This is a genomic window from Xaviernesmea oryzae, from assembly GCF_900109605.1.
In the GTDB taxonomy this organism is placed as follows: domain Bacteria; phylum Pseudomonadota; class Alphaproteobacteria; order Rhizobiales; family Rhizobiaceae; genus Xaviernesmea; species Xaviernesmea oryzae.
In genome coordinates, this window is record NZ_FOAM01000024.1 from 1 (window position 1) to 55,572 (window position 55,572).

Here is a 55,572-nt window from a genome sequence, read left to right on the forward strand (position 1 = left end):
GACCCGGACAGGCAGGTTTTGGACCTATGTTCGCGACGGTCGTCCCCATGGTGACACGACACCACCGGCCGTCTGCTACTTCTTCAGTCCGGATCGCAAGGGACTGCATCCCAGGCAGCACCTGGCCACCTTCTCCGGCGTGCTGCATGCCGACGGCTATGCGGGCTTTCGTGATCTCTATGAACCGAACGAGCCAGGCGGCCCACCGGCCATTCTCGAAGCCGCCTGCTGGGCGCATGCAAGACGCAAGTTCTTCGATCTGACGACGTCGGGCAAAGCGCCTATCGCCGAGGAGGCGCTGCGGCGGATCGGCGAACTCTACGATATCGAGAAGGCCGTTCGAGGGGAGCCGCCAGACGTGCGCAAAGCTGCGCGGCAACAGAGCAGCACTCCCAGGGTCGAAGCCCTGCGGTCATGGTTGGACGACAATCTCAAGCGCCTGCCGCAAAAGTCCGGAACGGCTGAAGCGATCCGATATGCACTGTCTCGTTGGAAATCGCTTTGCCGTTTCCTCGATGACGGCAGTATCGAAATCGACAACAATGCCGCCGAACGGGCTATCCGGCCGATTGCGCTCGGCCGCAAGAACTGGCTGTTTGCCGGGTCGGACAAAGGCGGCGAACGCGCGGCTGCGATCCTGTCGTTGATCGAGACCGCAAGGATGAACGGTCTCGATCCTGAAGCCTATCTCCGCGATGTCTTGACCCGCATCGCCGATCATCCGATCAACAGGATCGATGAACTCCTGCCATGGCACTGGAACCGGAATGCCCGATATTCCCCGACGGCTGACGTTGCTTGAGAAGAAGCTCGACGAACTGGCGGAAGATTGCGACCCGATGGTGGTCAGCCAGATCGAGGGTTATCTCGCGGGCATCATCGTCTGCCCGGACCTGATCATGCCCAGCGAGTGGCTGCCGCTGATCTGGGATACCGAGAGCGAAAGCGACGGCCCCGTCTTCGAGAATGCCAGGCAGGTCGAGAAACTGATGGCCCTGGTCATGGAACATCACAATGTCACCATCGCCGATATCGATGCTGGCCGCTATGCACCAGTCTTCGATGTCGATACCCGCAATGACGAGGTCATGTGGGAATTGTGGATCGACGGCTTCGAGACAGCCATGAGCCTGCGCCCGAAAAGCTGGAGCGTCTATCTCGGCATGGGCGGCGACGCGACCGCGGCCATCGCCGGCCTGCTCAGCCTTGCAGACATCGCAAACCGAAAAAGCAGGCTCAAGAAGGCAGACATCGACAGGCTCCAGAGCGAAGCACCCGATCTCATCCCCGGCTGGATCGAAATCCTTAGCGCTGCTCGCCACGTCCAGTCTGCCGGCCCGATACAATCGGCGTCTGCGCCAACTCAGACCATTAAAGTCGGACGCAATGACCAATGCCCTTGCGGCTCCGGCAAGAAATACAAGAAATGTTGCGGGCTGAACTGATCAAAGCAGGCTCACCGGACGCTTACGGTGGTTCCTGGCGGAGTGGCTGCCTGATAGTGAAGAGTATGATATCGGACCATTCAAAACCAAAGCTGCTGCGATGGGTGAAGCTGAGCGACTTGCTTCCATGCGTTGATGACAAAATTCGTGAGTAAGAAATTTGATCGCTCGTAATCGTGCTCCCAAAGGTCTGGCAGATCATGCGTGTCTACCAACTTAAATTGCTTTGGCCACGAGCAAAGGCTGCAATTGATCTCCTGACCGAACTCGCAATGCGTTGTTTGATCTACGGTAGATATGATCTTGGATTATAAAACGGACCAGCCATGCGTCATTTGATCAGCGTAGTTCATGTAAAAAATTACTTATTTATAATATAAATTAATATATATGAAAGGCGAAATGCGTTTCAATACGACAAATATGTCACGAAATTCAGGATGGAAGTCATGCCGGATCTCGAAGCGGCATTCTATCGAATAATTGATCTTTTTGACAACTGCGCTCTCCCAAACCCGTCTCTGTCTAAGATCCTTCAGGAAGTTTGCACCCTTTATGGCTTGAAGACAGCCGCATATTTTGGCGTCAACGTCTCCTCGCATGTTCGGGAGGAAATCTGCATTGTGGCGACTTATTCCCCCGAATGGATCGAGCATTACAGGCATCGAAAATACTTGGATATCGATCCTATCATCCGCGATGGATTTACATCCATGCTTCCGATCGTATGGACCGCCCACGATGCACGGACGGCAAAGCTTAAGCGCTTCTTCGGGGAAGCTTTGGAATTCGGTGTGGGCACCCGTGGCATGACTGTTCCGGTTCGGGGACGGGCTGGCGACCGCGGGCTCTTCACGATCAGTAGCGAGCAAACGGCCCATGACTGGGCTGCCTCTCGCCGTGGGCTTGAACGTGACATGCAAATGCTGGCCTTCCATCTTCATCAACGCCTCCTCCAGAATGCGGGCGCCGATCGACCTTTTCCCGCGCTTGCCCCTCGGCAAGTGGAATGCCTGAAATGGCGTGCCTCCGGAAAAACCAACTGGGAGATCTCGGTCATTCTGGATATTTCCGAGAAGACGGTTGAGGGCCATCTCGAAATGGCGCGGGTGAAGCTCGGCGCGTCGACCACCTGTCATGCTGTCGCCAAAGCGATCAACAATAGCCTGTTTCTCATCTCTCACTGATCCCGGATTTCTCCCCGGTTTTCGAGGGCGATGGGAGTGCATATCCATCGGTTGTCACACCTGCCGAGGACCCAAGATGCTTCACATCGTTGAAACGCCGATTCGATCCGCTTGTACTGATCTCCTTGACCGGATGCATGAATTACGAGCGCGGGTCTTTCATGACAGATTGCAGTGGAACGTGTCCGTTCAGGACGGCAAGGAGATCGATGCCTTCGATGCTGCCGATCCCCTTTATCTTCTGTCGGTCAATGAAGAGACAGGCCGCCTTGAGGGCAGCGTCCGCCTTCTGCCAACCACCGGCCCCAATATGCTGCGAGACGTCTTTTCCGTACTTCTGCCGACAGGCACGACGGTCGAAAGCCCAATCATCTGGGAAAGTTCTCGGTTCTGCATCGAGCCAGACATGGCGCACATGGGGGAGGGGCGGATCCACAAAGTGACGACGGAACTCCTGTCCGGTCTGGTCGAGGTCGGGCTGCTTGCTGGGCTGAGCCACATCGTCTCTGTCTACGACGCGCGAATGTCCCGAATTTTTAAAGCGTCCGACTGCAAAGCTGAGGTCATCGGGATGCCGACGAAGATCGGCCGCGTCCTGACCTATGCAGGGCTGTTTGAAATCAGTGAGGCCGTTCGCGACCGGATCGCTTCGAAGGGTGGTATCACAACGCCCGTTTTGTCACCAACAGGCGTCAAAGGCCTGCTTGCCGCCTGACGTCGTCAAGCTTGACGCCAAACAGGAAGAAGCACGGCGATCGAGCGAAGAGCCTCGCGGGGTTGCGCTCGGGTTCGATCGCCGTCTGGGGTTTATTGGATGATAGACGACATCACAGCGATAACGCAGGAGATACCCTATTACGGACTGACGACACTGGCAGGGTTGGCCTTCGCGCTTGATCAGTTCGCGCAAAAGAGTGGCTTCCATAGTTTTGCGGAATGGGCTGCCTCGCACTTCTTGGCTGGATCGTCCCTGTCCGGCTATGTGAAAGCAGTTGACGAGCTTGAGCCGTTGGAAACGCCGGCGCCCGGACCGATGCCTGCGACGTTCGGCTACGAGGTTTGTCTCCTCGTGACGAAGCAAAGGGATGCTTTCTAAGTTGCGGGTCAAGGAGCACGTAAACGCCTATTTGCAGGTCGCCATTTTCAACGCGCCGCCATGTCCGCCCGAATTATCGAGGCGCCCGTCTGCGCCAGATGCGCGGCGTTGATTGCATCGACCGCATCAGGCCTGATCTCGAAGACCTTGGCTGATCGGCCAACGCCCACCCCGGCTGTTTGGACTTTCCTCAGGATCCCGCGATCCTCTAAAAGGCTGGAAAGCATGACGAGGCTGGAGGCTTGATTGCCCGTGATTTGCGCCAGGCTCGTTGCGGTTGGCTTGCGTCCAGCGGCTATTTCTGTCGCTACCGTCACCACCATCGCTGCCTGACGCATTCGGGCAGCGCCGGTGTCCTCTGGAAACCGCGAGGAGACGATCGCAGAGCAGATCTCGAAGACATCGCTGTCAAGAAGGACAGTCGTGGCACTCCGTCGCGCCATATCAAAGCCCGTCTCGGACTTTGGCGGCATCTCCAAATCAGCTTTGCCGCGATCGAACATCGAGAGGCTTGCCATGACGAATTTGCCTAGCAGGATCGGCACGCGCTCGCCAATCTGTTCTGCGAGAATCTTGATCCGCTCATGCCCTTCCCGTGGGAGGATTGCACGCGAGTCGACCAGCTGCTCGCTCAGGCTCTCTTGCCACCATTTCTTTTTCGGTTCGGACGAACCTGAGCCCTTCGACATTGTGAGCCACCCATGCTGACGTCGGTGGCATTCTTGTAGTCGGGAAGAGATGCGCACGCTACGGCCAAAAGGCCTCATCTCGGAGGCTCAAGCAGGCCGAACGAGTGCGCTGGAGCGACCTCGCGCGAGCTATTGTGCGGCATCGAGGTTTGGCTGGGGGACGTCTGGGAACGCCCAGAGGCCGGCCCGAGCCTGTTGCGCAAGCATCTCCTGCGCGAGGTATGGAGCGTAGACAGGCCGGCCGTGGCCATTCATGGCCGCAAAGCCGAAACCTTGGGTGATGATGATCGAGCCGAGATCAAGTGTTTCGGATCCGACATGGGCTGCGCACACGACAATGATGGTCAGAGGCGTCGAAGACGGCCGAGAAATCTGTGCCACAGGCGAACAACGCGGTTTCGTGTCACGCAAGATTGCCGCCAGCACGGCTGCCGAAACCGCACCACAATCCTGTTGCTTGCCTGCCCGGTCTGTATAGGCAGTGCCGCGCAGACAGGACTGGACGCCGTAAAGGCGAAAAACTTGCTCGCCGATACGCCAGCTATCTCCAGTTAGAATCGTCAGCCCTGACTGCGGGATATCGAAGTTCGCTGCAGCTGCGTGCGCAATCGAGAAGCTTTGTCCGCCCTCTGTCAGCAGAGTGGTTGACAGCAGCAACAGGCGGGCGACCGATCGGTGCATCGCCTCAGCCTCCTCTTGGAGCGGCTGGAAGGCAATCGACACCATCGCTTGAATTGGTGATGCAGGCGACGTTATAGCCAGCCCCTGATATGAGATAGGCGCAAACGCTGGTGCCGGCCCCGTCGCGTGTTCCATGGGCATTGCAATCGAGGCCGGCTCTCATCAAGTTGTAAAGCTTGCCGCCTTCGCCGCAACCGAACTGGCAGGCCTTCAGGATGGATGACTGCGAGATGATGGCGCAGGTTCCGTTGTAGCAGACCTGCTGTCCGATCAAGCTGGTCATGCCAAGGCGATTGGCTTGTCTCCAGGCGTTGTGCTCATATGCTTGCCACGCCACCACCTGTGCGTTCGGGCTTGCGAGAAAAGCTTCCTTGCTTCCAGGCCAATAGGCTTGGAGCGTGCCGCTGTCGCAGAACTGAAACGCGCCGTAGCAGCGCGTGCCGTGCACAGCGGGGGAGACGCTGCTGAAGCTGCCTTCGCTTGCCGTGACATTCGAAGCATATTCGGCGCAGTCCGCCGGCATGCCGGCCGCGATCAGGCTGACCGCGGACTCCCCCGCAAAAGCCACTGTCGCCACCAGACCAAAGGCCAAACCGATATTTGCAGCACAATCGCGCTGGTTCAGACGCAAGAGCGAAAAGACCTCGTCGATCATTTCAACGGCCCCACATCGTACGAGCCCTCAATCGGTTGCCCGTTCTGATCGACTTCCTCAGTCGAAAGCTTCCTGTAGTTCAGCGACAGAACGGCGGTTCCTCCAAGAGGGAGCTGCGGATTGGCCATGATGAGGGGTTGCGTCCCGGCCTTCCGAAGTACCAGCAATGCGGTGCACATTCCCTGCATGTTGCAGTCACCATTCGTCTGGGACAACAGCCAGTCTCCAGACGGAGTCGTCAGCCGCGCCGTGTAGATCGCAGGCGCTCGCCCGGTCTGGCGGATGAAGGCAAGATCGTCGTCAGTCCAGACACCATCGGGATCGTGTCGTGCGTCCGGTGAGGTCAACGAGAGTTTGAGTTGGTAGCCCTCAGCTGCTGATGTTTGTCCCCAGAAAGCGGTGCTTATCGCAACGGCACTCATCAGGACGCGGCAAGCACTCATTGGCTTCGCTCCCAGAAGCAGCCGATCGCGTGTTTGGCGTCCCTGCATCTGGAGCCAATATAAGCGGCGAGATCCACCAAGAGCAGCCCGGCACCACCTAGCATCTGTCCGATGAGAAACAGAAGTCGGCAAACTCCCCATAGCCATGCTCCGTTTGCCAGGATCCAGATCGCGCCGATCATCAGGGTGTGAAAAGGTGCGGCGAGCGGATGTCGCATAAGGGTCGCAGCCTCGATCCACAGCAAATGCATTGCGCCTGCAGCAATCTCAAAAGCCGCGAAGCAGGTCAGGAGCTTTGTGTCAGAGCCTAGGTCGAGCGACTGCGTGTTCCGCATGGTCTCGTAGACGATCATAGGTGGATGCCGCACAGAGTGCTCCTTCTCATAAATGCGTATATAAGTCTTTCTGATCTGGCTCACTCGTTTAAGTCGAACCAGAAGCGTCTGCGCCGTCCTGAGGCCTGAGGAATGTCGAAGTAATAGGGCTGTAGCCGCCGAGGACGCGGCCGCGACACGCGCTCGAAGCAGCCGTTGCCATCACGATCCGAGGCGAAAGGGCCCAAGCAATGATTGATCGTCTTGATGCAGCGATCCTGCTCGGCGAGCGAACCATTGTCGCTCTCTGAGCGGTCGGTGCCGGGCGCAAACCCGGCAGGACACGCTGCGTAGGGCTCAAAGCCAGGCGTGCCGGTTCCGGCTGTATGACATATCGGCCATGAGAAGTGCGGACGCGCCATGGCCGTGATCAATCGCATCATCGGGGGGACGCAGTAGGAAATTCCATGCCAGGAAGGCGCGGAAGCGGCGGCGCAGAGCAGCACCTGGCAGCCCCAGTCAGCGTCTTCCGCACCAGCCTTGCCAGGCATGGCGGAAGCGACCGCGAGCGCTAACGCGCCGAACGCCATGCGACTTGGTCTGAACATCCAAACACGCTCCAGAACAGTTTATTAGATATTGCGCAGGGACTTATAATTCGTATATATGATTTTTACAAGGAGGGAGCCAGATGTGCATGAGGTCATTCTTTCGAGAAAAATGGACCGTCTTTTGCGTGTTGTCGGCGGCAAGCACGATGCTGCTTGCTGCGCCTGCTATCGCTGCGGCGCCTGCGACCTGTGTCGATGGATCCGCCTCTGCCGACATCGTCCAGGACCTCATTCGCAAGGAGGCCCAACGCCAAGGAATTGATGTGCGCCTGGCGCTGGCTGTTGCCGAGCAGGAATCTGGTTACGGCCGGACCGTCAACTCACCGGCTGGCGCGCGCGGACCGATGCAACTGATGCCAGCGACGGCGCTCCGCTATGGCGTTTCCGACATTTGCGACGCTGCCGAGAATGTCCGTGGCGGCGTCAGCTATCTGAAGGACCTTGCCGGCCTGTTCGGCGGCAATGTCTTCCTGATCGTGGCGGCCTACAACGCCGGCGAGGAGCGCGTCTTTCGCGCTGGTGGCGTTCCTCCGATCCCTGAAACGGTGAACTACGTCGCACTGGTTGCGAATGCCTATTACGGCTTTGGCAAAACGCTGAAGCGCACCCGTGGCGAAACCGTTGGCTCAATGACCGAGCCCCTGTCTGCGCAGCGTGGCCAGGCTGTCGATCTTCTCATGACGAGTTCACCTGCGCCCAAGCCGCTTCCTTCCAAGGCTTTCTCGCCGCCTCGCGCCCAGACTGGCTGGATCGGCGGCTCGGTTTTGTATGTCCAGTAAAAGGAGTTATCGATGAACATCTCGTCCAAGGTCCGAGAGAAGATCGCTCGCCACGGCCAAAGCGGCGCAATCTATGGTCTGGTGATAGCGGTCGCCGTTGTCGGCCACACCGACCTTGCCTTCGCCGCCGGCGATGTTTTCCAGCCGATCCAGTCAGTGTTCACCACGCTTCTGAACTTCATGACCGGCACCTTCGCGACCACAGCTGCGACAATCGCCTGCTGCGCCGTCGGCTATCTTGCGCTGACCTCCCGCATTCCGTGGTCCTGGTGCTTTGCGATCATCGTCGGCATCGCCTTTATCTTCGGCGGCCCGGAACTTGTCACCTCAATCAGAAATGGATTGGGCCGATGATTGCGATCGCGAAGGACGAGCCACAGGTCGCGCCGCTTGTGATCGCGCTCACACGCCCGCGGATGATGTGGGGCGTGCCGCTCGGTCTGTTCGTGGGAGAGTTGATGATCGTCGTCTTGACCTTTCTCAACACCAAACAGCTGGCGACCTTCTTTCTCTTTCTGCCCCTCCACGGAGCCGCCTATGTCATGACGGTTCGCGACCCCCATCTGGCGCATGTCGTCCGCACGCGCTTCGCCAAATGCCCATTGGTCAGAAACCGCCATTTCTGGGGTGGCAATTCCTATGGAGCATGAGGGACGATCATGCGACATGCGCTGCGTAAAGACCTGATGTTCGGCGCTGCGATCGCGCGGGAAAAGCGCATCGCCGGCCATGTGCCTTATCTGCGTCATGTCGACGAGGCGACCTTGCGCACCAAGGACGGCATGATCGTGGCGATCGTCAAATGCGATGGTTTCTGCCACCAGACTGCCGACCAAGCCTTCATCGACAACGAGGCGTCCAATCGCAACACGCTTATGCGCGCACTCTCCGACAGTCGGTTCGCGGTCTATTCGCACATCGTACGTCGGCGCGTTCCGCCAGCGATCGGCGGAGCGTTCACGCTTGACTTCCCGAAGGCGCTCGACGAGCGCTATCGGCAGGCGCTCGCCAGCGCACGCCTGTATTCCAACGAGCTGTACCTCACCGTCATCCGTCGTGGCTTTCAGGGAAAGGTTGGGCTTGCCGACACGCTGCTCTCGCGGTTTCGGCAGATGGGCGGCGCATCCGAGCACGCGCTCGATCTCGAGGCCCGGCAGGACCTGCGCGATCACGTCGGCAACCTCGTCAAGGGGATGGAGCAATATGGCGCCCGCCTTCTGACGGCTCAGCTGCGCCATGGAAGCGCCTATTCAGAGCCGCTCGAGTTTCTGGCGCAGCTCCTGAATGGCGGCGTGCCGGTCGCCATGCTGCTGCCCCGCATGCCGCTCGATGAGTACCTTCCCACGCGACGGATTACCTTCGGTCGCCGCATGCTAGAAATGCGCGGCAACTCGGACTGGGAAACGCGGTTTGGCGCCATGCTGTCCGTGCGCGAATACCCATCCTATACGGCCGTCGGCATGATCGACGGCGTTTTGAAGGTGCCGGGCGAGTTCATTCTGACGCAGAGCTTCGCGCTCCAGGATCGTGCACCTGTTCTGGCGGAAATGGATCGGATCGAGCGGCAGATCGGTGCTTCTGATGAGCGCGGCACAAGCCTCGAAGGCGCCATCGCGATCGCCAAGGATGAACTCGTTAATGGCCGCGCCGTCATGGGATATCATCACCTGTCAGTCATGGCGTTGGGCGATAGCATTCGCGACACAGAAGCGTGCTCGCAGGCGATCACCAAGGAATTACAGAATGCCGGCCTTGTCGTGGTCCGCGAGGACCTGAACAGCGAGCCAGTCTTCTGGGCGCAGCTTCCCGGGAATTTCGGCTACATCGCACGACAGGCCCTGATCTCCTCGCGCAATTTCTGCGGCATGGCCTCCTACCACAACTTCGCGCTCGGGCGCCCGACCGGCAATCGATGGGGGCCGGCAATCGCGCTTCTCCAGACCACCTCGATGACGCCCTATTATTTCAATTTCCACAAAGGCGACGTCGGCAATTTTATCGTCACCGGCCCGACCGGCTCCGGTAAGACGGTGGCCCTTCTGTTTTTGTTGTCTCAGGCCATGCGCACGTCACCCCGGCCGCGATGCGCTCTGTTCGACAAGGACAGGGGAGGGGAGATCTTCATCCGCGCCTGCGGCGGCCACTACGAAGTGCTGAAGCCCGGCGTGGCAACCGGCTTCAATCCCCTGCAGCTCGCGGATACGCCGGAAGCACGGACCTTCCTCAACGATCTACTCGCCTTTCTCGTGCGTCCGCGGAGCGCTGGGGAGCGGTTGTCGGCGGAGCAGAAGAAAATCATTGCCCACGCGGTGGATCAGATCTTTATCGCGCCGATCCGCGAGCGCCGCTTCCGCGATGTCGTGCACCTGCTGCGCGGGGCGGAGATCGCGGGCCGCGACGATCTGGCCTCCCGCTTCGACATGTGGTGCGACAACCACGGCTGGCTCTTCGACAATCCTGACGATCTCTGGGATGCGGAGCGCGGCATTTTTGGCTTTGACCTTACGGCCATTCTCGATGATCCCGAAATCCGCACCGCCGCGCTCGGATACATCTTCTTTCGGATCGGTGGGATGCTCGACGGCGTAAGGCCGATGATGCTGTTCATCGACGAAGGCTGGAAGGTGCTCGGCGACGACAAGGCCGCCACCTTTCTCAATGATCAGCTCAAGACGATCCGCAAGAAGAACGGCATTGTCGGTCTCGGGACGCAATCGCCGCGCGACGTCACCTCGGCAAAGATCTCTCACACGCTGCTCGAACAGAGCCCGACGACCCTCTTCTTCCCCAACCCGAAGGCGGATCGCGAGAGCTATCGCGGCGCCTTCGGTCTCTCGGAAACCGAATTCGACTGGGTCGTATCGACGTCGTCGACCAGCCGCCAATTCCTGGTGAAGCACGACCACGACAGCGTCATTGCCAAGCTGGATCTCTCCGAACTTCCGGAGTTCATCAAGGTCCTGTCGGGCCGGACGGAGACGGTCGCCGAATGCGAGCGCCTGCGCGAGAAATATGGTGACGCGCCGGAGGCCTGGCTCCCTTATTTCTGCGGCTGGAAGGAGGAAGCATGATGCGTCCTGCAATTTCCTTCCTTCTAGGCGTCAGCCTTTCCTTCATCCCTTCCAACAGCTTTGCCCAGGTTCCGGTGAACGACGCACAGCGGACGGAGAAGGAGACCAGCACCGCGGTCTGCATGAAGCGCGCGCGGACGTTCAAACAATCGGCCCTCTCGCCGACGCGTAACATCCACGCCAGCATGACGGTTGGCAACGACACCGGCGGCATCCGAGCCGTATCGGGCGCGGACCTGTTGGGCGTGCCTCTGTCAGGCTCGTCAGTCGGCGGCCATGATTTCGCAGTCCTGCTGCAGATCGCCAATACGGTGCAGGCGATCAAGACGAAGAACGTCGGCCAGGCCGTGAACGCACTGGCCGCCATTGCCGCCACAATAGCGCAGAACGCCTCATCGCTCTCACAGCAATCCAACACCATCGGCACTGCAGCTTCGATCAAAGGCGCCTTCGAACAGAATGCGATCACGCGGCTATCCAACGCACAGCTCTGGAATCAGGCCACCGAGGCAACCAGCATGACCACCCTGCTTCGAAACCAGCGCCTCCTCGATCTTGCGACGACCGCGAGCGCGACTGCCAAGGCTGCGACCTACGACCTCTCGCGCATGACCTTGACAGGCCCGAGCCGCCAGGAAGGAGAATGACATGTTAGAACCATCGTGCACGCCACCGAAGTTTATGGCCGCGCTCTTGTGCGCCTCTGGAGTTTTTTGGTCCTGCTCGGCAAATGCTCAGGTGCCGGTTATCGATGCGGCGACCCTGTCCCAGGCTCGGCAGACAGCGGAACACACTGCTCAGATCATGAGCAGCAACAGCGATATCCTGCGCACCGTCAACAGGACGCTCGCCGCCGTGACCGGCAACCGCTCCACCGCCGAGATCGCCGGCGCTGCGCTTGGCGATGGCTTCAGTATGGGAAGGGCCCCGGACTTCTCCTCGCTTCTTGCCGGACACATGGCTTGGGGCCAGCTTGGAGCCTACGGACAGAATGCTGCCACCATTCTGAACGGCTTAAACCTTGTTCGCTCGCTCTCCGGGCAGACACAGGCGGGTCGGTTAACGCGGGGTGACAAGTCCTACCAAGCCATGGTCAACACCACGGCGGCGCTCACCGCAGCCATCTCTGGAATGCAGGCGAGCACGCAGCAGCGCTCGACGTCCTTCCAGGCCGTGGAAGGCCAGATCGGGACGGCGCCTGACATCAAAGGCTCGATCGACCAGAACTCGCAGGTTCAGACGCAGACCGCACAGACCGTCAACGAACTCGTCGGTGCCGTCAACGCAGGCAATGCGGCGCTCAATGCCGAGCAGATGCAGCAACTCGCGGCCCAAGCCGCCATCGCTGAGTTCATGACCTACGACCCGTCCCGTGTGACATTGACGGGGCGGCGGTGAGCATCATGCTTGGATCTCTGCGCATCTTGTCTCTCGCCAGCCTCCTCCTGATGGGGTCCGGTTGCGCCGGTCACAAGGAACTTAAGGCCCCCTGCGCGTCCGAGAAGGCGACTGCTTTGCTGTCGTCCGTCGCCTTCGCTGATGAGACGAGCTGTGGTCCGATGGTGCGGCAAACCGGCGTCAGCGTCTTCTAGAGGGGCTCGTCATGAACGACATCTTCGGCGTGCTGTTCGGCCGTGTCGATGCCATGGGCACTTCGGCTGTCCAGAACATGTACCAGGCGCTCGCGACCTATCTCGGGCCGTTGTTTCTCGCGGCACTTGCCGTCTATGTCGTCTGGTGGGGCTATGAAATGCTGTTTGGACGTGCCCCGATGACCGCCGGGGCCTTCGTCTGGAAGTTCGGTCGAGCCTTCATCGTTTATTCCTTCATTGTCTCCTGGGCCACCTATCAACCGCTGATCGTCACGCCGTTGGTCAAAGCCCCAGATGCGGTCGCGGCCGTCGTCTGCGAGGCGGCAGGCGGCGAAGGGTGCGGCGGCGACGGCGCATCCATGGGACAAGGGCTCTCGGATATCTGGCATGCCGGCATGTCCGGTGCGTCAGCGATCGTCGCGCAAGGCGGCGTCTGGGCGATGTTCCTTTACCTGCTCGCCGGCGGCGTTCTGATCTTCACGCTCATCCTCTGCGCGACGGCAGCCGTCATTCTGATCATGGGCAAGATGACCCTGTTCATCCTTCTCGGGATCGGACCGATCGTGCTGTGCTGCGCGCTCTTCCGGCTGACATCGGGTGTCGTCGACGGCTGGATGCGGTCGCTTGCCACTTATGCCGTGCTGCCGATCCTCGTCTACACCGTGCTCGGGCTGATGACCTCGCTTCTTGGCAATACGGTCAGCGCGCTTCAGTCCGGCGCGCCATCGCTCGAGACGGTGATGCCATTCATCTTCATGTGCATCGCGACGACGCTGCTGCTCAGGGAGGTGGTCGGCCTTGCAGCGGCGATCGCGGGTGGCGGTCCGAGGATCGATCAATCGACCAGCGTCGCGCTTCTTGGAACACGTGCCTTGGCATTGGCGGGCGCGCACGGTGCGTATCGCGGTGGCCAGTACGCCCTATCGCGGTGGGCAGGGGGCGGTCCGATGACCGTTACGGATGGCACCGCGGACAAGGCAATCGTGACGTCGGCCGCCTCCAACAGCCGCAAATAGACGAGGGGACCAAGCGGAATGCAGATGGACGAAAGTGCTGCGAAAAAGGGGATCGACCCGCGCTACTATGGCGAAGGCGAACGTTGGGAGGCGTCCGTCTACCGAGCCGTTGCGGCATCCCGATCGATTTGGCGCCTCATCGCGCTTGTCCTCGGCGTCGCGCTGATTGGCATGGTGGGACTTTTGTGGGCGACACTTCCGCTGCGGACCTTCGACGTCGTCGTTCTCGAAGTCGACAAGACGACCGGCTATGTCGAGGCGAGCCGTCCGCTGCAGGAGGCTGGCGATCTCACGCAGAACGAAGCCGTCACGCGCGCCAACATCGTGCGGTTCCTGCGCGCCCGCGAGAGCTATGATCCGCACGGGCTGCGCGACAATTTCGACCTCGCGTCGCTCTATTGCACGGGGAGAGCTGCGGACGACCTCGCCAACACCTTCTCCGGCAGCAACCCGAACAACCCGGTCAAGCTCTACGGCATGGACACCAACGTCACCGTGGCTGTGAAGAGCATCATCTTCCTCAACGAGAAAACGGCCGCCGTGCGCTTCTCGACAACGCGCGTTGGCAGGTCGGGTCCGACCGAAACGAACCATTGGGTGGCAAACATCCGCTTTCGCTACACCGCCGAGCCGATGCGCAACGACTGGAGGTTCGACAATCCCTTAGGTTTCCAGGTCACCGAATACCGGCGGGACCAGGAAACAGTGACATCGGGGGAGGAGGGTCGGTGAAGCGCCTTTATCGATCGCTTCTGGCGGCAAGCATTCTTGCCGCGATCGCGCAGCCCAATGTCGTTCGCGCAGAAAGCCTGCCGCAGGCGGTCAAAGCTGATGCACGCATTCGAACCGTCCCTTTTCAGAAAGACAACGTCGTCACCGTCGCTGGCATGATGGGCGTCTCGACGATGATCGTCTTCAACGACGACGAAGAGATCGCGACTGTGGCCATGGGCGATAGCGTCGGCTGGCAGGCCGTCCCGGACCAGTCCCGCCACTTTCTGTTTATCAAGCCGCTTCAGCCGGATGCCGTGACCAACATGAACGTCGTGACGTCGAAGCGCGTCTACACCTTCATGCTGACGGGCGCCCGCCCGGGCAACACCCGCAAAGCCGTGATCAAGCTGCGCTTCGCCTATCCGGACGATGCGGCAAACGCAAGGCTTCTGGCGGCGGCGAAGGAGAGCGCCGCCATGCCCAATCTCAAAGCGGCTTTGGCGAGCCCGCATGGGCTCAACTACGACTACGGCTTTCGCGGCAGCGTCGACAACAGGCCAACGGTTCTCTTCGACGACGGCCGGAAAACGTTCTTTCAATTCTCCGGCGAGCTTCCGGCCTTCTTCGCGGTCAAGTCCGATGGGAGCGAGACCCTCGTCAACTACCGGCGCGAGGGCGACACCATCGTTGTCGACCGCGTGGCCGATCAATGGACGCTGCGCAATGGCGCTGTCGCGACCTGTGTCTTCAAGCTAAAACGCCCCGTCATCGCCCCGGTCGTTCCCATCATCTCAGACGATCATGGAGGCAGCCATGAGCATTGACTTCGAGGAAGAGGCCCGGATCACAGAAACGGTCGCAAGACCCGGAGGACGGGCGGTTGGAAGGATCGTTCCGGTTCTGCTGGCATCAGTCGCGCTCGCGGTCCTCGGCTACGCGGCCTATGTCTCGTTCGTGAAACCGACCTCGTCGGGGCGCGACGAGCCGCGCGAAGAGTTCAAGACCGCCAGCCGATCGATGCACCTGCATCTCGAGCCGGAAGCAGCGATCGAACCGGTGGACAACAGATTGGTTATCGCGCCGCCTCCGCCGGTCCCGCCGCCAGCCGCTCCGCCAGCGTTGGTGCAGCCTCCGACGATGTCTGCGCCGCCTCCCGATGACGCCGCCGCTCAGCGCATTGCCGAGGAGACTGAGCGCCGGCGCAAGGCGGACGAGCTGCGCCAGGCAAGGCTGAGCTCCAACATGATCGTCATGGATCAAGCCTCGCGCAGTGACGCCAAGGCCGCATTTGGTAGCACCGCTTCAGATCCAGCCCCTCCAGGTGCGGTCGATGACGATCCCAACCGCAAATTCGCCACCGCGGTCGGAGCGCAAGAAGTCGAAACCGTCAGGGCAACACGCAATGACCGCATCGACGCGCTCATTCCACAAGGAACCCTCATCCGCGGCGTTCTGGAAACGGCAATCCAGTCCGATCTGCCCGGGTTGGTTCGAGCGGTAATCTCGACCGACGTCTACTCATTCGACGGCCGCCGCATCCTCCTGCCGAAGGGCACGATGCTCACAGGCGAATACAAGAGCGGGCTCGCGCGGGGGCAGACCCGCGTCCTGATCGTCTGGACGAGAGCCTTGCGCGCCGATGGAACCTCCGTGTCGCTTGGCTCCTACGGGACAGACGATCTCGGGCGATCAGGTCTTACTGGCGTCGTCGACAAGCATTTCCTCGATCGCTTCGGTGCCGCCTCGGTTCTCAGCCTCGTCGGTGGCGTCTCGTCCTTCATCGCCGGCCTGAACGCGGATGGCAGCAGCGCGGCCGGCTCCTCGTCGAACGCGATGTCTGCCAATGCGCAGACGCAAGCCCAGCAAACTGTCTCCCAAACCATGGCGGAGATGGCCAACATCGCTTTGAAAGACTCGATCGACATTCCGCCGACGGTCCATGTCGATCAGGGTGCTCAGATCATGGTCTTCGTGCGCCGCGACCTCGACTTCTCCGCTCTCTATCCCGATCCCGTCAAGGAGGCGCTCCATGAGCTCCGTCGTGCGCAATCTGATCACCGGCGGCGCTGACGACGTCTCGCTCTGGGACACGCTGCCCATCTTCTTCCGCCAGACGGCGCAGCCGATCAGGTTCCTCTTGGAGGACCCGGCTGTCGTCGAGATCATGTGCAACCGTCCGGGCGAGGTCTGGGTGGAGCGGACCGACCAGGCACGGATGACCCAGCACACAGTGCCGGCGCTTGACGGGCGCGCCATCCGTGCTCTTGCGCAGATGATCGCTGGCACGACACAGCAGAGCGTCAGCGAAGAGGCTCCCTTGCTTTCGGCCGCCATGCCGCACGGAGAGCGCTTCCAGGCCGTCTTGGCACCGGTGGCAGCTTCTGGCGGTGCCTTCGCGATCCGCAAGCAAGTCATTCGGGATATGAGCCTCGACGACTACCTTACGCTCGGAGGCTTCGATAATCTCCGGATCTGCGGGCCGGCGAGAATCGAAGGCGAACTTTCCGATCTGGACCGAGACCTGATCCATCGACTTGCCGATCCATCGCCCGCTGCACGCCGCGCGTGGTTCCGGTTTGCCGCCGAGAACCGGGTCACGATGCTGATATCCGGCGGCACCTCTTCGGGCAAGACCACCTTCTTAAATGGCTTGATGAAGGACGTGCCGGTTTGGGAACGGCTGGTCACGATCGAAGACACCCGCGAACTTAGACCCCCTCAGCCGAACCATCTGGCGCTGGTTGCCTCTAAAGGCGGGCAGGGAAGAGCCAAGGTCACTGTGCAGGACTGCCTCGAAGCAGCTCTGCGCCTGCGGCCCGACCGTATCTTCATGGGCGAGATCCGCGGCGCCGAAGCCTATTCGTTTCTACAGGCCGTCAATTCCGGTCATCCCGGTTCGATATCGACGCTCCACGCTGACAATCCCAACGGGGCCTTTGAGCGCCTGGCCATGGCGACGATGCAAGCAGGGCTTGGCCTCAGCAAGCCGGAGCTTCTGGAATTCGTCCGCTTCGTCGTGCCGGTCGTGGTGCAGGTCAGCCGGGATCCTCAGACCATGAAGCGGGGTGTCAGCCACATCCATCTCAACAAATGGCTAGGGACATGAAACGCTTCGAGAAGATCGCGTTGATCTGCCTCGGCCCGTTCCTGGCTCTGGCAGCGCTCTTTTTTGCCTGGTCTGCCGATTATGCGGCTGCAAGCTTCATCACAACCAAGAACGCTGCCATCTGGCGAAGTTTCACCAGTACCGATCTCCTCATGCCGGTGAAGCAGGCCTGGTTCTACGCGTCGAACCCGCAGGTGCGACGGCTGATCCTCATTGCCTCGGCTGCGACCGGCGCCGAGGCAATGGTGGTCACGGGCGGTACTCTGCTTCTGGCTTTCCGTCCCTGGGAGGTTCGCCCGCCGCGTGGGGGCTCCCGGCTCGCGACGCGCAAGGATCTCCAGGAGGCCGGACTGATCGGGGGCGAACCGGGCAAGTCGATCCTTCTCGGCACCTTGGGCGAGGGGAGGGGAGCCGTCGACGTTCGCTATAGTGGTGACAGCCACTTCTACGTCAACGGCCCGTCTCGCTCGGGCAAGGGCCGCGGCTTCGTGATGACGAACCTCGTTGAGTTCAGCGGCTCGGTCGTCGTCCTCGATGTGAAGCTGGAAAACTTCGCGTTGACGGGCGCCGCTCGCCTGGCGATGGGCCAGAAGTGCTTCGTCTTTGCGCCCGGCTCGGCAAAGTCGCATCGCTGGAATCCCTTGGACTTCGTGCGGGACTGGCCGGAGCGCTCGACCGACCTCCTCAATCTTGCGACAAGCTTTCTCCCGATCGGCGAGAAAGAAGACGCCTACTGGAAGCAGACGGCCCGCGGTCTGATGGCCGCTGTCCTCGGCTACGTCACCGACTCCGCGATGATGAACGGTCGCCGGAACCTTCGCTCCGTCCTGCGACTCTTCTCGACCGGAGAGCGTTTCTCCGACCTTCTAAAACGGATCCTGGTTGAGGAGCCTGAACTCGACGATTTCATTCTTGCCGGATTTCGCCAGCATCTTGCACGTGACGAGGAACAGCGTCCGTCCTTCGAGGGCCATGTCATCACCGCGCTGGCGCCCTTCAACAATCGTCTCATGGCGGCAGCGTGCTCTGCCAGCGACTTCGATCTTCGCGACCTCAGGCGCAGACCCTTTTCCCTTTTCATTGCCAGCCCGGTTTCGGATTTCGGGACCGTCGAGCCGTTGATCCGCCTGTTGATTCAGCAGATCCACGATCTCATGCTGCGCAGTTTGCCCGGCCCGGCCGAGCCCCATCGGGTCCTGATGATGCTCGACGAATTCTACCAATTCGAGCGCTTGCCGGAGATCGTCAAGCGTGCGCCTCTCGTCGCCGGCTATGGGCTGACGATCGCCCTCATCGCCCAGAATATCCCGCAGATCGACGAGCGCTACGGGCAGAAGACGCGTGACGCACTGATCGGCAATATGGACGTGAAGCTGTTCATCGGTATCGGCGATGAGACGACGGCACGGTTCGTCTCCATGGCGCTCGGGCGCAAATATGAGGAGCGCGAGGGCTGGGGTCGCAATCGAGGCGTCCTCGGTTCGAAGACGGCGTCACAAGGTCGTTTCGAGCTCGTGCCCTTGATGGACGCAGACGCCGTCCAGCGGCTCGACGACGACAAGACGATCCTGCAGGTCCGCAGCGGTTACGGGGCGATCCTGAACAAGCTCAATTTCTACACACACGATCGCTTCGTCGCCCGGCGTCGTCAGGTCGCATCATTCGCACGCGAACTCTATGTTCCCGAGGTCTTTTTGGAAGAGGAATGGCCGCTGTTCCTGGAGCGCCCGGCGAAGCCTTCGGAACGCCAGCCAGCGCTCGGTGCCGTCAGTGATACCACCTTGGACCACGACAGGTTGGTCTCCCAGCGGGCACGCGCCGTTTTTGCCGATCCCGCGCCGCTGCTTCACGCCTACCGCACGGCTCTGGAAGCGGTTGAAGACCGCCCTGCGGCCGACCTCCTCTTCCGTCTGCGCGCCGATCCGGAAACGCTTGGCACTCTGCATGGAGGAGCCAAAACCCGTGCCGAACGGCGAGCACGCAAGATAGCCCGTGAGGCCATCTGGCCTCTGCGCGAGGCGATCATTGCCGCACGATGGGAGGCGATCCGTGTGCGTCTCGATGCAGCCTCGAAGGATACGACAGTTTTCTTTTCTGAAGGTGCGGTGTCCGCCAGCCGCTCGATCGGACCAACTGAAACAGCCGATCCGGAGGATGAGGAAGACAATCGTCTTGAACTTTTTTTTGAGGATGGAACGCTTGCGCTTGCGCAGATTGGCGATCTGGCGCGGCAAGAAATCGACGCTGACCGTGTGACGGATGCGGCTGCGCTTTCCCGTGCGCTTGAAAATGTCAGGGCTGAATTCGATCGCTCGCTGATGGATAGCGCGGAGAATCTTCTGCCTTCAGAGGTCGTCTCAGCCTGACCGGAGACACGAGCGAGCTCACCTCAGTTCTACCAGCATCTCCTTTGTCAAAAGCGAAAATGGCTTCCTGCTTTCATTCAAGCGCTTGGTTTGAGAGACTTTTGATGGACCGACGACAACGATCTGAAACGATCTGCGATGACATATCGAGATCAGACGACCAGAGAGATTTAGATCAGGCACTGCTGCACATCCGCGCCAGATTGGGCGTGGATCACGCAACGTTCTTAGGCGCCACAGCAGGCGGCCAGGTCTTCTCCTTCATTTCAACCTATCCGAAAATGTGGATCGAAGAGTATCGACGCAGGAATTACCTCGACGTCGATCCGACTGTACAGTTGATGGACACGGCACTTTTGCCAGTCGATTGGGGAGACCTTCGTAGAGACGGCAGGGCGGATACGGCGTTTTTCGACGACGCCTGTTCTTTTGGCATCGGAACGCAGGGCATCAGTGCGCCGACACGGGGACCGTTTGGGCAACGAGGATTGTTCACGCTGACGTCGAGCCTGGCGACGGCCGAATGGGAGGTCCTGAAGGCGTCGATCATCTATGACATGCCGGCCATATCCCTTCACCTGCATGAGCGCATCTTTGCCCTCACGTCTGAGCTCAAAGCGCTCCAAACTCAGCCTTTGTCGCGACGTGAGAAGCAATGCTTGCAAATGCTCGCCGGCGGGAAGATCCCGAAGCAAATTTCAGCAAAGCTGTTCATCTCCGAAAGCGCTGTTCGGCATTATCTACAGTCTGCGAAGAGAAAGCTCTGCGCAGCTACGACATGTGAAGCGGTCGCGCGTGCAGGGGCGCACGGAATAATCTACAATCTGGATTTTGAGTTTCAAGCAACAAGTGTCTCGCGCGCATATTGAGCGAACTCAATAGGCGGCTTTAAAAATGCGGCTGCGACGTTGATGGCAAAAGTGGGTCAATTGCAGTCATCGTGACGCGATGGTATCGCTACCGAAGGCAAGACAATGGGGGCAGGCTGTGCAAGACAGCAGCTTTTGGAGACGAGGTACGATACTCACGCACGCGCTGCTTTGGGTAGCGTTGGGGGCGTGGGCTTACACGACAGCGGAACATGCTAACTTTGCTAGCTGCCTTAACGTCAGTATGATCTATGTCCCGTCTTTGGACCTTATATGGCTTGCTGTCTTATTGACTAGTTCCGCAATTCTTGTTGCCTCGATGTTCCAATCTCATTTGCGACAAAGCACGCGGTTCTTGGCGGCCTGTCACGGGCTAGTTTTCGCGATTGGGATGCAAGCATTTCCCGTGGCGGTCTACGCGGTATCAGGCCGCGTGAACTGGCCTACTGCCTGTTTTGTGGACAGTGAGTTAAGCTAGCATTTCCCTCGCCTTGAACTCCAGTTGGTCGAGATAGCCCGTTTTTGAGTGGCGTCTGCGCGGGTTGTAAAAGCGTTCGATGTCATCGAACTCGTCGGCGCGGGCTTCGTCGCGGGTGCGGCAACCTTTCTGGCGGTCCGTTCGGTCTTCAGCGACGAGAAAAAGCTCCCAATCGCCGCGTTGTCCCAGACGTTGCCGGCCCGGCTCAACGAACAGGTGATGCCGTTGTCGGCCAGAAGCCGTTGAAACTGCTCACTGGGGTATTGCGCTCCTTGGTCGGAATCATGGAGAAGCGTATCGGCCTTGCCGCGTCGCCAGACCGCCATCACCAGCGCATCCATGATCTCTGCCGCATCCCGCTCGGCCCTCATGGACCAGCTGACAGCGCGCCGGGAGAAGAGATCGAGAATGACCGCGACGTAGAGCCTGCCTTCTGCGGTCCAGATCGAGGTGAAGTCGGCCAGCCATTTGCGGTTCGGCCGGTCCGCCCGAAAGTCACGATCATCGCCTCGGCCTCGGACGTGCCGATTTCCCCACCGAGCAATTCGCGTCAATCGTCGGTATTGACGCCGACGGCGATGATGACTGCAACAGAGACAATGCGACCGCCGCGCCGGGTCGTCAGGCAGGCGGCATCGATCCACAGATAGGCCATTCGCCTTTGATGGGCCGTTCGAGAAAGGCCTTCGCCTTCTCGTCGGTCTCCTCGCACAGCCGGGAGACCTGGCTTTTGGAAATGCCACTCATGCCCATCGCCTTGACGGCGCGACAAACCTCGTTTGCGCTGTGGTCATCAACCGAGCGCGTTGAAACATCGCGGATGTAGGCCTTCTGGCTGACCGCGCCGTCAGGGCCTTCTCGGCCATCAGGTGTGGTTCGAGAAAGCTCGGGAAATAGTTGCCTGTGCGAAGCTTGGGGATGCGCAGCTCTACGGGCCTGCCCATATCCCTTAGTCCCGGTCGCGATAGCCATTGCGACGCGCAAGTCGCAAGCCATTCTTCTCGCCATGACGCGCGCACGTTTTCGTGCCGACCTCCAGCGCCATCAGCTTCTTAGCAGCAAAGCCGATCATCTCGCGTGAGCCAGATCGGCGTCGGCGCTCTTCTCGACGAGTGATTACAGGCTCCTCTTATCATCGGTCGTCGGTGGCGTCCTTCAGGTTGTCTCTTGGCAATCCAATCCTACCGAACATCACCGATGACAACCAAATCCAGCTACACCACTCCACGGGCCACAATCGTGTTTTCCCCGCACATTAACCAAACTCTGTACGTCAATCGAAAATTGCCGCTACGGCTCTGATGGCAAAGATCTGCCACAAGCGGTCAACCGACGCAGCTATCGATGTAGGCGCGACACATGGCAATCAGTTGCCCACGAAGATCGCTCACTTCCTGCTCCGAATGGGAGCGTTCGAAAGAATTCCGCACGGTTCCAAAGATCACCGTGACGAGCGCACGGCTAACAGATTGGAGGTCGGAGAAGCTCTTGTTCGGGGCCGTCGCAAACATGGCGGTCGTGGCTGCGTCCGTGCGTGCTGCAAATTCGAGGATCAACGCCTCGTTGTCCATCTCCACAACGGACCGGTAGAGCGCCCGTGTGACATCGGGCCGTTCAGTTTTGGCCGTCCAATAGGTGTCGATCAAGGCTTCGGCCATCGCGGCGGCGGGCAGTCCCTGGGCCTCCCGGCATGTGTGTTCGATCTTTTCAGCGAGGATCTTGAGATAGCGTTCGTTGACTGCGTAGATGAGGGCCTGCTTGTGTGGAAAGTATTGGTACATCGTCCCGACCGAGACGCCTGCCCGCTCGGCGACCCAGGTCGTCGTCAGCATCGGGTAGCCGTCCTTGACCAAAAGCTGAATGGTCGCCTCGAAAATGGCGTCGAGCGTGGCATTGGCACGGGCCTGTTGCGGCTTTTTACGGGACTTCAGCGAAGACGGAACGGACGCGGTCAAAAGCGAATCCTCAAACTGAACAATCCTTCATATCATCTTTGTATCACGACATGATGGAAGGTTTGAGGATGACAGAACAGCGCGTGGCCCTCGTCACCGGAGGCAACAAGGGTATCGGTTTGGAGATTGCTCGAAAGCTTGCGCAGGCAGGCGTCCATGTCGTCATCGGCGCCCGTGACGACGAGCGGGCACGGGTTGCCGTCGAAGAGCTACGGCAACAGGGGCTCCGCGTGGGGTCCGTCAGGATTGATCTCGACGATCTATCGACCATTGCGCCTGCTGCCAATACGATCAGCTCGCGCTACGGACGTCTTGACATACTCGTCAATAACGCAGGCATCTTCGACTTCGCGGATGCAGCTCCAAGCACCGCGTCAGTCGATGCCGTACGCCATGTGATTGAGATCAACTTTATCGGCGCGCTGGCGGTGACGCAGGCGGTGCTGCCGCTGCTGAGGGAAGCTCCAGCGGCTCGTGTCGTCAATGTTTCAAGCTCGCTCGGGTCGCTTGCTCTCAACGGCGATCCGAAGTCCACCTACTACGCACAGCGCTTCATCGGATACAATGCCTCGAAGGCGGCCTTGAACATGCTGACGATCCAGTTGAATGAAGAGCTGAAGGGCACAGGCATCGTCGTTAACTCGGTGAGCCCTGGCTTCGTGAAGACCGACCTTACCGGGTATGGCAACATGACGCCAGAGGAAGGCGCGCGGTTGCCCGTGCGACACGCGCTGGAAGGAGCCGCTTCCGGAGGCTTCTTCGAGCCTAGCGGCATAACGCCCTGGTGAGATCTTCGGACGTGCAGTGCCGGTCGCGCCTGTTTTTGTCTTGGGTGGAAGCCCGCTCTTAGCCGAGCGTCGTCATAAGGTTGTATACGCGAATGGACGGCCAGCGTGGTCTCGCGGCAGCAACGTGACGTCAATCTGTCGCCCGATCCCGTTCTATAGATAACGGCGGTCGCGTCCGACTGTGCTTATGTCAGACCCATGGCGATGGGTCCAGCGGAATTGCCTTTTTGGTTGAGGTGGCCGTGACCGTTTCGGGTCAGAGGCTGTCATGGCAGCGATGCGTCGATGTCGTTGAAAAAGGCGCGCGGTAATCTTTCTCCGAGGTTTCCGTCGTTTGGACGTGCGGAGACGTATTCCCCTTCACGCCGGCTCTGGCGTAGGTGCCGGGAGAAACTTTGCGAGCTTCCGGAGGTCTAGGGCTGCGGCTGCGAGTTGGAACTCATCACGCGCTCCGTTTGGACCTCGTAATCGCAGGCGATCCAGTTTGAGGATGCGTTTGAGATGCGCAAAAAGCATCTCTACCTTTTTCCTCTGATGCCTCGACCTAAGATAGGCGTCGGTTTTGGCAATATCGCGCGCCATGTCGCGAGCGCCCTCATGGATGGAGCGTAATATTTTGCGCGCCGGAGCGTTCGGACAGCATGGAGGTTTTAAGGCGCAGGCATCGCAGTCGAACTTGCTGGCCCGATAGCGTACCATACCATCTTCATCGACCAGCGGAGGTTCGTTCTTGTAGGCAATCTGTCTCGAGCGTAACTCCTTACCACCAGGGCAGGTATAGAGATTGAACCGCGCCGAGTTTGCCGGAGGCTCCAACTTCTGAGAGAGTGTAGCCGATATGAGCGAGACAACGAACAAGTTTTCACTCGAAGTCCGCCAACGCGCCATCCGTATGGTGCTGGATCACGAGGCAGAGCACCCGTCGCGGTGGGCGGCCGTTTCATCTATTGCGGGCAAGATCGGTTGCTCGCCAGCCACGCTGCATGAATGGGTGAAGAAGACCGAGGTCGACAGCAGCAAACGAACAGGTTTGCCGAGCGACGCGGCCGAGAAGATGAAGGCTCTGGAGCAGGGGAACCGCGAGCTTCGTCAGGCCAACGAGCTTTTGCGCAAGGCATCTGCTTATTTCGCGATGTCGGAGCTCGACCGCCGCTTCAAACGATGATCTCGTTCATTGACGAACACAGTAGCGTGTTCGGGGTCGAGCCGATATGCAGTCTTTTGCCGATTGCCCCATCAACCTACTACGAGAATATCGCCAAGCGCTTGGATATGGACAGCCTGTCGGTTCGCGCCCGCAGCGATATCGGCATGAAGATCGAGATACGCCGGGTGTTCAATGAGAACCTCAAGCTCTAGGGGTGCGTAAAGTCTGGCGGCAGTTGCAGCGAGAAGGTTACGCCATCGCCCGCTGCATGGTCGCTCGGCTTATGAATTCGATGAGCCTGCAGGGGATCATTTGAGAAAAGCCGGTCCGCACGACATTCTCGGACAAGGCAGCCTCGAGCCCGCTTGACCAGGTAAACCGCCAGTTTAAAGCCCCAGCTCCAAGCAGGTGTAAGTTTCGGGCTTCACCTATGTCGCGAGCTGGCAGGGCTTCGTCTACGTTGCCTTTGTGGTCGACGTCTTTGCCCTACGCATCGTTGGCTGGCGGGCGAGCCGGACGGTACATGCGAGCTTTGTCCTCGACGCCCTTGAACAGGCAGTTCATGATCAGCGTCCCGTTCATGGCGGCGGGCTCGTGCACTATTCGGACAGGGGCGTTCAATACGTGTTCATCCGGTATTCCGAGCGGCTGGCAGAAGCTGACATTGAGCCGTCTGTCGGAAGTGTCGGCGACAGGTACGACAGTGCCCTCGCCGAAACGATCAACGGTCTCTCCAAAGCCGAGGTCATTCATCGGAGCAAACCATGGAGGAGCTTCGAAGCGGTGGAATTCGCCACTCGGGAATGGGTCGAGTGGTTCAACCACCGACGACTACTGGAGCCCATCGGCACATGTCGCCAGCCGAGGCTGAAGAACGCTCCTACGCCATGCTGGACGAAACGGCCATGGCTGCATAACACAAACCAAATGGCCTCCGGCAAACCCGGTGCAGTTCACAAAGAAGGTAGGGCCTATATGGGCATCGGTTCATTGAGCGGCTGGATCGGATAGAAAGATGAACTTCGGCGTCACAGGCGAGGCAGTACCAAAAGCCGCATCATCGAGAACCGACAGATACTCTTGAACTGAGCGGCCAGCGTCCTCATTGGCTTTCCATTCCGTGCCCGGTACCGAACGCTGCTTGTTGGCATCCGCTGTAATAAGGTTGGCATCGACTGCAAACCCTTTGCTGCAGAGATATTATGCGAGAAAAGAAGGACCTCAGCCTGGAGAAAGTTCTCGAGCACATTCATCACGAGCTGCTCACTGTCATTTAAGATCGCAGCGTCGCGGCGAGTTTCGAAGGAGAGACTGGTGCAACCGCTATATTCAAATGTCTATAAACATAGGTATCCCGTATGTCGTCGACCGGCATGGTTATCTGCTTCTCTGTGACGGCTATAAGATATCTAATCGAGCGCAACTCACGACCACCCAAAACTCCGTGGGCATAAGCGTCCGACTGAATTGCGGCATCGCGCAACTTAGAATCCGCTTCCACTTGGCTTTTCGCAACTTTCCACTCCGTCAGTACCAAACCCTCAGCGGCACGAGCAGCAACGACCTCATCGACTGGCTCATGCGACACCAAATCTGTCCTCGCAGCTCTCGAATGGGCTTTAAATGCGTAAATACCATGTTGCAGGAGGTGGGCTGCACCCAACGCCTCGCAAGCGGTCTCACTTGAACGAAACGCTGTCTGCCACCGATTTCGAACTGTATCATCGATCGCAATTGTCCACTGAAGGTGAAGTATTGCTCTTTCGGTCCGCGACGTTAAATCCAATTGACCATCATTCAACAATTGCGTGACCTCGGCCGCGAATGCTTGAAGAAGGACGAGTCCCTCCAAAAGAACGGTCGCTCGCATGTGCGGCTCGGCTTGATTCCGTGCAATAACTCGAAGACGACCCTGCCGCTCGAAGACGTCAAAGACGGACTTCGGAAGTGCCGGAAACCTCACCCACGCGAAATCCTCAGTCAGCACGACAATTTCTGCAAGTCGCTCGTGGAGCGACTTGTAAACAGAAGCGAGGTTCGTCTCTTGATGAGCTAATTCGTTTGCAAGTCGAGCGGAAGAAATAAGAGCGTCGATACGCGCTTTTACCACCATCCAGTCTTCTTTCAACGACATAACCACACCCGTTCGTGAAGGAACGCGTCGCGTGTACTATCGAGCGAGAGGAAAGTGCAATGTTCCGACCGGGTCTGCGCCGCCAAGGTGTGTTCCCGCGGGTCAGGATGATCCTGATCGGAGCCTACGGCAAGAGTTTTTCGAGTCTTGCTGATCCTGTAGGTCGTTTGCAGCATAACCGTCCTCGAGGGGGAGTCTCTCGCCAAATTTCAAGGTAAATTTCTGTCCAAGTCACTTGTCCGTCCCGCCGGGGGCGGGTCGGAGCACTCGATCAGGTTCGTGATCGTTGGCTAAGTCGCCTCCACTCGCCCGCGCCGTCATATCGCTCCATTGACCAACAGACCAGCGTAGCGCCTGAGCACGTCGTTTAGCCGGCTCGACGCTCCTCCGGTTCATCACGGTGATTCATATTCAGCGAAAACGGATCGAGAGCATTAATCGTGAGCTTCGCATTGATCCGACGCGCGCCTCGACCTGCTCGCAGCCAATTCGATGCAGGCTCCAGATCGAACCGCGGCCGGCGCTGTCCCTCCTTTGGCGCCATCGCCTTTTCAAGGCTGTCGGCAAGTTCATCGACTCGATAGAGCCCGCCCTGACTCGGCGGGGGCATCTCCCGCTGCTGGAGAGCCTGTCGTTTGACATGCAGCTTCTTCGCCACGTCGGCGAGGCTGACTAAGTCGGGGCGAACCTCTCGAAGCTGCGTGCCAGCCGGAAAATGCTTCAGCAGCATGGCCGCGACCGCCAGGATCGCGCTTTCAGCGTCGTCTCCTTCGGCCTCGAGTTCAACAGCTACCAGTCCGGCGATACCTGTGCCGACCAGGGCGTCCTCAAAACCAGCCTCGAAGACACAATCCGACAGTTTGAACGGATCGTGGTCTCCCTCGGGCAAAGCGAAAACCACTTCGAATTCGAATTGCTCAGCCATCGTCTTCGCCTTCTTCATCAAGCTTGGTGCAGGCCAAAGCCTTCTGGCGCAATCGCTTGGCGTGCTGTTCAGGATTCTTCGGGGTGGACCAGACGGACATCTGGCAAAATTCACCGCAGCGGCAATTCTTACTGTTCATTGGGCAACGAAGGATGCCCCAGGCATGTCCTTTGCCCTCGATGACCTCCCAGCCACGTGCTTCGAGCTCCTTGAGGACGCTTTCGATTTCCTTCGACGTGTGCCTGCTCCGAGCCAAGATGGTCTCCCCCTCCTAATTTGTCAAGTGACAAGTTACAGTCCGCGACGGCGTGCGGAGATGGCGCGTGTTGATATCCCGCCTCCAGTGTCACAGCGTATCAGCTGCACGTCTTTAACCGCGCTCGACTGCCCCGCAGATGTGTTACACCTCGATGAAGCATCCACGGCTCAAACGCAATTAGATCTAGCAGCCGCCTCATCACCGCGTTTCCGAGTGATTTTCGCCAGCATTCTCGAAAGCTGTCTCGATGGCGTCGAGGACCACTGGGGTCGTTGACCTAGGCTCAGGACCTAATAATTTGGTTTGAGATGTGATTCACGGTTTGCGAAAGGAGACCGTGATGAGTGATGTGTTTCTGCTGAGCGAGCGCCAGATGGCTCGGATTTCACCCTTCTTTCCGCTGGCACACGGTGTTCCCCGCGTCGATGATCGCCGTGTCGTCAGCGGCATCGTCACCGTCATCAAGCATGGCCTGCAATGGAAGGATGCGCCCAAGGATTATGGACCGCACAAGACGCTCTATAACCGTTTCATCCGCTGGAGCCGCCTCGGCGTCTTCGACCGCATCTTCGCGGCACTCGCCGGTGAAGGGCCCAAGCCCGAGCGCCTCATGATCGACGCAACGCACCTCAAAGCGCATCGCACGGCAGCGAGCCTGCTCAAAAAGGGGCTGTTCCCCGCCGTATCGGGCGAAGCAAAGGTGGGCTGAACTCCAAACTGCACACCGTCTGCGATAGCGAGGGACGCCCGATCATCATGCTGCTCAGTGAAGGCCAAATGAGCGACCACAAAGGTGCTCACCTCCTGCTCAAGAGCCTGCCGCCGGCCAAAACGCTGATTGCCGACCGTGGCTACGACAGCAAGACCTTTCGCGAAGGCTTGCAGGAAAAGGGTATCGAGCCCTGCATTCCATCGAGCCGCAGCAGAAAGGTGCCCTATCCATACGACAAGGCACTCTATCGCAAGCGCCACAAGGTCGAGAACCTCTTCGCCAAGCTCAAGGACTGGCGTCGCATCGCAACCCGCTACGACCGATGCGCGCATACCTTCTTCTCAGCCATCTGCATCGCCGCAACCGTCATCTTCTGGCTGTGATTTATGAGCCCTGAGCCTAGTGGTCTATCCGCTTTGCCAGGTCAAAACCACACTACAAACAGCCACGGCCCTCGCTCAATGCGCGGGCTGAAGAGGTTTTGCTATCCTCCTCGCCAATTTCGATATGGCGATTTTGACAGATTGTGAGAGATCGCTCTGCTGGCAACAATAAGCAAATTCTAAAGCTGTCTGGAAGGACGAGGTCCGAAAGTGGTTTTCCGCTGGCGGAGACATCGTCGGTGGCGGCTGCCTCGTGCGCCAGGATCTGCTTATGTCGGATAATCCGTCGATCGAGAGATGGAAGCGTGCCCCACGCCTCAACGCCTTTGCCGCCTTCTTTGAGGAAGCGGCCAGCGGGCGGACTGGCAGGCCAGACCTTGGAGAGGTTATGCCTGACATCAACATGCTTGGTGCTGATATCGAATGCCTGACCTTCCTGGACAGTCAGAGTCGCTTATGGGTGCCGTTCGACAGCCATTATTTCGCGAGCATCCCCTTCCGGTTGGAGGAGGAGGCGCGATTGGGCACTGCCATCCTGGCTTACTGCGAACATGTGTGGGCGCACGAAAAGCGTCCTGCCTTGTTCTACACTTTAGGCGCTGGACCAGGCCGGCTTGCGAGAACCCTGGCGAGGATCGGTGACGGACGCATTCGTTCCCTCAACTGCAGCCCGACGTCAGCAAACCGTCTTAGTTTCGAGGCGAACAGGGGGAGCGAGCATGCGCACTTCTTCCTGGGCCCGTTCTTCATGCTGGATGAGGCGCGCTATGCGACTGACGAGTCCCTGCGATCGTTTCGCGGCGGCTTCGACATCCTGATGGAAGATACGACGTTCCAGATGTACGGCACGGACCGTGAGGCGCAGCTCGCCTTTATCGCGCCACGGATACGAGCCGACGGGCTATTGATCCAGGTTCAAAAAATGGCGCACCGCGATCGCCTTGTCTACGACTGCCGTGAGCGGCAGAAGGATGATCAGTTCAAATCGAGGTATTTCTCGAGAGGACAAATCGATGCGAAAAAGCGGGAAATTCTCGAGACCATGCGAAGCTGCGAAGTGGATCTCGAGACGTCGATCTCGGCGCTCGCGTCGTTTTTTCGCTTCTCCGCCGTCACCTGGAACAGCGGGAATTTCTACACGATCCTCTCTTCGCATTCGATCGATGCACTGTCCGGTCTCCTGCAGTTCATGTTTCAGCCCGCGATACCTGAAAGCTTCTGCTATGAGAAGCTGCCACGCTTGTGGATGAACGGCGCCGAGATCTCTGTGCCGGAGAAGTGGAGCTGGCGTCAGCCGAAGCCATGCATTTTCGCCTCGCAATCATCAAGCTTCGCTCATCATGGCTGAGCATAACGCGGCGAGAGAATCGGCCGACGCAGCTGAACCGAGGTGGCAAGGCGAGCGCCCGGATGCGGAAAGCGTCAGGGCCTCACTGACTTCGCTGATTCCATATCTCAGCTCCTTCTGGCACCGGCCACTTGGAGATTATGCGACAGCTGTCTACAGCGTCGACGCCAGGCTTTCCTCTTCTAGCGCAAGAGATGAGGCTATGCTGAGGCTCCAGCGTTGGATTGCTCGTCTGGCGCGTCGAAACGGGGCGACTGAGCAAAGCGCCAACGAGGCAGCGCGGCAGTTCTCGACGGCACCGATCATTCAGACCGGGCCGCATTGTCATCTGCTGGTCGAGCCCGATGCCTTCTACACACACCTGTTCAGCTTGATCGGCATCACGGCTCGGGAGCTGCGATGGCATGTCTGGTATAGCGCATCGACGGTCAAATTCATCGAGCGGCCACGGAAGGGGCCAGGATGGCTGACGCTGGATGGTGATCTCGTCAACGTCTTCGGTCTGCCCCGCAGCCGGCTGGACTCGTTCAATATTTGCGGGACCAATGGACCCTATCGGTTTGCCTTGTCTACGCATGGTAGCGTTACGCACGTGAACAGCATGGCAGAACGTCTCAAGGCACTCCTGCCCAGCCTAGCGTATCAATCGGCTGCCGACGCTATCAAAGCGGCGAACGCTGCACTCTGGAAAAGATGGTTTCCACCTGATGTCGAACTCCTGCAGGTCGACGACGGCGATGTCGGTGATCTTCTCGCCAATCACCTGAGCGACGATGGATCCTGGCTCAGCCAGCGCTTCGTCCTTGGCGGCGTTGCCGTGGAGGTGCTGCGGGTTGTCGAGGAACTCGATCAAGGACCGTGGACGGGATGGATACGGCGCACGACGGATCTGTTCTGGGCGCTTGAGCGCGGACGGCTCTATCCGTTGCGCCTTCAAGGCCAATCCCTTGTCGGCGACGGTGGTCACGCAAGCGGCGTGGCGTTCTCCCCGATGGCGCTCGCGGAAGCTCTGCGTCAACGGCGGATCGTTCCAAGCCTTCTGGTGACCTTTATCGTCCTGTCCATCTTGCCAGGCGCGCGCGTTCTCGGCGGCTGCCGCCAAACGGTCTACTATCCCCTTATGCGCTACGTGTTCGCCCGCGCGCTCGAGAAGATGGACGAGCGCGATGTTCTGGTCTCGTTGCGCGCTGATGTTCGGTTAGGGATGTGGGGCCATCGCGTGTTAACGCCTATGAACGGACAACCTTTTGCCGAACTCGAACAGTTAGGCAATGTGTTGGAGCTGTTGCCGGAATACGAGGGCAAAACCCTGCATCGGGCCTGCGGGAAGCTCGCCAGCTTTACCGGCGATCCCATCTGGGCCGGCATGAGGCAACATATTGCATCCGGCGAGGTCCGTCCGGCCTCACGCGAATGGCAGTGGGCCTGATCCGCTTAAAGGATTTGGGTGTGTTCAGCCAAAGATCGGTCCGGCCCCTGAAGACCAGTCTCCTGTGGCACTACTTGAGACCTGTCTTGTCGATCCAGTGCTTCAAGCCTTGTGCCTTGACGCCGCTCATGGCGCTTCATATCCATGCCTCAAATCGGTGAGGAGAGGTCTCGTGGCCGTGACAATCTTGACTTCGAAGGGTCAAATCACCATCCCGCAAAAAATCAGGAACGACATGGGGCTCACGGCTGGGGACCGCATCGCATTCGTTCGAATGGCGGAAGGACATTATTCCCTTGTTCCGTTGACGCGCTCGATCAAGAGCCTCAAGGGAATTGTGCCGGTTTCCAACCGCATGGTGAGCATTGACTATATGCAGGAGGCAATTGCAGCCGCAGCCACTGAAGCCGTTCATCCGGTGCCGTCTGTCTCAAAGCAGGCATGATCCCGTTACAGGTCATCATCATTCAAGTGCAGAGTTCACCATCCACTTTCCGTTCTAACGACGGTTAGAAATATCGCTGAAAATCTTGCTCTTGATGGCATGTCCGTTGAGACGCGCAACAATCTCCGGTTCGCCGCCGATGGCTTCGATAAAGCGACGGAGCGTGCCGACATACATGTCAGCGCGCTTCTCGGACTTGGCTACGGAGCCCTGCGTCGGTTGGAGCGTCTGACCGATCTCCTCCTGTGAGAGCTGCATCGCGCGCCGCGCTTCGGCTAGGTCCATCTCCGCGTCAAAGCGTTCGCTTTCGACGTTTGCCTCGGCCTATGGCTCTCGAGAAATGCGAAGCCGCAGATCTGCAAATTTATGTCTACCGGCCACAGCCTTTCTCCTTTTCCAACTCGCGCAGATGTCCGTCATAAAGAGCGTCGGCGATCGGGATCATTAGGTCATAGAGACGCTTGTCGCCCGTCTTGTCTCCACCGAGCAGCAAGATTGCCGCTCGGCTAGGATCGAACGCATAGAACACCCAGAGTGGCCTGCCGCCGCTCTGCACGCGCAGTTCCCGCATATGCACATGACGCGAGCCGGCGATGCCGCTGGACTAGGGATGTGACAGGCTAGGGCCGCGCTGTTCTAGCTTTCGCACACGGACATCAATGCTGATCTGATTAGGCCGTTCGATGGTGCGTGGAAATCGGCGTCATCCGAGCTCCGAAAAGCAGATGCCGACTCCGCCCACGTTCGCAGAGGTCAATTCGACGTCAGCTTCTTCGAGACTTTTGCGCATAACGTTCAAATTCGCCACGGTCACAAATGGTAATCCTTCGTCGGGCTCGGCTCGCGGCACGGTCGAAACTCTAGAACCTGCTTCTTTCTCAGCAATCCACGTATCAAGGCTCGATCTGCGCAAATCTCGACTTCCGTCAAATGGCCGTTGTTGCTCATTTCCCGATCGCTTACGGCTTCGTTTTTAGCCCGGCTTGCGAAACCGGATGCCGACCCCGCCACCGTTCTCCGGAATGAATGCGATGCCGGCTGCTTCAAACGCTGTTATGATACTGAGAAGATTATTATCAATTGGGATGTGAGCGCCACGTTCAAAGTCTGCGATGGTTTGCCGAGAAACGTTGGCAGCTTCAGCGAGGGCTGTTTGACTCCAACCCAACATCGCTCTCGCACCACGGCACTGCTCAACGGTTAGAGTTCCTTTATTCATAAACACCCAATGCAAACAAATTGATTGACATCTATCATTCCGTAGAGGAAATTCACTTCATTCGTCGGTCATGCAGGTGGTGGCACACCTGCATGACCTGACCACAATCAAGCTGTTAGGGAGCTCGGATCATGGCTGATTCCGACAATAGCAGAACTTTGTCTTCCGGCATCCAGAGAAACCTGTTCTCCCTTGCGGCAACGTTTCTAACGGCGGCGCTGGAGGAGCGAACGCGTGCGAATGCCGCCGGCGTCGACCCTGTGCTCCGGCTCTGGCACGCATGGGTCACCGCCTTTGACGATTATGCGCGGCTCACCCATGTGCAGCAGCGCATCGAGCGGGAGATGGTTCGCACGATCGGCTTTCCAAAGGTGAGCGTCCCGGTTGCCGAGACGGCGGGGTCCGTCCTGGCGAACAGCGAGGCGGAGATCGACGCGCTCCTGCCGGGGGATGACCGGGAAGGGGAGCGGGCGGCACTGAAGCGGGACTTGGCGGCACAGGTCGCCGCCTGGACGATGGCTGACGAGGCCGAAGGCTTCAGCCACGCCAAGGCGCGGGCAGGCGATGCCGCGAAGCGTGAGGCCGAGCTCGTGAAGCTGCTATGGGTGACGCGGGCTCAGTCTATCCTTGGGATCATGGCCAAGACGCATGCCGTCCTTCGGCATGGCGAGCCGGGGCCTGGGTTCGGCTTTCCCTGGAGTCCGCTGCGCGGCATCCTCGCCGATTTCCTTGTTTTGAACGGCGTGTCTGTCGAGGATCTTTCGCCAGGGGAGGAGGGTCGGACAGAAGTTCGGCTGCGGTAACGCCAAGCGCCTGGGCAATGTCGCAGATCGTATGGAGCCGCGGCTGGGAGGTGCCTCTCTCGTGATTGCTGACGGCTGCGCGGTGCAGCTGCGCGCTCGCCCATCTCCACCTGCGACCCGCCGAGAGCGGCCCGCCGACCAATCAGATTTCTTCGGAAATTATCGCGGTTCTCCATTCCAACATTGTTGCCTAATGTAGAGTATATCACTACAGAGTATACTCTGATACGCGCGGAGCCTTGGGATGGGATGGCAGGCTTGCCGCGCGCCTTGTCACGCATCGCATGCCTATAGGAAGGGGATAGGACTTTGCAAAAATCCAGTCATTTGAAAACGATACGCCTCATTGCCCTGTTGGGTGGGATAGCCTCGGCCGCCTTTTTTACCTCGCCAGTCGCCGCGCAGGAGCTACGTGTCGCGACATCCTACAAGCTGATGACGCTCGATCCGCAGTTCGCTGACCTCAACGAGAACACGTCGCTGCTCTCCCACATCTACGAGCGGCTGGTCTATCAGGATGAGAGGCTGAACCCGGTGCCCGGTCTCGCTCTGTCCTGGAAGCGGCTTTCCGACACGCAATGGCAGTTCAAGCTGCGCGAAAACGTCCGCTTTCATGACAGATCGCCCTTCACAGCAGACGACGTCGTCTATTCGCTCGAGCGCGTGCGCAGCGTTCTCAAGCCGCCGAGCGGGAGCTTTCAGTCCTACACGCAGTCGATCAAGGCGGTTAGGGCTACCGATCCGCTGACCGTTCTGATCGAGACGACGGCGAGCGCGCCGGCTCTGCCGCTCGCGCTCTCCTCCATCTTCATCATGCCGCATCCTTCCTCCGGCTTTCGATCCACGGAGGAGTTGAACAGCGCAGCCGTCCCGCCGATCGGAACAGGGCCCTATAAATTCGCCAGCTGGCAGTCCGGCGAGCGGCTGAAGCTCACGCGCAACGACGACTATTGGGGCGGAAAGCCGGCTTGGTCCGAGGTCGATTTCCGGGTGATGGAAAGCCCCGCCGCCCGCGTCGCCGCCTTGACGACGGGCGAAGTCGATCTGGCCGACTCCCTGCCGGCGCGCGACGTCGCAACCCTGAAGCAACGCGGCGTCACGGTGGTCAGCGCCAGCGCCGCGCGCTCGAACTTCCTGCAATTCGATGTAGACCGCGATCCCTTGCCCGGTGTGACGGACAAGGCAGGCAAGCCGATCCCCAATCCGTTCAAGGACAAGCGGGTTCGCGAGGCCTTGTCGGTGGCAACCGACCGACCGCTCCTGTCTGACAAGATCCTGCTCGGCTATGGCACGGCTGCCGCGCAGCTTTTCCCGAATGGCCTGCCGGGCACGTCGGCAAAACTGGTGGCAACCCCGCCGGATTATGAGAAGGCCAAGGCACTGCTGGCAGAAGCCGGCCTCTCCGATGGTTTCAACGTCGTTCTGGCGGGACCGGCCGGGCGATATCCCGGCGACGCTGAATCGCTCCAGGCGATCGCGCAGAACTGGGCAAGGATCGGCGTGCGCGCGCAGCCCGTGGTCGCGCCCTTCTCGGTCTTCGCCACCAAGCGCTCGGCCGGTGAATATCCCCTTTGGTATGGTGGCTGCTCAGGCGATTCCGTTTCGCTCTGCCTCGACACCGTGCTGGCCTCGCCCAATGCAGAGCGCAAGACGGGCGCAAACAATTACGGCCGATACCGCAATCCCGCCTTCGACGATCTGCTGATGAAGGCGCAAGCCATTGAGGAAGGACCGGAGCGCAATGCCGCGCTGGCGGCCGCCACTGAGTTCGTCCTCGCCGACTATCCGATCGTGCCGCTCTACCATTTTCATCTGATTGCCGGGTACGGCAAGCATGTCAGCGCCTACAGCGTGCATCCGCGCGGCTGGACCACGGCCATGCAGGCCGTGCCCACGGGGGAGTAAGCGCGATGACGCTGTTCTCTGCTGTATTCGGACGGATGGGACAGGCGGTCGTCCTGCTGTTCGTCATGTCCCTGATCGGCTTTGTCGGCATCCATGCCGTTGGCAATCCGGTCTTCAATATCGTCAACGTCGAAACGGCGACGGTCGAGGATATCCAGCGGGCGACCATCGCTCTCGGTCTGGACCAGCCGATCTGGCGGCAATATCTGGTTTTCGCCGAAGATCTGCTGTCCGGCAATTTCGGCATCTCCTACGTCTATCACCTGCCGGCATTTTCCCTGGTGATGGAGAAGCTTCCGGCAACCTTGGAGCTGGCCGTTGTCGCCATGCTTCTGGCGGCAACACTCGGCGTGCTGATCGGGCTTGTCGCCGGCCGGCAGCCTGGAACGCGCCTGGACCGGACCATCCTGCGCGCCAGCGTTTTTGCGCTGAGCATCCCGTCTTTCTGGCTTAGCATGATGCTGATCCTGGGCGGCGCCATTCTTGCCGGCAGGTTTCCGTCCGGTGGGCGAGGGGCAACCGCGCGGCTGTTTGGCTCGGATTGGAGTGTCCTCACCGTCGACGGTTTGCGGCATCTCGTTCTTCCGGCGCTGGCGCTCGCCATCCCGAATATCGCACTGATCGCGCGTTTGACACGGGCAGGCACCATAGAGGTCGAAGGGCTGGATTTCATCCGGTTCTGCCGCGCCAAAGGCCTGTCGCCGCACCGCATCCTGCTCCGCCATACCCTGCCGAACATCAGCGTGCCGATCGTTACGATCATCGGCCTGCAGTTCGGCGGCATGCTGGCCTTCGCCGTGGTGGTCGAAACCATTTTCGCTTGGCCCGGCATCGGCAAGCTCTTGATCGACTCCATCCAGCTTTTGGACCGACCGGTCGTGATGGCGACGCTGACCTTCGTTTCCGTCGCCTTTGTCACCCTCAACGCGCTCGTCGACTTGTTCCAGGCGGTACTCGATCCGCGCGTGCGGCTGCCTCGGAAAGGATGATGCCATGATCGCTCAAACGCTTCGAACATGGTGGAAGTGGTGGAAGTGGTGGCCGTTCAGGCATAACGAACTGCCGAAGCTCTTTCTCTGCGCCTATGTTCTTTTGGCGCTTGCCGCACCCCTCTTGGCGCCGCAGAACCCATACGACCCGACGCAGATCTTCGCCTGGGAGGCGTCGTCGGCGCCCGGAACGCCGTCAGGTGGCGGCTATGTCTACTGGCTTGGAACTGACGGTCTCGGGCGCGATATCGCCAGCACCATCCTTTACGGACTGCGTATCAGCCTGATGGTCTCTGTCATCAGCTCCGCCATCGCCGCTGCAATCGGCCTGGCTGCGGGCGTCAGCGCGGCTTTCTTCGGGCGCTGGGTCGACATCGTCATCATGCGGCTGGTCGATCTGCAATTGAGCCTGCCGACCATGCTTGTGGCGCTCATCGCCATCGTGACGCTCGGGCCGAGCATCGACCGGATTATCCTGGCTCTGGTCATCGTGCAGTGGGCGGCCTATGCGCGCATGGTCCGAGGCGTTGCGCTTGGCGAGCGAGGCAAGCCCTATGTCGATGCGGCTCGCCTGCTTCGGCTTCCGACACACCGGATCCTCTTCCGCCATGTTCTGCCCAACAGCGTCCCGCCTGTGGTCACTCTCATTCCCATCGAGATCGGCCATGCCATCGCGCTGGAGGCAACACTGTCCTTCCTCGGGCTTGGCGTGCCCGTCGACAAGCCGTCGCTCGGCTCAGCCGTCGCGAATGGCTTCCAATACCTGCTGACCGGACAATACTGGATCAGCCTGTTTCCCGGTCTGGCCCTGTTCGGCCTGATCGCCAGCATCAACTTCGTCGGAGAAGACCTGCGCCGACGGCTCGATCCCCGGAGAGAACCCCAATGACAGACGCGGCCTTCTTTGCGCCTCTGCTCGAGGTGCGCAACCTCTCGCTTCAATACCGCTCGCCGGGCGGACCGATCCCGATCCTGCACGACATCTCACTCTACCTGAAGCAAGGAGAAGTGGTCGGCATTATTGGCGAGTCCGGCGCTGGCAAATCCACGCTTGGCAATGCCATCCTCGGGCTGCTGCCCCCTGCCTTTGAGCAGAGCGACGGGACCATCTGCATCAGCGGGATGGACCTCGACCGCATAGACAGCCGACAAGGCGAAGCCCTTCGTCGCCGCCGGATATCGGCAGTGTTCCAGGACCACACGACCTCGCTCGATCCCCTCATGTCCGTTGGTGCACAGATCGCAGAGACGATCCGGGCAGCAGAGCCGACCTTGTGCTCAGAAGACGTCTATCGGCGCGTTGTCGCGCTGTTGAAGCAGGTGGAGATTGACGATGCAGAGCGGAGGTTTCGCGATCGCCCGCATCAATTCTCCGGCGGACAAAGACAACGCATCGTCATCGCCATGGCGCTTGCGGGATCACCTGACCTCATCGTCGCGGACGAGCCGACCTCGGCGCTCGACGCCACGGTGCAAAAGCAGATCCTCGCTCTGTTGCGTCATCTCGTTGAGGAGACCGGAATCTCCATTCTTCTCGTGACACACGATATGGGGGTGATCGCCGAGATTGCCGACAGGGTCGTGGTCATGCGGCATGGCCACATCGCGGAGCAGAATGCGGTCTCGGTGGTGCTGGACCAGCCGCAAAACGATTACACGCGCCGACTTCTGGCCGCCGTTCCCAAAATTCGGCTGACAGGCGACAGCGTGGACACGTCTGTAGCCGACACAATCTCAGTGCCAGCGCTCGCCATCGGCGGGCATGGCATCACCAAAACGTTCCCCCTCGGCAGATCAGTCCTTCCGTTGATGAATTCCAGGCGCAAGGCAGCCCTTCAGGACATCTCGTTCGACCTCCTGCCGGGTGCCATCACTGGCGTCGTCGGCGAGAGCGGTAGTGGCAAGTCGACGCTCGGGCGGATCTTCGCCGGGCTGGAGCAAGCCGATGCCGGCACGATCAGGATCGGTGAGGAGATAGTCGATGCCTCACGCTCCAGCAGGAAAACTGGCTTGCTCGGCCGCGTCCAGATGATCTTCCAGGACCCTTCGGTATCGCTCAATCCCCGCATGACGATCGAAAAAGCGCTTCGTGAAAGTGTCCGCTATGGCGCTCGGGCGACAGGCAACGGGTCGGGGAGCCTTGGCGCGATGATGGATCGTGTCGGTTTGAGCCGCAGCCTTCTCGCCCGCTATCCGCACCAGTTGTCAGGTGGCCAGAAGCAACGCGTGGCCATCGCGCGTGCGCTCCTTGCCCGGCCGCAGATCATTGTTGCCGACGAGCCGACATCGGCTCTGGATGTGTCGGTGCAGGCCGAAATCCTCGATCTGTTGAAGGAGATCGTCGCCGAGCAGAACGTCACCGTGCTGTTTATCTCGCACGACCTTGCGGTCGTGCAGGCGCTCTGCCGCTTCGTCTACGTGCTGAAGGCTGGCCAGATTGCCGACTCCGGTTCCTCGGACTTCATTTTCACGCGCTCGCAAAGCCCTTACACGCGCAGCCTGATCGACGCTCGGCCTCGCCGTTTCACACATTGATGTCCGGACAGGTACGACGCCTGAGCTCGGCTTTTCCCGCAAATCGCCAATTCATCATTGCGCCGGCCGCTCTGCCGGTTGGAGGTGTTCCATGTCCTCAAACTTCACCATCGCCGTGACAGGCCAATCGCTGATCAAACACGATACCCGTGGGATCGATGCGCCCGGCTTTGAGGCAGTGACGTCGATCCTGCGTTCGGCCGATCTCGCGTTCACGAATTTCGAGGGGACGATCTTCGGCCGCAATGGCGGATGGCCGCTGAAGGGTTCGTTTTATGGAAGCAGCGAACCTGTCGTGCTGGATGCCCTCAAGGAGATGGGGTTTCAGGCGCTTGCGCTTTCCAACAATCATGCTTTCGATCTCGGTCCGCCCGGTGTGATGTCGACCCTCGAAGAGGTCGAGGGCAGGGGATTCCTGCATGCCGGCCTCGGGAAAGATCATGCGGAGGCGGCAACCGCCGGTACGGGGCAGATCGCCGGTCGGCCGGTCGCGCTCGTCGCGATGGATGGCGGCCCGGGACCTGATTTCATGTATGCGTCGGATGGTGGCGACGAGCGGCCGGCTCGACCCGGTGTGAACCGGCTGCGGCTGAACCAGGTGCTCAAAGTCGATGAGGTGGCCTTTGAGCAGCTGCGCGCCATAGAGCGGCAGGTCGGCTATACCCGCATGGACCTGACCAACGACAGTCAGCCCGATGATCCGCCTGTTGTCGGTGACGACGAGATCGGGATCGCGCGTGCCTTGTTCAAATGCGCAGATTGCTTCGGCCGAAGCGTCAAGATCGATGAGGAGGACATCCAGCGCAATCTTGCGACGATCGCTTTCTCAGCCAGCGAAGGACGTTTGACCATCGCATATCTGCATCATCATCACTGGGCGTCGAATTGGTATCAGGTCCCGGACTGGGTGAGCACGGTTGCAAAGCGATGCATCGACGCGGGCGCCTCGATGTTCGTCAGTCACGGAGCGCCCATCCTGCAGCCAGTCGAGCTTTATCGCGGCCGCCCCATCTTCTACAGCCTCGGCAATTTCATCTTCAACGTCAAATCGGAGAAGTCTCTTTGGACGGCGCCGGAGATTTGGGAGAGCGTGATTTCGGTGTGCACATTCGGACCGGAAAACCGCCTGCAGGAGGTGAAGTTCTATCCTGTTATCATCGGCGGAGACGAGGCGCTGAGCGATGGGAGGCTCGAGCGGCGCCTCGTACCGCAGCGCGTGGCAGGGCCGACGGCGGAGCGGATCCTTGGCAGGTTCGCCGATCTTTCCCGAGCATACGGTACCGATATCCGTGTGTCCGAAGACGTCGCCATCTTGCAGATGGCGTGAACCCGCGCGGAACAATTCGCCGACCTGCGGGGTATTTTTTTGGCATGGGGAGGACAGTGGAGGCGGCTTTGCCGACCCCACTAGCACGCAACGTCAGCTTTTCGACCCGACGTCGTCGGCTTCAGCTTTGTGTTGTTTCGCAGGCGCCCGCAGGAGATCTGCAACCTCGACCTCTAGGATGTGCGCAATCGTCTCGATCGTATCGATGGACGCGCTGTATTGGCAGCGCTCCAGAGAACTGACATAGGTCCGGTGAATGCCGGCCTTGAAGGCAAGATCCTCCTGTGACAGGCCTCGTGCTTGTCGCGTTTTGCGAAGGTTCGATGCAAAAATCTTTCGGATGCTCATGCCGCAAAATGATGCGCAAGGCAGAGCATTCATCTACAGAGTATACAATGCAAATCCACGTCTTTGACCGGGGGGCACGGAAGCGCCCGCAAAAGAACGAGATTGATTTAAAGATAGGCGGAAGCCATGGCGATATGGAAGCCAGGCTGCCGGCGCCTGGGCTGATGATCGTTCTTCAACTCCGCCAATGGGTTTGGAAGAGGTTGTTTAAAAATGGTGGGTAAGAAAAATCTTTCCGGCGTCAAAGAAGCCAACCCTGTCGATGTGCACGTCGGGAACCAGATCCGCATCAGACGCATGCTGATGAAGATTACCCAGAGCGATCTTGGCGCACAGGTTGGCGTGACATTCCAACAGATCCAGAAATACGAACTCGGAAAGAACCGTGTCAGTGCCAGCCGTCTGCAAACGATGGCCAGCATCCTGGGCGTGCCGGTTGCCTATTTCTTTACAGGGCTGCGCGACCGGTCTGAGCCGCAGTTTGATAAGCAATGTGAAGACGATGTGGCACGCGGTCGACTGACAGCCGAAGCGATCCAGTTCAACGAGGCTTATCTCCGAATTCGGAGCCATGAGCTTAGGACAAAGATCGTTGCATTGGTGGTGGCCTTAGCAGTCAAGGACCAGAGTGAATGATGACCTGCAAATCTTGCATAGTCTCCTTCGAGACTACACTCTTGCTCGCAAGAGGATCGTCGATGTGATCTGGTCGAAGGATCCGCCGGCCGCTTATTTTACAAGGCTCTCGCATGGCGGCGAATGAGGTTGCGATGGCTACGCGAGATAAGCGACTTCATAGCCTGAATGCGCTCGCTTGGTATGGGCGAACCCGGGTATGCCAAGATGCATTCCGCCTATCAGCAGTTTATCCGCGCTGACAAGGTCCAGCAGCTTTGATCTGGTCTCCGCTGCGAGCGAAGGGTCCTGGTCGAAGGCGATCGACACCTCCGGCCGCGGGATCTGGATGCTTGGAAAATGAACGATGTCACCCCAGACCAGCAGGCTGTCTGCGCCGGAGTCAAGCTGATAGCCGGTGTGTCCCGCCGTATGACCGGGCAGCGGCAAGGCGGTGATGCCGGGAAGCACCTCACCGCCGCTGAAGGGGCGCAGCCTGTTTCGATAGCCATCAAACGCACGGCGCGCGATCGGGAAGTTGCCGCGTGCCCGCTCACTGGCGCGGGCGAGATGGCCATCGTCTGCCCAGAAGGCGAGCTCCTGCTGGTGGACGACAAGCTCCGCATTGGGAAAGGCCGCTTCGCCGGATGCCGATATCAGCCCGCCGACATGATCGGGGTGGCCATGAGTCAATAGGATCCCGTCGATATTGCCCGGGAGGACGCCCGCAAGCGCGAGATTGGCGAGGAGATTGCCGCCCCATTGCCTGATTCCTCCGGCTCCAGCGTCGATCAGGATCGTGCGGCCCCCGCCGCGCACGAGATAGGAGTTGATGTGAATGGCCGATGGCTCTGCCATTCCCGCATCCTCTTGCATGCGCAGGGCTGCTGCGGGGTCGATGCCCGACAGCAGTTCAAGGCTGGCGTTCATGTGGCCGTCGCTGATCGCGGTGATGGTGAAATCGCCGATCTTTTTGCCGGGTAATGCGGGACGAAGCATAGTTCTTCTCCTGGCGGCGGCTCAGTTTCGCGCGCAAATGTGGTCTGCCGCGTAGCCGAAGCATCGAATACGAGCGGTCGAAGTAGTCGCGGCCTGGATGGCGGTGTCGAGTTCGCTCATGAACCGTTGCATCACCGCCGGCGTGCGGGAGAGGCCGAGCCGGTAGCGGATATCGACGAAGGCTGGATGGCCGCGCCCATGGCGCACCGGCACGTCGATGACATGCACGTTCTCAAGCGCCGCTTGCAGAATGTCCGTGCAAAGTTCAGTGCATCGGTCGGTCAGGCTGGCGAGCGTGCTGTCCGAAGGCATGACCTCGGCAGGCAAGAAGATGGTAACATTCGGCATCAGAATCTCCTCGCCGAGTGCGAGATGACGCCATCGCCACTCGTCAACTGCGGCGTCATCGGCGCGTAGACGTCAAGGTCATCAGGCATATTGGCGATGTCTGGCAGACCGTCGCGAGGCGCGGTGGCCAGCCAACGGCGTTCCGGACATTTCTCCAGTTCGACCGCCTGCATTGCGCTCGGATCGAGGCCAAGCTGAATCAGCGGATCGGGGCCCGTCGCGCTCAGCAGCAGAACCTCACCGTCCCTGACAGCCGGCGCCCGGTCGAGACTTCCATAGAGATTGCGATGCCAGTCGGTAATGTGCTGCTGCCAGCGCGCGAAGTTCCCGCCGCCCTTCTTGCGGTATTCCTCGCCGGTCAGGATATCGAGGCCATCGATCGTATGCAGCGCGAGATAGACCGGGCAGCCGCCACGCAGTGCCTTGAAGCGCTGCGAGGTGTGAAAGCCGCTGACCGATATCAGCGCCGGCAACTTGTTCTTGCTGTAGAAGTCGTTCCATTCGGCTTCGCTCGCTGGATCAGCAAAGCTGCATTCCACGGTGTAAATCATTGGACCGTCCTCGCCGGCACATGCGCCGATCTTGTCTTTTGTTGACATGACGTCATCATAGGCGGGCCATGGTGCGTCATGTATCGTTTTTAGATCATCCTTCAGTGATCAAATGTCATGCTGAGGCCCAGTAACCTCTCGACTTGTCTGCCGGAGAGACAGATGCGCCGAAAAATCCCCAGCCACTCGGCGCTTCTTGCGTTCGAAGCGGCGGCTCGTCACGGAAGTTTCGCGCGCGCGGCCGATGAGCTTGTCCTCACAGAGGGGGCCGTCAGTCGACAGATCGGTCGGCTCGAAGCCTTTCTTGGGGTGCTGCTGTTCGAGCGCATTGGCAATCGTGTGCGGCTGTTGCCGAATGGCGCGCGCTATGCAGCCCAGGTTCGGGAGACGCTCGATCGGCTGGAACGCGACAGCCAGTATCTGATGGGCCAGCCGAGCGACGGGGCAAGTCTCGATATCGCCGTGCTGCCGACCTTCGCGACGCGCTGGCTCATCCCCCGCCTGAAAGGATTTCAGGAGCGGCATCCGAACATCACTGTGCATCTTGCCGAGCGGATGGAGCCGTTTGTTCTTCCCGGCAGCGGCTTCGATGCCGCTATCCATTTCGAGCATCCAGCCTGGACGGGAATGCGAACCCATCGCCTGCTGCACGAGGTGCTCGTTCCCGTCTGCCATCCCGCGCTGATCGAGGATCAAGACCGAGCGATGGCCCTTGATGCACTGCCGCGCCTGCATCGCCGCCAGAACCCGGATGCGTGGCAGCTCTATGCCGAGGAAAGTGGAATTACATTGAACAATCCGGCCATAGGTGCGCGCTACGATCTGCATGCCATGCTGATCGAGGCGGCTTTGGCCGGTCTTGGCGTCGCCTTGGTGCCGCGCCTCTATGTAGAGGAAGATCTAGCTTCTGGCCGGCTTATCGCGCCGTGGCCGGAGGGCCAGTCGATCTCAAAGACGTTCTGCCTCATTCTCCCCGAGCCGATCCGGCTCAGCGAAGGCCCGATGCAGCTGTTTGCGGAATGGATCGTGCAGGAGGCGACGAAACACACATAATGGTGCCGACGCGAGCGGAGCTCGGCAGCCGATAAAGACATCCCACAGCGACCTACAGATCGTTCACCCGTCGATATCGCCAAAGCGCACAGGGCCGAACATGACTCCTGACTGGCGTGACGAAACAGGCGAAAAAAATCTGTCGATGCAGAGACGCCTGAAGGTCCTCTTGATACAAGTCAGCCTAGGGAAATGGTCTCATTTTCAATCACCTTGTCATTTTGATCGATTTTGATTGGATGAGCTTCGATGTAACGCCTGAGCAGGTGCTGCCGCGGGCTGGCAAAGAAGTCGCCCAAAGCAAAGTCCTGTTGATCAGGAATTGAAGCGATTTTAGTCTGCTTGGAGCGAATGAGCAGAAAATTTGCTAACGGGCGCTAGTTTTTTCCAGAAGGCAGCCAGGGCCAGACAAGCGCTACAAAATCAAATTCCGTCAGTCATCATCATCAACGCAGGAATTCAGAGCGGTCTTAATCGGAAGTGTTGACAACAAGAATTCAATTGACAATAAATGACTAAATTAAAAATTGGCTCCTCGTGCTGGAAATGGCGCATCGGAAGAAACCATGCGAGACACAGCGGCGCCAAGTTGTCGCTTGAGTGGAAGAGGACCTCTCGCGCCACAGGGTCTCACTGAATGAGGATCTTGCTGAAGGCAAGTCTTCCCGCGTCACGAAGATGTTCGCGATAGCGGATCGATACGGCTGCGTCCTGCGCCATGACCGCGTGGGATGCGGCGGCTTCCATAAACCACGGAGGCCCTTTGGATAAAGGGTCAGGGTACGCGTTTGAGGAGACGCGCGCCGGGGCTTTTGCACGTCTTCTTGCCGGCATGGGAGTTGCGGGCAGGGAGTGTTTATTCTTGCATCTCGGGAGGAGATCAGATGCTTCATATCCTTTCAGGCCGCGCCCCGCGGCTACGCGGCGGCGTGGCCGCGACAGCCCTGATGGTGTCGGCGGCGCTTGGTGGCGCCCATGCGCAAGAGGTTGCGCCGCAGACCCTTGTGCCGGCCGCAGCCGATGTTTGTCCTACGCGCGTGGTCAGCGCGTCCAGCAATATCAGCAATGCCAATGGGCTGATCTGCGATGGCACCAACGGCGCCACATTCAGCGTTTCGTCCAATTCCCCTGCGACGATCGTGCTCGATTACGGCCGCAATGTCGGTGGCATTCCCTTCTTCAAGGTCGGCGTGGTCAGCGGCTCGATCCAGCTAAAGGCGTCCTATTCCGAGGCCCGTCGGTACCTTTCGACCAATGGCGACGGAGCGGCCCCGCCGGCCCAGTCTTTCGGCACGGGCGAAGGCGATCCCAAGCGGTATGACGACTACGTCATCGACAAGACCGGTCTGGTGACCAATTACTACAATCAGGCCGGCGAGCGCTATCAGATGCTGACGATTTCCGGGTCTGGCATAGTCCGGCTCGACGGCGTCGGCATCACCTATATCGCCGACCGCAAGCAGCCTGCCGATTATGGCGGCGCGTTTCATTCCAATGACAGTGTGCTCAACAGCGTCTGGGCCGCCGGCGTCTACACCGCCCAGCTCGGCTCGGTGCCCGCACGCTCCATGCCGGGAAATTTCCGCATCGTCAACAGCAGCCTCGAAGCGCGCGGCGCCAGCAATCTGACTGGCGGTTCCGACATCGGCTATTACACGCCCGGCAAGGATTGGACTGACTATAAGCTCACCCTGCAGGCCAATATCGTCAACAGCCAGGCGGGCTGGGCGGTGCGAACGCAAGACCCGCAAAATGGGATCGTCTTCCTGCTCGACACCTCCAAGCAGCTTCGTGCGCTGTCGGTCATCAACAATGTTTACAAGCAGATCGCATCGGCCACCGTTCCCTTCAACATCACGGCCGGCACCTGGTATGATGTCACGACCACGGTCAGCGGCAAGACGGCGTCGGTCAGCATCAACGGCGTCAATGTGCTGAATGCCGATATTTCCGCCTTTGCCAAGGGGTCGATCGGCTTCCGCGAATATAGCGGCGAGACCGCTTTGTTCCGCAACGTCGTGGTTTCCGGCGGCGCCCAGCTGAACCTGGCGATGAATCAGGCCAGCGATCTCAGACAGTTCTGGATTCCCGGTAGCAATGAAGTGGCCGCGATCATGGACGGGGCGAAGCGCGACCGGCTGATCTGGTCGGGCGATATCGACACCGCAGGCCCGACGATCGCCTACGGGCTCGGCAATAACGACTATCTTAAAGGTTCGCTGCAACAGCTGGCCTTGCGCCAGCATACCAGCGGCTTTGTGGAGGGGGCCGTTCCAGCGACCTATCCCTTGATCGCCGGCAACAACCTGACATCCGAGACCGGGGTCTATTCCGCCGATTATTCGATGTATGTCGTGCTCGGCGCCTTCGACCATCTTCTGTTTAGCGGAGATCTCGACTTCGCGCGCAGCCTGTGGCCTGTCGTTCAAAGGCAGATGGCATGGAACGCCACGCGCCTGGACAAGCGCGGGCTGTTCATCACCCGCAAGGAAGATGGCGCGGATTGGGACTTCTACGATCCAGAGAAAGTCGGCGCGATCACAGCCTATAATGCGATTTACTACCGCACGCTGCTCAGCGCTGCGGCGATCGGCGATGCGCTGGGCGAAACCACCGCTGCCGCCGATTATCGCAGCCAGGCCGACAAGCTCGGCAAGGCGATCAACGCCAATATGTATAATGCGACCAAGGGCTATTATAAGATCAGCGACACGGTCGATATCATCGCGCAGGATGCCAATGCGGCCGCGCTCTTCGCCGGGCTCGCGCCGGCCGATCAGGTCCAGAGGATCCTGGACAGCATGAAGAGCGCGCTGTGGACGACCAAATACGGGCCGCTTCCCTTTGGCAACACCTGGTGGAAGTCGATCGTCAGCACCTTCATCTCGGGCTATGAGGTTCAGGCGCGTTACGCATCAAACGACACTCTCAATGCGGAAGCGCTGATCCGCAACGTCTATGGTTGGCTGGTCAATCCGAAAAATCCCGATGTCAGCTACACGATGTGGGAGAATATCGCCACGGACGGCACACCCGGTTTGGGAAGCTATACGAGCTTGGCGCATGGCTGGGCGACCGGCGCGGTGTCTGCCCTTTCCGGTTACACGCTCGGCATTCGCCCCATCACACCCGGCTTTGCGAGCTGGCTAGTCCAGCCGCATCCTGGTAGCCTGACGGATGTCGATGGGCGTGTGCCGACGCCGAATGGACCGATCGCCGTCAAGTGGAGCCGAACCAGCGGCAAGTTCACGCTGAGCTTCAGCGCGCCTTCCCAGACAACGGGCATGGTCGGCGCGCCGCTGCTCGACGGCACGGATGTCACTGTCTCACTGGATGGCAAGGTCGTATGGCAAAAGGGAGTTGCCGTTGGTGTCTCCAACGCGGTCGTCAGTGCAGACGGCCAGTTTCTCTATCTCTCGCAGCTGCAGGGTGGCACTCATAGCTTGGAGGTGGTCAAATGATCTTCAACGCAGACGCAGCTTGGACAATGGCGACCATCTCTGAAATCATGCGCCAAAGATGGGCCAGGCCAACGCGATTGCGCCGGGCAAGACGCCGCTTTCCTTGACGAGCCCGACGATCGTCACCAAGGACGGCAAGCTCTTCATGGTGATCGGCGGCCCCGGCGGCGCACGGATCATCACCATCACGCTGGAAGCCATCCTCAACGTCATCGATCACGGAATGACCATCAGCGAGGCTATCGACGCGCCCCGCATCCATCACCAGTGGCTGCCGGACAAGGTCGTCATGGAGCCCTTTGCACTGTCGCGGGACACGCAGAGACGTCTTGCGGATATGGGGCATGATGTCGGCATCGATCCCGATTGGACCATCTGGGGCCAAGCGGCCGGTATCCTGATCGGCGGCGACAGTGTCGGCAGCATCGAGGCCGGAACCGGCGCGCCGCTGAACGGCGCCATGGACGTCCGTTCCCTCACAGGTCGGGCAGTGAGTTATTGAAAAGCCGCCGGCTGGCCGGGCGGTCGGGGATCATTTGTTCGAGCTTGGCTCCGTGCGCTCGAAATTGAAAAGATGCTGGGTGGCGAGCGCTGCGGCGCCGCGCGCCCAAGAGCCGGCGATCCAGTCAGGCAGGATGTCCGGCCGGGTGAAGAAGAGATAGTCGGACATGCCGCGTCGGATGGGTGCGAGCAATGCCTCGGCATAATGCATGGATTCGCCGCCGGCGATGATGACTTCGGGATCGAAGAGATTGACGAAATCGGCCAGATGCCGACCGATGCGCAGGCCTGCTTCCTCCACGATCCCGAGCGCGACGGCGTCGCCTGCCTCCACGGCCGCCAGAAAGGCGTCGCGCAGATCGGAGGGCCTGATCCCTGTCGGCGCACCGGCCTTCGCAGCCCATTGTTCGATCATCGCGGGTTCGGCCGCATGGGCCTGAAGGCAACCGCGCCGGCCGCATTCGCACAGCCGACCGTTCTTCTCGGTCACGACATGGCCAAGCTTGCCGGCCACGCCATGGCTACCGTGATAGATCTCGCCGCCGATGACCAGGGATGCGCCGATGCCCGTACCGACGGCCAGCGCGATGAAATCGCGATGCTGGCGCCCGGCGCCGAAAAGGCGCTGGGCAACGGTGAAGGCCGCGATATCGTCGTCGATCCAGACGGGCACATGGATGCGCGCACGCAAAATCTCGGGGAAGGGCAGGTTCGTCCAGCCGAAGCGCGGGCTTTGCAGACAGATGCCCTTGATGGCATCGATCTCCCCGGGAATCGACACGCCCACGCCCATGATCGGTTCGCCCTTGCGTCCCGCCGCTTTCAAGAGCGCCGGGATGGCCTTGTCGATGGCGTCCACCATCGTCTCCGGTTGCGTATCGACAACCGGCATGGAGAAGCTCGTCAGCGGCGTGGTCGCCAGATCCGTCAGCACACAGTCGATGCTGTCATGGCGCAGTTTGAAGCCGACCGCCAGATGGGCCGCATAGTTGATGTCGATGGGAACCGGCCGCCGGCCCGTCGCTCCCGTCTGCACACCGGGTTGCACCCCGCATTCGATCAGCAGCGTTTCCCCCATCAGCTCGGTGACGACCATGGTGACGGCCGCCGGGCTCAGGCCGGTGATCGTGGCGATTTCGGCACGCGAAAGCGCGCCGCGATGCCGCAGGAGGTTGAGGATGAGCCGCCGGTTGAGCGCCCGGGAGGTACTAGGATTGCCGCGCACGATCTTCCTTTAATTTATTTTGTAAATTAACTATTGTTGCCTGCCGCAGACTACGGTAGGACTCTGCCTATGGCAACGGAGGGAGCCACCCTTGAGGAGAGGGTGGATCGATGCCGATTTCGAATTGAGATCAAAGTCTTGCTCTTTGGCTGCATCGGCGGCCAAGGCTTGAGCGCGCGCGTCTTGGGAGGAGTGCGATGACATCGATGCAGAAGGGATCCTCGATTTTGGGCGCGTCCGTTTCGCGCCGGCGGTTGCTGGTCGGCGCAGGCACGGCGATCGCCGCCGCGTCGCTGTTCAGCCCGGCCGTGGCGAAGGGCGGTGAGGTCAAGATCATCTCCAATCTCGGCGGCGCCGAGCAGCGCGCCGTGCTGGCCCGTGTGGCGGCAGCCTATGAAGCCAAGACCGGCGTCAAGGTCGTGATCAACAATATGGATCATGAAGCGCACAAGACCGCAATCCGCAGCTATCTGGCCGTCGGGGCGCCCGACATCTGCTTCTGGTTTTCGGGCAACCGAATGAAGACCTTCGTCGTACGCGACATGTTCGACGATATCTCCGATCTGGTCGCGCGTGAGGGCTTGGCCGACAAGCTGGGCGTGACGCTTTCGGCGGTGACGGTCGACGGCAAGCAATATGGCTTGCCGATGGCCGGTATCCTCTGGGGCCTGTTCTACCGCAAGGATGTGTTTGCCGAGAAAGGCTGGGCGCCGCCCAAGACCTATGCGGAGATGCTGGCGCTCGGCCAGTCCGCGCGCTCGGCCGGCATGGCGCCGATGGCTATGGGCACCAAGGAGCTCTGGCCGACCGGCGGCTTCTTCGATCATCTCAACCTGCGCATCAACGGGCTGGACAAGCACATGGCGTTGATGGAGGGCAAGGTCGCCTACACCGATCCCATGCTCAAGCCAGTCTTCGACACCTGGGAAGAGCTGATCAAGGCCGACTTCTTCTCGCCGAACGGCTCCTCCTTCGGCTGGGAGCAGGCGGGCGCCATGCTGGCGCAGAAGAAGGCGGCGCTGATGGATCTGGGCGGCTTCGTTCAGAGTGCTTTTCCCAAGGAAGAGCGCGATCAGATCGCTTATGCGCCCTTTCCGGAACTGGTTTCCGGCATGGCGCGCTATGAGGATTTCTCGGTCAACTCGATCCACATCCCGAAAAAGGCCGCCAACAAGGAGGGCGCTCGCGACTTCCTGGCCTTCTTCTACGCGCCTGAGAATTTGGGCGACTTCATCGAGGCCGAAGGCGGCATTCCCCCGCGGAACGACTGCCCGCCAAGCAAGGATGCGCTGGTCAATACCGCCGTGGAGGAGCTGAAGAAGGTCAAGGGCACGGCGCAATATTACGACCGCGACACCGATCCCGACATGGCCCAGGAGGGTATGAAGGGCTTCCAGGAATTCACCATCAAGCCCGAGCGGCGCGAGCAGATCCTCGCCCGCCTGGAAAAGACGCGGGCACGCGTCTTCAAATGAGTTCTCGTCTCTAGGAGTTCTCCCGGGCGGGGCGCGGATCATCCTCATACAATGCGCCCCGCCATCTTTCCCGGCTTGCAGGCGATCGGGCCCTTCCGCCCGTTCGTCTGCCTCGAGCAAAACGGCTTCGATGGAGCTGAGCCATGACCTCTGTCTGGCGGCGGCAGCTGCGCCGCATATCGCCCTTTCTGTTCATCCTGCCCGGCGCGCTGCTTTTCGGCACCGTCATCCTGCTAGCCTGCGTCGAGACCGTCTATATTTCCTTCCACGATTGGGACGGGATGGGCGCCATGCGCTGGATCGGGTTCGGCAACTACGCCGAGCTGATCGCCGATCCACAATTCTATGTTTCGCTGAAGAACAACCTGATCTGGCTCGCACTCTTCATGCTGGCGCCGCCGCTGGGTCTGGCGCTTGCTCTTCTGGTCAATCAGCAGATCGCCGGCATGCGCATCGTCAAATCGCTGTTCTTCATGCCGCTGGTGCTCGCTTCGGTGACGGTGGGTCTGGTGTTCGGCTGGGTCTATGACCCGAATTTCGGACTGCTGGCACTGATCGTCCAAGCCTTCGGCGGCGAGCCGCCGGCGCTTCTGTCGGATGAAAACACCGTCACCTATGCCATCGTCCTTGCCGGTCTCTGGCCGCAGGTCGCCTTCTGCATGGTGCTGTTTCTGGCGGGGCTGAACAATCTTTCATCGGATCTGATCGGCGCCGGCCGGGTGGATGGCGCGCGGGGCCTGGCCATGTTCCGCCATGTCGTGCTGCCGCAACTCACCCAGGTCAGCTTCATCGCGCTCGCCGTCAGCGTCATCGGCGCGCTGCGCTCCTTCGACATGATCGCAGTGATGACGGCGGGCGGTCCGTTCGGCTCTTCCACCGTTCTCGCCTACCAGATGTACGAGCAGTCGATCTTTTCCTACCGCTTCGGCTATGGCGCGGCGATCGCGACCGTCCTCTTCGTGATCATGGCCGCCTTCATCACCTGGTATCTCCTCATGATGAACCGTATGGAACGGAGAGGCTGATGTATCCGCGTCCGATCCCCGAAGAAAGTCCGCGTGCCAGGCTCTTCTATATGGCTGGCGTTGCGCTCGTCCTGCTGCTCTGGCTTCTGCCGCTTTGCGCGGTCATGCTCACCTCGATCAAATCGACCGAGGAGATCATGGCCGGTGCCTATTGGACCTGGCCACAGCGTTTCAGTCTGATCGACAACTACACCGCCGTCTTCACGCAGACGGCCATGGCGCGCTTCTTCCTCAACAGCCTGATCATCACGGTGCCTTCCGTCATCCTTGTGCTGATCCTGTCGACGCTGACCGGTTTCGTGCTCGCGCGCTACCGTTTCCCCGGCAATTGGCTGGTCTTCGCGCTCTTCGTCGGCGGCAATTTCCTGCCCGCGCAGATCATGATGATCCCGGTGCGCGATCTCATGGTTTCGCTCGGCCTCTACGACACCTTCTGGGCGTTGATCATCTTCCACACGGCCTTCCAGACCGGGTTTGCCACGCTGTTCATGCGCAACTTCATTTCGGCTTTGCCGGATGAGCTCTTCCAGGCGGCACGGGCCGAGGGCGCTTCTCCGGCCCAGACCCTGATCCATGTCGTCGCGCCCCTGATGCGTCCGGCACTGGCCGCGCTCGCCATCCTCACCTTCACCTTCGTCTGGAACGATTATTTCTGGGCGGTGGTGCTGACCCAGAGCGACACCGTCAAACCGGTGACGGCGGGTCTGAACAATCTGCGCGGCGAATGGACCTCTGCTTGGAACATCGTCGCCGCCGCCACCATCGTCGTCGCCATTCCGCCTGTCACCATGTTCTTTCTGATGCAGCGTCATTTCATCGCCGGCCTCACCATGGGCGCTGTCAAAGGCTGAGGCTGCCTCGACTTCGACCCGGTCCAGCCGCCGCAGGCGCACCAATTCTTGCAGGAGTTTTCCATGGCTCATGTCGAGCTTGCGAATGTCGACAAATATTACGGACACTATCACGCGCTGCGCGGCATCGACCTCTCGGTCGACAAAGGCGAGTTCATCGTCATGGTCGGGCCTTCCGGCTGCGGAAAATCGACCACGCTGAAGACCATTGCGGGCCTGGAGTCGATCAGCTCCGGCCGAATCGTCATCAACGGGCGCGACGTGACGCGCGAGGAACCGGGCGATCGTGGCATTGCCATGGTCTTTCAATCCTACGCGCTTTATCCGCACATGACGGTGGCGGAAAACATGGGCTTCGGGCTGCGCATGCAGAAGCGGCCCAAGGCTGAGATCGACCAGGCGGTCCTGCGCGCCGCCGAGATCCTGCGGCTGACGGACCAGCTCGACAAACGGCCGAAAGCCTTGTCCGGAGGCCAGCGCCAACGTGTCGCCATCGGACGGGCGATTACCCGCTCGCCGGAGGTGTTTCTGTTCGATGAACCATTGTCCAACCTGGATGCCGCTTTGCGCACGCAGATGCGCGTGGAGCTTTCGACGCTGCATGAGCGGCTCGGCTCGACCATGATCTATGTCACGCATGACCAGGTGGAAGCCATGACCATGGCCAGCCGCATCGTCGTCTTCAACAAGGGGATCGTTGAGCAGGTAGGCGCGCCGTTGGAGCTCTATGCCAATCCGGTCAATCTCTTCGTCGCCGGCTTTCTCGGGGCGCCGCGCATGAACTTCGTCAGCGTGCGCCTTGGCCGGATCGTCGACGGGACGGCCGAGGTGGCTGTGGATGGTGGACCGACCTTCCAGGTCCCCGTTGTGGCGGACCTGCCGACGATGCCGCCGGGCGCGACGCTCACGCTCGGCATCCGGCCGGAAAACATCGTGCTGAGGCCCGCATCGGCGGGGACGGTGCCGGCGACCATCCGCCTGGTCGAGCAGCTTGGCCGTGAAACGATCCTCTATGTCGATGCCGGGCTCCTCAAGGCCAGCAGCTCCGAGTCCGGCACTGCCAATCTGACCGTGCAGACCGCCGAGCCACGCCCCCTCCACACTGGTGAGGCCATTCATCTGAGCCTGCCCGAAAACGCGCTCTTCCTTTTCGCCCCCGATGGCCGGCGCATCAGCCGCGCCAGGCCGGTTTTCTCCTGATCTCGATAGGTTCGTTCACAATGACACGCATCCAACCCAAGCCGCTTTCCGTCTGGCGTCCGACCTCTCTCGACCAGGCCTGGATCGGCGCGCCGCATTATCCCGAGCATGTCGACCGCTCCTACTGGGAGCGCGATGCCGAGCGCATGGCGCTGGCCGGCTTCAACATCACCCGGCTGGCCGAATTTGCCTGGCACATTCTGGAGCCGCACGAAGGTGTCTTCGACTTCGGCCTGTTCGATGAGGCGATCGAGGTGCTCGGGCGCCATGGCGTCAGGACGATTCTCTGCACGCCGACCGCCACGCCGCCGCGCTGGCTGACGCAACGCTATCCCGAGGTGCTGCGTGTCGATGCGCAGGGGCGGCAGGCAAGCCATGGCTCGCGCCAGCATGCCGATACGACGAGCCCCGTCTATCGCCTGCATAGCCGCCGCATCACCCGCGCCATGGCCGAGCATTACCGGGACAATCCGCATGTTATCGCTTGGCAGACCGACAATGAGCT

General features: G+C 60.0%; 55 protein-coding genes, 6 pseudogenes and 1 other annotated feature (1 of these 62 only partly in view). Of the genes and pseudogenes, 39 read left to right on the forward strand and 22 right to left on the reverse strand.

What is annotated here, in order from left to right; translation table 11 throughout:
- The 5 genes from tnpC to BMX61_RS21990 all read left to right on the forward strand — a co-directional run.
- On the forward strand, window positions 1-802 hold an 802-nt coding region (tnpC, locus tag BMX61_RS21970; protein WP_139198985.1), incomplete at its 5' end, for an IS66 family transposase.
- The gene (locus BMX61_RS21975) at window positions 768-1,445 is read left to right on the forward strand and encodes a UPF0149 family protein (RefSeq protein WP_075625314.1); all 678 of its coding nucleotides are present in this window, start codon (window positions 768-770) and stop codon (window positions 1,443-1,445) included. The genes tnpC and BMX61_RS21975, both read left to right, overlap by 35 nt.
- A 449-nt stretch (window positions 1,446-1,894) precedes the next feature.
- Window positions 1,895-2,632: a LuxR family transcriptional regulator gene (locus BMX61_RS21980; protein ID WP_075628069.1), complete on the forward strand. Its 738-nt coding sequence runs from the start codon at window positions 1,895-1,897 to the stop codon at window positions 2,630-2,632.
- A 76-nt stretch (window positions 2,633-2,708) separates the two neighbouring features.
- Complete coding sequence (locus tag BMX61_RS21985) at window positions 2,709-3,347, forward strand: acyl-homoserine-lactone synthase (RefSeq protein ID WP_075628068.1); 639 nt, start codon at window positions 2,709-2,711, stop codon at window positions 3,345-3,347.
- A gap of 99 nt (window positions 3,348-3,446) precedes the next feature.
- Window positions 3,447-3,728, forward strand: coding sequence for a hypothetical protein (locus tag BMX61_RS21990; protein WP_075628067.1), 282 nt, complete (start codon window positions 3,447-3,449; stop codon window positions 3,726-3,728).
- Window positions 3,729-3,775: 47 nt separating this feature from the next.
- Here BMX61_RS21990 and BMX61_RS21995 read toward each other — a convergent pair whose 3' ends face one another.
- From BMX61_RS21995 to BMX61_RS22020, 6 genes are all read right to left on the reverse strand, one after another.
- A complete protein-coding gene (locus BMX61_RS21995; protein WP_075628066.1) occupies window positions 3,776-4,417 on the reverse strand; it encodes a hypothetical protein in 642 nt (213 codons plus the stop codon).
- A 129-nt stretch (window positions 4,418-4,546) separates the two neighbouring features.
- Entirely contained in the window at window positions 4,547-5,143 is a 597-nt protein-coding gene (locus BMX61_RS22000; RefSeq protein ID WP_139198986.1) for a thermonuclease family protein, read from the reverse strand.
- Window positions 5,103-5,753 carry an acyltransferase gene (locus BMX61_RS22005; protein ID WP_075628064.1) on the reverse strand — a complete coding sequence of 217 codons (651 nt, stop codon included), beginning with the start codon at window positions 5,751-5,753 and terminating at the stop codon, window positions 5,103-5,105. Before BMX61_RS22005 ends, BMX61_RS22000 begins: the two co-directional genes overlap by 41 nt.
- A complete protein-coding gene (locus BMX61_RS22010; RefSeq protein WP_075628063.1) occupies window positions 5,750-6,196 on the reverse strand; it encodes a hypothetical protein in 447 nt (148 codons plus the stop codon). The genes BMX61_RS22005 and BMX61_RS22010 overlap by 4 nt, the downstream gene beginning before the upstream one ends.
- On the reverse strand, window positions 6,193-6,549 hold the full coding sequence (locus tag BMX61_RS22015) for a hypothetical protein (RefSeq protein ID WP_075628062.1): 357 nt from the start codon (window positions 6,547-6,549) through the stop codon (window positions 6,193-6,195). Before BMX61_RS22015 ends, BMX61_RS22010 begins: the two co-directional genes overlap by 4 nt.
- A gap of 62 nt (window positions 6,550-6,611) precedes the next feature.
- Entirely contained in the window at window positions 6,612-7,100 is a 489-nt protein-coding gene (locus BMX61_RS22020) for a hypothetical protein (protein WP_083639467.1), read from the reverse strand.
- 107 nt (window positions 7,101-7,207) lie between these two features.
- On the opposite strand from BMX61_RS22020, the gene BMX61_RS22025 reads away from it, so the two are divergent.
- The 13 genes from BMX61_RS22025 (at window position 7,208) to BMX61_RS22090 (ending at window position 20,634) form a co-directional block, all read left to right on the forward strand.
- A complete protein-coding gene (locus BMX61_RS22025) occupies window positions 7,208-7,900 on the forward strand; it encodes a lytic transglycosylase domain-containing protein (protein WP_234794781.1) in 693 nt (230 codons plus the stop codon).
- A gap of 12 nt (window positions 7,901-7,912) precedes the next feature.
- A complete protein-coding gene (locus BMX61_RS22030; protein WP_075628059.1) occupies window positions 7,913-8,254 on the forward strand; it encodes a TrbC/VirB2 family protein in 342 nt (113 codons plus the stop codon).
- Entirely contained in the window at window positions 8,251-8,550 is a 300-nt protein-coding gene (locus BMX61_RS22035; protein WP_075628058.1) for a VirB3 family type IV secretion system protein, read from the forward strand. The genes BMX61_RS22030 and BMX61_RS22035 overlap by 4 nt, the downstream gene beginning before the upstream one ends.
- 9 nt (window positions 8,551-8,559) lie before the next feature.
- The gene (locus BMX61_RS22040; protein WP_083639466.1) at window positions 8,560-10,971 is read left to right on the forward strand and encodes a VirB4 family type IV secretion/conjugal transfer ATPase; all 2,412 of its coding nucleotides are present in this window, start codon (window positions 8,560-8,562) and stop codon (window positions 10,969-10,971) included.
- Window positions 10,968-11,618: a hypothetical protein gene (locus BMX61_RS22045; protein WP_075628056.1), complete on the forward strand. Its 651-nt coding sequence runs from the start codon at window positions 10,968-10,970 to the stop codon at window positions 11,616-11,618. The genes BMX61_RS22040 and BMX61_RS22045 overlap by 4 nt, the downstream gene beginning before the upstream one ends.
- Window positions 11,619-11,652: 34 nt before the next feature.
- Window positions 11,653-12,369 (forward strand): type IV secretion system protein, encoded by a 717-nt coding sequence (locus BMX61_RS22050; protein ID WP_075628077.1) that lies wholly within the window; start codon window positions 11,653-11,655, stop codon window positions 12,367-12,369.
- Window positions 12,370-12,574: 205 nt separating this feature from the next.
- Window positions 12,575-13,579, forward strand: coding sequence for a TrbL/VirB6 family protein (locus BMX61_RS22060; protein ID WP_234794782.1), 1,005 nt, complete (start codon window positions 12,575-12,577; stop codon window positions 13,577-13,579).
- Between the two features lie 18 nt (window positions 13,580-13,597).
- Complete coding sequence (locus tag BMX61_RS22065) at window positions 13,598-14,311, forward strand: VirB8 family type IV secretion system protein (protein ID WP_092743022.1); 714 nt, start codon at window positions 13,598-13,600, stop codon at window positions 14,309-14,311.
- On the forward strand, window positions 14,308-15,117 hold the full coding sequence (locus BMX61_RS22070; RefSeq protein WP_234794783.1) for a TrbG/VirB9 family P-type conjugative transfer protein: 810 nt from the start codon (window positions 14,308-14,310) through the stop codon (window positions 15,115-15,117). The genes BMX61_RS22065 and BMX61_RS22070 overlap by 4 nt, the downstream gene beginning before the upstream one ends.
- Window positions 15,095-16,363 (forward strand): type IV secretion system protein VirB10, encoded by a 1,269-nt coding sequence (gene virB10 / locus BMX61_RS22075; protein WP_234794784.1) that lies wholly within the window; start codon window positions 15,095-15,097, stop codon window positions 16,361-16,363. Before BMX61_RS22070 ends, virB10 begins: the two co-directional genes overlap by 23 nt.
- Window positions 16,323-17,399, forward strand: coding sequence for a P-type DNA transfer ATPase VirB11 (gene virB11, locus BMX61_RS22080; RefSeq protein ID WP_170855002.1), 1,077 nt, complete (start codon window positions 16,323-16,325; stop codon window positions 17,397-17,399). The genes virB10 and virB11 overlap by 41 nt, the downstream gene beginning before the upstream one ends.
- On the forward strand, window positions 17,396-19,765 hold the full coding sequence (locus BMX61_RS22085) for a type IV secretory system conjugative DNA transfer family protein (RefSeq protein WP_075628053.1): 2,370 nt from the start codon (window positions 17,396-17,398) through the stop codon (window positions 19,763-19,765). The genes virB11 and BMX61_RS22085 overlap by 4 nt, the downstream gene beginning before the upstream one ends.
- Before the next feature lie 104 nt (window positions 19,766-19,869).
- Entirely contained in the window at window positions 19,870-20,634 is a 765-nt protein-coding gene (locus BMX61_RS22090) for a LuxR family transcriptional regulator (protein ID WP_075628052.1), read from the forward strand.
- Window positions 20,635-21,103: 469 nt separating this feature from the next.
- Here the strand turns inward: BMX61_RS22090 and BMX61_RS22095 are convergent.
- The 3 genes and pseudogenes from BMX61_RS22095 to BMX61_RS22105 form a co-directional block, all read right to left on the reverse strand.
- Window positions 21,104-21,615: pseudogene (locus tag BMX61_RS22095) on the reverse strand (IS3 family transposase); the annotation flags it as partial.
- Window positions 21,597-22,198: pseudogene (locus tag BMX61_RS22100) on the reverse strand (transposase); the annotation flags it as partial. The pseudogenes BMX61_RS22095 and BMX61_RS22100, both read right to left, overlap by 19 nt.
- Before the next feature lie 239 nt (window positions 22,199-22,437).
- Window positions 22,438-23,067, reverse strand: coding sequence for a TetR/AcrR family transcriptional regulator (locus tag BMX61_RS22105; RefSeq protein ID WP_075628051.1), 630 nt, complete (start codon window positions 23,065-23,067; stop codon window positions 22,438-22,440).
- Between the two features lie 68 nt (window positions 23,068-23,135).
- On the opposite strand from BMX61_RS22105, the gene BMX61_RS22110 reads away from it, so the two are divergent.
- Complete coding sequence (locus BMX61_RS22110; protein WP_075628050.1) at window positions 23,136-23,855, forward strand: SDR family oxidoreductase; 720 nt, start codon at window positions 23,136-23,138, stop codon at window positions 23,853-23,855.
- A 360-nt stretch (window positions 23,856-24,215) separates the two neighbouring features.
- Here BMX61_RS22110 and BMX61_RS22115 read toward each other — a convergent pair.
- Window positions 24,216-24,641, reverse strand: a pseudogene (locus BMX61_RS22115) (transposase); the annotation flags it as partial.
- A gap of 52 nt (window positions 24,642-24,693) precedes the next feature.
- On the opposite strand from BMX61_RS22115, the pseudogene BMX61_RS22120 reads away from it, so the two are divergent.
- Window positions 24,694-25,919: pseudogene (locus BMX61_RS22120) on the forward strand (IS3 family transposase).
- Window positions 24,975-25,091: a sequence feature (AL1L pseudoknot), on the forward strand. Its footprint overlaps the pseudogene before it by 117 nt.
- A 73-nt stretch (window positions 25,920-25,992) precedes the next feature.
- Here the strand turns inward: BMX61_RS22120 and BMX61_RS25210 are convergent.
- The 4 genes and pseudogenes from BMX61_RS25210 to BMX61_RS22140 form a co-directional block, all read right to left on the reverse strand.
- Window positions 25,993-26,190 (reverse strand): annotated as a pseudogene (locus BMX61_RS25210) (IS5/IS1182 family transposase); the annotation flags it as partial.
- 85 nt (window positions 26,191-26,275) lie between these two features.
- Window positions 26,276-27,115 carry a hypothetical protein gene (locus BMX61_RS22130; RefSeq protein ID WP_075628048.1) on the reverse strand — a complete coding sequence of 280 codons (840 nt, stop codon included), beginning with the start codon at window positions 27,113-27,115 and terminating at the stop codon, window positions 26,276-26,278.
- A gap of 388 nt (window positions 27,116-27,503) precedes the next feature.
- On the reverse strand, window positions 27,504-28,061 hold the full coding sequence (locus tag BMX61_RS22135) for a hypothetical protein (protein ID WP_075628047.1): 558 nt from the start codon (window positions 28,059-28,061) through the stop codon (window positions 27,504-27,506).
- Window positions 28,054-28,317: a hypothetical protein gene (locus BMX61_RS22140; protein WP_075628046.1), complete on the reverse strand. Its 264-nt coding sequence runs from the start codon at window positions 28,315-28,317 to the stop codon at window positions 28,054-28,056. The genes BMX61_RS22135 and BMX61_RS22140 overlap by 8 nt, the downstream gene beginning before the upstream one ends.
- 343 nt (window positions 28,318-28,660) lie before the next feature.
- Here BMX61_RS22140 and BMX61_RS22145 point away from each other — a divergent pair.
- From BMX61_RS22145 to BMX61_RS22160, 4 genes are all read left to right on the forward strand, one after another.
- Window positions 28,661-29,415 (forward strand): IS5 family transposase gene (locus BMX61_RS22145; protein WP_092743025.1). Its coding sequence is split into 2 segments (ribosomal slippage): window positions 28,661-28,994 and window positions 28,994-29,415, totalling 756 coding nucleotides; the frame shifts between segments, so codons are not numbered across the junction.
- 271 nt (window positions 29,416-29,686) lie between these two features.
- Window positions 29,687-30,763, forward strand: coding sequence for a class I SAM-dependent methyltransferase (locus BMX61_RS22150; protein WP_075628043.1), 1,077 nt, complete (start codon window positions 29,687-29,689; stop codon window positions 30,761-30,763).
- A 202-nt stretch (window positions 30,764-30,965) separates the two neighbouring features.
- Window positions 30,966-32,192: a hypothetical protein gene (locus BMX61_RS22155; RefSeq protein ID WP_075628042.1), complete on the forward strand. Its 1,227-nt coding sequence runs from the start codon at window positions 30,966-30,968 to the stop codon at window positions 32,190-32,192.
- A gap of 172 nt (window positions 32,193-32,364) precedes the next feature.
- Window positions 32,365-32,637, forward strand: a complete 273-nt coding sequence (locus BMX61_RS22160) for an AbrB/MazE/SpoVT family DNA-binding domain-containing protein (protein WP_075628041.1) — start codon at window positions 32,365-32,367, stop codon at window positions 32,635-32,637.
- A 54-nt stretch (window positions 32,638-32,691) separates the two neighbouring features.
- Here BMX61_RS22160 and BMX61_RS22165 read toward each other — a convergent pair whose 3' ends face one another.
- The 3 genes from BMX61_RS22165 to BMX61_RS22175 form a co-directional block, all read right to left on the reverse strand.
- On the reverse strand, window positions 32,692-32,922 hold the full coding sequence (locus tag BMX61_RS22165; RefSeq protein ID WP_234794785.1) for a helix-turn-helix domain-containing protein: 231 nt from the start codon (window positions 32,920-32,922) through the stop codon (window positions 32,692-32,694).
- An 85-nt stretch (window positions 32,923-33,007) separates the two neighbouring features.
- Window positions 33,008-33,208, reverse strand: coding sequence for a type II toxin-antitoxin system RelE/ParE family toxin (locus BMX61_RS25215; protein ID WP_083639464.1), 201 nt, complete (start codon window positions 33,206-33,208; stop codon window positions 33,008-33,010).
- Window positions 33,209-33,610: 402 nt separating this feature from the next.
- A complete protein-coding gene (locus BMX61_RS22175) occupies window positions 33,611-33,856 on the reverse strand; it encodes a helix-turn-helix transcriptional regulator (RefSeq protein WP_267890857.1) in 246 nt (81 codons plus the stop codon).
- A 131-nt stretch (window positions 33,857-33,987) separates the two neighbouring features.
- On the opposite strand from BMX61_RS22175, the gene BMX61_RS25220 reads away from it, so the two are divergent.
- From BMX61_RS25220 to BMX61_RS22205, 6 genes are all read left to right on the forward strand, one after another.
- Window positions 33,988-34,659 carry a hypothetical protein gene (locus BMX61_RS25220; protein WP_075628039.1) on the forward strand — a complete coding sequence of 224 codons (672 nt, stop codon included), beginning with the start codon at window positions 33,988-33,990 and terminating at the stop codon, window positions 34,657-34,659.
- A gap of 345 nt (window positions 34,660-35,004) precedes the next feature.
- Window positions 35,005-36,564 (forward strand): ABC transporter substrate-binding protein, encoded by a 1,560-nt coding sequence (locus BMX61_RS22185; protein ID WP_234794787.1) that lies wholly within the window; start codon window positions 35,005-35,007, stop codon window positions 36,562-36,564.
- Window positions 36,565-36,569: 5 nt separating this feature from the next.
- Window positions 36,570-37,553 (forward strand): ABC transporter permease, encoded by a 984-nt coding sequence (locus BMX61_RS22190; protein WP_075628037.1) that lies wholly within the window; start codon window positions 36,570-36,572, stop codon window positions 37,551-37,553.
- Window positions 37,554-37,557: 4 nt separating this feature from the next.
- On the forward strand, window positions 37,558-38,442 hold the full coding sequence (locus tag BMX61_RS22195; RefSeq protein ID WP_083639462.1) for an ABC transporter permease: 885 nt from the start codon (window positions 37,558-37,560) through the stop codon (window positions 38,440-38,442).
- Window positions 38,439-40,088: an ABC transporter ATP-binding protein gene (locus BMX61_RS22200; protein WP_075628036.1), complete on the forward strand. Its 1,650-nt coding sequence runs from the start codon at window positions 38,439-38,441 to the stop codon at window positions 40,086-40,088. Before BMX61_RS22195 ends, BMX61_RS22200 begins: the two co-directional genes overlap by 4 nt.
- A gap of 91 nt (window positions 40,089-40,179) precedes the next feature.
- Window positions 40,180-41,415, forward strand: a complete 1,236-nt coding sequence (locus BMX61_RS22205; RefSeq protein WP_075628035.1) for a CapA family protein — start codon at window positions 40,180-40,182, stop codon at window positions 41,413-41,415.
- A gap of 93 nt (window positions 41,416-41,508) precedes the next feature.
- Here the strand turns inward: BMX61_RS22205 and BMX61_RS22210 are convergent, their stop codons facing one another.
- A complete protein-coding gene (locus tag BMX61_RS22210; RefSeq protein WP_075628034.1) occupies window positions 41,509-41,763 on the reverse strand; it encodes a helix-turn-helix domain-containing protein in 255 nt (84 codons plus the stop codon).
- A gap of 213 nt (window positions 41,764-41,976) precedes the next feature.
- Between BMX61_RS22210 and BMX61_RS22215 the strand changes: the two genes are divergently transcribed.
- Window positions 41,977-42,399 carry a helix-turn-helix domain-containing protein gene (locus BMX61_RS22215; RefSeq protein WP_075628033.1) on the forward strand — a complete coding sequence of 141 codons (423 nt, stop codon included), beginning with the start codon at window positions 41,977-41,979 and terminating at the stop codon, window positions 42,397-42,399.
- A gap of 138 nt (window positions 42,400-42,537) precedes the next feature.
- Here the strand turns inward: BMX61_RS22215 and BMX61_RS22220 are convergent, their stop codons facing one another.
- Genes BMX61_RS22220 through BMX61_RS22230 form a run of 3 tightly spaced genes read right to left on the reverse strand, consistent with a single transcriptional unit; the run spans window position 42,538 to window position 44,324 of the window.
- A complete protein-coding gene (locus BMX61_RS22220; protein ID WP_075628032.1) occupies window positions 42,538-43,377 on the reverse strand; it encodes an MBL fold metallo-hydrolase in 840 nt (279 codons plus the stop codon).
- 21 nt (window positions 43,378-43,398) lie between these two features.
- Window positions 43,399-43,725: a hypothetical protein gene (locus tag BMX61_RS22225; protein ID WP_075628031.1), complete on the reverse strand. Its 327-nt coding sequence runs from the start codon at window positions 43,723-43,725 to the stop codon at window positions 43,399-43,401.
- Entirely contained in the window at window positions 43,725-44,324 is a 600-nt protein-coding gene (locus BMX61_RS22230) for a sugar ABC transporter (RefSeq protein ID WP_234794786.1), read from the reverse strand. Before BMX61_RS22230 ends, BMX61_RS22225 begins: the two co-directional genes overlap by 1 nt.
- Window positions 44,325-44,438: 114 nt before the next feature.
- Here BMX61_RS22230 and BMX61_RS22235 point away from each other — a divergent pair, with 114 nt between their 5' ends.
- From BMX61_RS22235 to BMX61_RS22245, 3 genes and pseudogenes are all read left to right on the forward strand, one after another.
- Window positions 44,439-45,329: a LysR substrate-binding domain-containing protein gene (locus BMX61_RS22235; protein WP_075628029.1), complete on the forward strand. Its 891-nt coding sequence runs from the start codon at window positions 44,439-44,441 to the stop codon at window positions 45,327-45,329.
- A gap of 884 nt (window positions 45,330-46,213) precedes the next feature.
- Entirely contained in the window at window positions 46,214-48,790 is a 2,577-nt protein-coding gene (locus tag BMX61_RS22240) for an alpha-L-rhamnosidase-related protein (RefSeq protein WP_075628028.1), read from the forward strand.
- Between the two features lie 61 nt (window positions 48,791-48,851).
- A pseudogene (locus tag BMX61_RS22245) lies at window positions 48,852-49,292 on the forward strand (gamma-glutamyltransferase); the annotation flags it as partial.
- 30 nt (window positions 49,293-49,322) lie between these two features.
- Here the strand turns inward: BMX61_RS22245 and BMX61_RS22250 are convergent.
- A complete protein-coding gene (locus BMX61_RS22250) occupies window positions 49,323-50,516 on the reverse strand; it encodes an ROK family protein (RefSeq protein WP_075628026.1) in 1,194 nt (397 codons plus the stop codon).
- Between the two features lie 197 nt (window positions 50,517-50,713).
- Between BMX61_RS22250 and BMX61_RS22255 the strand changes: the two genes are divergently transcribed.
- The 5 genes from BMX61_RS22255 to BMX61_RS22275 all read left to right on the forward strand — a co-directional run.
- The gene (locus BMX61_RS22255) at window positions 50,714-51,991 is read left to right on the forward strand and encodes an ABC transporter substrate-binding protein (RefSeq protein WP_075628025.1); all 1,278 of its coding nucleotides are present in this window, start codon (window positions 50,714-50,716) and stop codon (window positions 51,989-51,991) included.
- A 143-nt stretch (window positions 51,992-52,134) separates the two neighbouring features.
- Window positions 52,135-53,016, forward strand: a complete 882-nt coding sequence (locus BMX61_RS22260; RefSeq protein ID WP_075628024.1) for a carbohydrate ABC transporter permease — start codon at window positions 52,135-52,137, stop codon at window positions 53,014-53,016.
- Window positions 53,016-53,867 carry a carbohydrate ABC transporter permease gene (locus BMX61_RS22265; RefSeq protein ID WP_075628023.1) on the forward strand — a complete coding sequence of 284 codons (852 nt, stop codon included), beginning with the start codon at window positions 53,016-53,018 and terminating at the stop codon, window positions 53,865-53,867. The genes BMX61_RS22260 and BMX61_RS22265 overlap by 1 nt, the downstream gene beginning before the upstream one ends.
- Window positions 53,868-53,930: 63 nt before the next feature.
- Entirely contained in the window at window positions 53,931-55,067 is a 1,137-nt protein-coding gene (locus tag BMX61_RS22270; RefSeq protein ID WP_075628022.1) for an ABC transporter ATP-binding protein, read from the forward strand.
- 20 nt (window positions 55,068-55,087) lie between these two features.
- Window positions 55,088-55,572 carry the 5' portion of a beta-galactosidase gene (locus tag BMX61_RS22275; RefSeq protein ID WP_075628021.1) on the forward strand. It continues 1,654 nt past the right edge of the window, so the window shows 485 of its 2,139 coding nt (coding positions 1-485); its start codon is at window positions 55,088-55,090; its stop codon lies beyond the right edge, outside the window.

Excerpts from the sequence above, each read along its gene's own strand:
- BMX61_RS21975 (WP_075625314.1), top strand. The coding sequence starts at position 768 with ATGCCCGATATTCCCCGACGGCTGACGTTGCTTGAGAAGAAGCTCGAC.
- BMX61_RS21980 (WP_075628069.1), top strand. The coding sequence starts at position 1,895 with ATGCCGGATCTCGAAGCGGCATTCTATCGAATAATTGATCTTTTTGAC.
- BMX61_RS21985 (WP_075628068.1), top strand. The coding sequence starts at position 2,709 with ATGCTTCACATCGTTGAAACGCCGATTCGATCCGCTTGTACTGATCTC.
- BMX61_RS21990 (WP_075628067.1), top strand. The coding sequence starts at position 3,447 with ATGATAGACGACATCACAGCGATAACGCAGGAGATACCCTATTACGGA.
- BMX61_RS21995 (WP_075628066.1), bottom strand. The coding sequence starts at position 4,417 with ATGTCGAAGGGCTCAGGTTCGTCCGAACCGAAAAAGAAATGGTGGCAA.
- BMX61_RS22000 (WP_139198986.1), bottom strand. The coding sequence starts at position 5,143 with ATGGTGTCGATTGCCTTCCAGCCGCTCCAAGAGGAGGCTGAGGCGATG.
- BMX61_RS22005 (WP_075628064.1), bottom strand. The coding sequence starts at position 5,753 with ATGATCGACGAGGTCTTTTCGCTCTTGCGTCTGAACCAGCGCGATTGT.
- BMX61_RS22010 (WP_075628063.1), bottom strand. The coding sequence starts at position 6,196 with ATGAGTGCTTGCCGCGTCCTGATGAGTGCCGTTGCGATAAGCACCGCT.
- BMX61_RS22015 (WP_075628062.1), bottom strand. The coding sequence starts at position 6,549 with ATGATCGTCTACGAGACCATGCGGAACACGCAGTCGCTCGACCTAGGC.
- BMX61_RS22020 (WP_083639467.1), bottom strand. The coding sequence starts at position 7,100 with ATGGCGTTCGGCGCGTTAGCGCTCGCGGTCGCTTCCGCCATGCCTGGC.
- BMX61_RS22025 (WP_234794781.1), top strand. The coding sequence starts at position 7,208 with ATGAGGTCATTCTTTCGAGAAAAATGGACCGTCTTTTGCGTGTTGTCG.
- BMX61_RS22030 (WP_075628059.1), top strand. The coding sequence starts at position 7,913 with ATGAACATCTCGTCCAAGGTCCGAGAGAAGATCGCTCGCCACGGCCAA.
- BMX61_RS22035 (WP_075628058.1), top strand. The coding sequence starts at position 8,251 with ATGATTGCGATCGCGAAGGACGAGCCACAGGTCGCGCCGCTTGTGATC.
- BMX61_RS22040 (WP_083639466.1), top strand. The coding sequence starts at position 8,560 with ATGCGACATGCGCTGCGTAAAGACCTGATGTTCGGCGCTGCGATCGCG.
- BMX61_RS22045 (WP_075628056.1), top strand. The coding sequence starts at position 10,968 with ATGATGCGTCCTGCAATTTCCTTCCTTCTAGGCGTCAGCCTTTCCTTC.
- BMX61_RS22050 (WP_075628077.1), top strand. The coding sequence starts at position 11,653 with ATGGCCGCGCTCTTGTGCGCCTCTGGAGTTTTTTGGTCCTGCTCGGCA.
- BMX61_RS22060 (WP_234794782.1), top strand. The coding sequence starts at position 12,575 with ATGAACGACATCTTCGGCGTGCTGTTCGGCCGTGTCGATGCCATGGGC.
- BMX61_RS22065 (WP_092743022.1), top strand. The coding sequence starts at position 13,598 with ATGCAGATGGACGAAAGTGCTGCGAAAAAGGGGATCGACCCGCGCTAC.
- virB10 (WP_234794784.1), top strand. The coding sequence starts at position 15,095 with ATGGAGGCAGCCATGAGCATTGACTTCGAGGAAGAGGCCCGGATCACA.
- virB11 (WP_170855002.1), top strand. The coding sequence starts at position 16,323 with ATGAGCTCCGTCGTGCGCAATCTGATCACCGGCGGCGCTGACGACGTC.
- BMX61_RS22085 (WP_075628053.1), top strand. The coding sequence starts at position 17,396 with ATGAAACGCTTCGAGAAGATCGCGTTGATCTGCCTCGGCCCGTTCCTG.
- BMX61_RS22090 (WP_075628052.1), top strand. The coding sequence starts at position 19,870 with ATGGACCGACGACAACGATCTGAAACGATCTGCGATGACATATCGAGA.
- BMX61_RS22110 (WP_075628050.1), top strand. The coding sequence starts at position 23,136 with ATGACAGAACAGCGCGTGGCCCTCGTCACCGGAGGCAACAAGGGTATC.
- BMX61_RS22130 (WP_075628048.1), bottom strand. The coding sequence starts at position 27,115 with ATGGTGGTAAAAGCGCGTATCGACGCTCTTATTTCTTCCGCTCGACTT.
- BMX61_RS22135 (WP_075628047.1), bottom strand. The coding sequence starts at position 28,061 with ATGGCTGAGCAATTCGAATTCGAAGTGGTTTTCGCTTTGCCCGAGGGA.
- BMX61_RS22150 (WP_075628043.1), top strand. The coding sequence starts at position 29,687 with ATGTCGGATAATCCGTCGATCGAGAGATGGAAGCGTGCCCCACGCCTC.
- BMX61_RS22155 (WP_075628042.1), top strand. The coding sequence starts at position 30,966 with ATGCTGAGGCTCCAGCGTTGGATTGCTCGTCTGGCGCGTCGAAACGGG.
- BMX61_RS22165 (WP_234794785.1), bottom strand. The coding sequence starts at position 32,922 with ATGGACCTAGCCGAAGCGCGGCGCGCGATGCAGCTCTCACAGGAGGAG.
- BMX61_RS25215 (WP_083639464.1), bottom strand. The coding sequence starts at position 33,208 with ATGCGGGAACTGCGCGTGCAGAGCGGCGGCAGGCCACTCTGGGTGTTC.
- BMX61_RS22175 (WP_267890857.1), bottom strand. The coding sequence starts at position 33,856 with ATGAATAAAGGAACTCTAACCGTTGAGCAGTGCCGTGGTGCGAGAGCG.
- BMX61_RS25220 (WP_075628039.1), top strand. The coding sequence starts at position 33,988 with ATGGCTGATTCCGACAATAGCAGAACTTTGTCTTCCGGCATCCAGAGA.
- BMX61_RS22190 (WP_075628037.1), top strand. The coding sequence starts at position 36,570 with ATGACGCTGTTCTCTGCTGTATTCGGACGGATGGGACAGGCGGTCGTC.
- BMX61_RS22195 (WP_083639462.1), top strand. The coding sequence starts at position 37,558 with ATGATCGCTCAAACGCTTCGAACATGGTGGAAGTGGTGGAAGTGGTGG.
- BMX61_RS22200 (WP_075628036.1), top strand. The coding sequence starts at position 38,439 with ATGACAGACGCGGCCTTCTTTGCGCCTCTGCTCGAGGTGCGCAACCTC.
- BMX61_RS22205 (WP_075628035.1), top strand. The coding sequence starts at position 40,180 with ATGTCCTCAAACTTCACCATCGCCGTGACAGGCCAATCGCTGATCAAA.
- BMX61_RS22210 (WP_075628034.1), bottom strand. The coding sequence starts at position 41,763 with ATGAGCATCCGAAAGATTTTTGCATCGAACCTTCGCAAAACGCGACAA.
- BMX61_RS22215 (WP_075628033.1), top strand. The coding sequence starts at position 41,977 with ATGGTGGGTAAGAAAAATCTTTCCGGCGTCAAAGAAGCCAACCCTGTC.
- BMX61_RS22220 (WP_075628032.1), bottom strand. The coding sequence starts at position 43,377 with ATGCTTCGTCCCGCATTACCCGGCAAAAAGATCGGCGATTTCACCATC.
- BMX61_RS22225 (WP_075628031.1), bottom strand. The coding sequence starts at position 43,725 with ATGCCGAATGTTACCATCTTCTTGCCTGCCGAGGTCATGCCTTCGGAC.
- BMX61_RS22230 (WP_234794786.1), bottom strand. The coding sequence starts at position 44,324 with ATGTCAACAAAAGACAAGATCGGCGCATGTGCCGGCGAGGACGGTCCA.
- BMX61_RS22235 (WP_075628029.1), top strand. The coding sequence starts at position 44,439 with ATGCGCCGAAAAATCCCCAGCCACTCGGCGCTTCTTGCGTTCGAAGCG.
- BMX61_RS22240 (WP_075628028.1), top strand. The coding sequence starts at position 46,214 with ATGCTTCATATCCTTTCAGGCCGCGCCCCGCGGCTACGCGGCGGCGTG.
- BMX61_RS22255 (WP_075628025.1), top strand. The coding sequence starts at position 50,714 with ATGACATCGATGCAGAAGGGATCCTCGATTTTGGGCGCGTCCGTTTCG.
- BMX61_RS22260 (WP_075628024.1), top strand. The coding sequence starts at position 52,135 with ATGACCTCTGTCTGGCGGCGGCAGCTGCGCCGCATATCGCCCTTTCTG.
- BMX61_RS22265 (WP_075628023.1), top strand. The coding sequence starts at position 53,016 with ATGTATCCGCGTCCGATCCCCGAAGAAAGTCCGCGTGCCAGGCTCTTC.
- BMX61_RS22270 (WP_075628022.1), top strand. The coding sequence starts at position 53,931 with ATGGCTCATGTCGAGCTTGCGAATGTCGACAAATATTACGGACACTAT.